This is a genomic window from Nocardia shimofusensis NBRC 100134 (genome assembly GCF_001613125.1).
GTDB lineage: Bacteria > Actinomycetota > Actinomycetes > Mycobacteriales > Mycobacteriaceae > Nocardia > Nocardia shimofusensis.
The window spans coordinates 1-56281 of record NZ_BDBT01000035.1 but is presented as its reverse complement, the minus strand read 5'-3'; the positions used below and the strand labels follow the sequence as shown (position 1 = coordinate 56281).

Annotated in this window: 54 protein-coding genes, 1 tRNA gene and 2 pseudogenes; 17 read left to right on the top strand and 40 right to left on the bottom strand. The window is 69.2% G+C overall.

From position 1 onward, the window contains the following. Positions 1-299 precede the first annotated feature (299 nt). Complete coding sequence (locus NS3_RS25465; RefSeq protein WP_067864696.1) at positions 300-1154, bottom strand: AraC family transcriptional regulator; 855 nt, start codon at positions 1152-1154, stop codon at positions 300-302. A gap of 67 nt (positions 1155-1221) precedes the next feature. Here NS3_RS25465 and NS3_RS25460 point away from each other — a divergent pair, with 67 nt between their 5' ends. Beyond that, a complete protein-coding gene (locus NS3_RS25460) occupies positions 1222-1692 on the top strand; it encodes a VOC family protein (protein WP_067864693.1) in 471 nt (156 codons plus the stop codon). A 75-nt stretch (positions 1693-1767) separates the two neighbouring features. Here NS3_RS25460 and uvrB read toward each other — a convergent pair whose 3' ends face one another. Continuing rightward, the gene (gene uvrB / locus NS3_RS25455; RefSeq protein ID WP_067864690.1) at positions 1768-3942 is read right to left on the bottom strand and encodes an excinuclease ABC subunit UvrB; all 2175 of its coding nucleotides are present in this window, start codon (positions 3940-3942) and stop codon (positions 1768-1770) included. A gap of 136 nt (positions 3943-4078) precedes the next feature. Here uvrB and NS3_RS25450 point away from each other — a divergent pair, with 136 nt between their 5' ends. Further along, entirely contained in the window at positions 4079-4600 is a 522-nt protein-coding gene (locus tag NS3_RS25450) for a ribonuclease FAU-1 family protein (RefSeq protein ID WP_067864687.1), read from the top strand. Between the two features lie 68 nt (positions 4601-4668). On the opposite strand, the gene NS3_RS25445 is transcribed toward NS3_RS25450, so the two are convergent. Beyond that, on the bottom strand, positions 4669-5106 hold the full coding sequence (locus NS3_RS25445) for a hypothetical protein (protein WP_067864683.1): 438 nt from the start codon (positions 5104-5106) through the stop codon (positions 4669-4671). 103 nt (positions 5107-5209) lie between these two features. Then, entirely contained in the window at positions 5210-6175 is a 966-nt protein-coding gene (gene coaE, locus NS3_RS25440; RefSeq protein ID WP_084495913.1) for a dephospho-CoA kinase, read from the bottom strand. Between the two features lie 306 nt (positions 6176-6481). Here coaE and NS3_RS25435 point away from each other — a divergent pair, with 306 nt between their 5' ends. Then, a complete protein-coding gene (locus tag NS3_RS25435; protein ID WP_067864680.1) occupies positions 6482-6691 on the top strand; it encodes a hypothetical protein in 210 nt (69 codons plus the stop codon). 167 nt (positions 6692-6858) lie between these two features. On the opposite strand, the gene rpsA is transcribed toward NS3_RS25435, so the two are convergent. Next, the gene (gene rpsA / locus NS3_RS25430) at positions 6859-8322 is read right to left on the bottom strand and encodes a 30S ribosomal protein S1 (RefSeq protein ID WP_067864677.1); all 1464 of its coding nucleotides are present in this window, start codon (positions 8320-8322) and stop codon (positions 6859-6861) included. 384 nt (positions 8323-8706) lie between these two features. Here rpsA and NS3_RS25425 point away from each other — a divergent pair, with 384 nt between their 5' ends. Then, a complete protein-coding gene (locus NS3_RS25425) occupies positions 8707-9567 on the top strand; it encodes a class I SAM-dependent methyltransferase (RefSeq protein ID WP_067864674.1) in 861 nt (286 codons plus the stop codon). 58 nt (positions 9568-9625) lie between these two features. On the opposite strand, the gene NS3_RS25420 is transcribed toward NS3_RS25425, so the two are convergent. The 5 genes from NS3_RS25420 to NS3_RS25400 form a co-directional block, all read right to left on the bottom strand. Further along, on the bottom strand, positions 9626-9808 hold the full coding sequence (locus NS3_RS25420) for a type II toxin-antitoxin system antitoxin (RefSeq protein WP_067864671.1): 183 nt from the start codon (positions 9806-9808) through the stop codon (positions 9626-9628). Positions 9809-9818: 10 nt separating this feature from the next. After that, positions 9819-10703 (bottom strand): SPFH domain-containing protein, encoded by an 885-nt coding sequence (locus NS3_RS25415; RefSeq protein ID WP_067864668.1) that lies wholly within the window; start codon positions 10701-10703, stop codon positions 9819-9821. Between the two features lie 105 nt (positions 10704-10808). Further along, positions 10809-11591 (bottom strand): amino acid ABC transporter ATP-binding protein, encoded by a 783-nt coding sequence (locus NS3_RS25410; RefSeq protein ID WP_067864665.1) that lies wholly within the window; start codon positions 11589-11591, stop codon positions 10809-10811. Then, entirely contained in the window at positions 11588-12568 is a 981-nt protein-coding gene (locus NS3_RS25405; RefSeq protein ID WP_067864662.1) for an amino acid ABC transporter permease, read from the bottom strand. Before NS3_RS25405 ends, NS3_RS25410 begins: the two co-directional genes overlap by 4 nt. Positions 12569-12571: 3 nt before the next feature. After that, positions 12572-13477 carry an ABC transporter substrate-binding protein gene (locus NS3_RS25400; protein ID WP_067864659.1) on the bottom strand — a complete coding sequence of 302 codons (906 nt, stop codon included), beginning with the start codon at positions 13475-13477 and terminating at the stop codon, positions 12572-12574. A 301-nt stretch (positions 13478-13778) separates the two neighbouring features. Here NS3_RS25400 and NS3_RS25395 point away from each other — a divergent pair, with 301 nt between their 5' ends. The 5 genes from NS3_RS25395 to NS3_RS25375 all read left to right on the top strand — a co-directional run bounded on the left by NS3_RS25395 (position 13779) and on the right by NS3_RS25375 (position 17775). After that, entirely contained in the window at positions 13779-15425 is a 1647-nt protein-coding gene (locus NS3_RS25395) for an acyl-CoA synthetase (RefSeq protein ID WP_067864656.1), read from the top strand. A gap of 78 nt (positions 15426-15503) precedes the next feature. Continuing rightward, on the top strand, positions 15504-15830 hold the full coding sequence (locus NS3_RS25390) for a hypothetical protein (protein ID WP_157101526.1): 327 nt from the start codon (positions 15504-15506) through the stop codon (positions 15828-15830). Positions 15831-15937: 107 nt separating this feature from the next. After that, positions 15938-16444 carry a hypothetical protein gene (locus NS3_RS25385; protein ID WP_067864650.1) on the top strand — a complete coding sequence of 169 codons (507 nt, stop codon included), beginning with the start codon at positions 15938-15940 and terminating at the stop codon, positions 16442-16444. Between the two features lie 141 nt (positions 16445-16585). Continuing rightward, positions 16586-17059, top strand: a complete 474-nt coding sequence (locus NS3_RS25380; RefSeq protein WP_245649806.1) for a PRC-barrel domain-containing protein — start codon at positions 16586-16588, stop codon at positions 17057-17059. 212 nt (positions 17060-17271) lie between these two features. Continuing rightward, positions 17272-17775, top strand: coding sequence for a PRC-barrel domain-containing protein (locus NS3_RS25375; protein WP_084495912.1), 504 nt, complete (start codon positions 17272-17274; stop codon positions 17773-17775). A gap of 63 nt (positions 17776-17838) precedes the next feature. Here NS3_RS25375 and NS3_RS25370 read toward each other — a convergent pair whose 3' ends face one another. After that, positions 17839-18960, bottom strand: coding sequence for an isocitrate/isopropylmalate dehydrogenase family protein (locus NS3_RS25370; RefSeq protein WP_245649805.1), 1122 nt, complete (start codon positions 18958-18960; stop codon positions 17839-17841). A 186-nt stretch (positions 18961-19146) separates the two neighbouring features. Between NS3_RS25370 and trxA the strand changes: the two genes are divergently transcribed. Next, on the top strand, positions 19147-19518 hold the full coding sequence (gene trxA, locus NS3_RS25365) for a thioredoxin (RefSeq protein WP_067864641.1): 372 nt from the start codon (positions 19147-19149) through the stop codon (positions 19516-19518). 69 nt (positions 19519-19587) lie between these two features. Here the strand turns inward: trxA and NS3_RS25360 are convergent, their stop codons facing one another. Continuing rightward, positions 19588-20040 (bottom strand): alpha-isopropylmalate synthase regulatory domain-containing protein, encoded by a 453-nt coding sequence (locus NS3_RS25360; RefSeq protein ID WP_245649804.1) that lies wholly within the window; start codon positions 20038-20040, stop codon positions 19588-19590. Positions 20041-20453: 413 nt separating this feature from the next. On the opposite strand from NS3_RS25360, the gene NS3_RS25355 reads away from it, so the two are divergent. After that, positions 20454-21944 (top strand): amidase, encoded by a 1491-nt coding sequence (locus tag NS3_RS25355; RefSeq protein ID WP_067864638.1) that lies wholly within the window; start codon positions 20454-20456, stop codon positions 21942-21944. Positions 21945-21957: 13 nt separating this feature from the next. Here the strand turns inward: NS3_RS25355 and NS3_RS25350 are convergent, their stop codons facing one another. The 9 genes and pseudogenes from NS3_RS25350 to NS3_RS25315 form a co-directional block, all read right to left on the bottom strand. Continuing rightward, a complete protein-coding gene (locus NS3_RS25350) occupies positions 21958-22854 on the bottom strand; it encodes an RNA polymerase sigma-70 factor (RefSeq protein ID WP_067864635.1) in 897 nt (298 codons plus the stop codon). Between the two features lie 29 nt (positions 22855-22883). Further along, positions 22884-24119, bottom strand: coding sequence for an NAD(P)/FAD-dependent oxidoreductase (locus NS3_RS25345; RefSeq protein WP_067864720.1), 1236 nt, complete (start codon positions 24117-24119; stop codon positions 22884-22886). A gap of 84 nt (positions 24120-24203) precedes the next feature. Then, on the bottom strand, positions 24204-26939 hold the full coding sequence (gene polA, locus NS3_RS25340) for a DNA polymerase I (RefSeq protein ID WP_067864632.1): 2736 nt from the start codon (positions 26937-26939) through the stop codon (positions 24204-24206). Between the two features lie 110 nt (positions 26940-27049). Further along, entirely contained in the window at positions 27050-27745 is a 696-nt protein-coding gene (locus NS3_RS30205) for an ABC transporter ATP-binding protein (protein ID WP_245649808.1), read from the bottom strand. A gap of 225 nt (positions 27746-27970) precedes the next feature. Next, positions 27971-28882 (bottom strand): annotated as a pseudogene (locus NS3_RS30200) (ABC transporter ATP-binding protein); the annotation flags it as partial. 41 nt (positions 28883-28923) lie between these two features. Next, positions 28924-30366: a branched-chain amino acid ABC transporter permease gene (locus NS3_RS25330; RefSeq protein WP_067864629.1), complete on the bottom strand. Its 1443-nt coding sequence runs from the start codon at positions 30364-30366 to the stop codon at positions 28924-28926. Further along, positions 30363-31400 (bottom strand): branched-chain amino acid ABC transporter permease, encoded by a 1038-nt coding sequence (locus NS3_RS25325; RefSeq protein ID WP_067864626.1) that lies wholly within the window; start codon positions 31398-31400, stop codon positions 30363-30365. Before NS3_RS25325 ends, NS3_RS25330 begins: the two co-directional genes overlap by 4 nt. Positions 31401-31489: 89 nt before the next feature. Then, positions 31490-32689 carry a branched-chain amino acid ABC transporter substrate-binding protein gene (locus tag NS3_RS25320; protein ID WP_067864623.1) on the bottom strand — a complete coding sequence of 400 codons (1200 nt, stop codon included), beginning with the start codon at positions 32687-32689 and terminating at the stop codon, positions 31490-31492. A gap of 271 nt (positions 32690-32960) precedes the next feature. Next, positions 32961-33596, bottom strand: a complete 636-nt coding sequence (locus NS3_RS25315) for an ANTAR domain-containing response regulator (protein WP_174550520.1) — start codon at positions 33594-33596, stop codon at positions 32961-32963. Positions 33597-33818: 222 nt separating this feature from the next. On the opposite strand from NS3_RS25315, the gene NS3_RS25310 reads away from it, so the two are divergent. The 4 genes from NS3_RS25310 (at position 33819) to NS3_RS25295 (ending at position 36402) form a co-directional block, all read left to right on the top strand. Next, positions 33819-33905, top strand: a tRNA-Leu gene (locus NS3_RS25310). Positions 33906-34098: 193 nt separating this feature from the next. Further along, on the top strand, positions 34099-35004 hold the full coding sequence (locus NS3_RS25305) for a DUF3558 family protein (RefSeq protein ID WP_084495910.1): 906 nt from the start codon (positions 34099-34101) through the stop codon (positions 35002-35004). Positions 35005-35210: 206 nt separating this feature from the next. After that, positions 35211-35825 (top strand): arsenate reductase/protein-tyrosine-phosphatase family protein, encoded by a 615-nt coding sequence (locus tag NS3_RS25300; RefSeq protein WP_067864615.1) that lies wholly within the window; start codon positions 35211-35213, stop codon positions 35823-35825. 193 nt (positions 35826-36018) lie between these two features. Further along, positions 36019-36402: a hypothetical protein gene (locus tag NS3_RS25295; RefSeq protein ID WP_245649803.1), complete on the top strand. Its 384-nt coding sequence runs from the start codon at positions 36019-36021 to the stop codon at positions 36400-36402. A gap of 85 nt (positions 36403-36487) precedes the next feature. On the opposite strand, the gene NS3_RS25290 is transcribed toward NS3_RS25295, so the two are convergent. From NS3_RS25290 to NS3_RS25250, 9 genes are all read right to left on the bottom strand, one after another. Beyond that, on the bottom strand, positions 36488-37384 hold the full coding sequence (locus NS3_RS25290; protein ID WP_245649802.1) for an acyl-CoA thioesterase: 897 nt from the start codon (positions 37382-37384) through the stop codon (positions 36488-36490). Positions 37385-37396: 12 nt separating this feature from the next. Next, positions 37397-38818: a pyruvate kinase gene (gene pyk / locus NS3_RS25285; RefSeq protein ID WP_174550519.1), complete on the bottom strand. Its 1422-nt coding sequence runs from the start codon at positions 38816-38818 to the stop codon at positions 37397-37399. 162 nt (positions 38819-38980) lie between these two features. Further along, positions 38981-39475 (bottom strand): TM2 domain-containing protein, encoded by a 495-nt coding sequence (locus tag NS3_RS30385; protein WP_067864609.1) that lies wholly within the window; start codon positions 39473-39475, stop codon positions 38981-38983. A 237-nt stretch (positions 39476-39712) separates the two neighbouring features. After that, positions 39713-41176 carry a prolipoprotein diacylglyceryl transferase gene (gene lgt, locus NS3_RS25275; RefSeq protein ID WP_084495907.1) on the bottom strand — a complete coding sequence of 488 codons (1464 nt, stop codon included), beginning with the start codon at positions 41174-41176 and terminating at the stop codon, positions 39713-39715. A gap of 63 nt (positions 41177-41239) precedes the next feature. Then, positions 41240-42040 carry a tryptophan synthase subunit alpha gene (gene trpA / locus NS3_RS25270; RefSeq protein WP_067864606.1) on the bottom strand — a complete coding sequence of 267 codons (801 nt, stop codon included), beginning with the start codon at positions 42038-42040 and terminating at the stop codon, positions 41240-41242. Beyond that, positions 42037-43332 (bottom strand): tryptophan synthase subunit beta, encoded by a 1296-nt coding sequence (gene trpB / locus NS3_RS25265; RefSeq protein WP_067864603.1) that lies wholly within the window; start codon positions 43330-43332, stop codon positions 42037-42039. Before trpB ends, trpA begins: the two co-directional genes overlap by 4 nt. Then, positions 43332-44150 carry an indole-3-glycerol phosphate synthase TrpC gene (gene trpC / locus NS3_RS25260; protein WP_067864600.1) on the bottom strand — a complete coding sequence of 273 codons (819 nt, stop codon included), beginning with the start codon at positions 44148-44150 and terminating at the stop codon, positions 43332-43334. Before trpC ends, trpB begins: the two co-directional genes overlap by 1 nt. Positions 44151-44332: 182 nt before the next feature. Continuing rightward, positions 44333-45229, bottom strand: a complete 897-nt coding sequence (locus NS3_RS25255; RefSeq protein ID WP_307610813.1) for a TIGR02234 family membrane protein — start codon at positions 45227-45229, stop codon at positions 44333-44335. Then, positions 45226-46773, bottom strand: a complete 1548-nt coding sequence (locus NS3_RS25250; RefSeq protein WP_067864704.1) for an anthranilate synthase component I — start codon at positions 46771-46773, stop codon at positions 45226-45228. Before NS3_RS25250 ends, NS3_RS25255 begins: the two co-directional genes overlap by 4 nt. A gap of 87 nt (positions 46774-46860) precedes the next feature. Between NS3_RS25250 and NS3_RS25245 the strand changes: the two genes are divergently transcribed. Together NS3_RS25245 and NS3_RS25240 are read left to right on the top strand one after the other, a co-directional pair. Then, a complete protein-coding gene (locus NS3_RS25245) occupies positions 46861-47322 on the top strand; it encodes a peroxiredoxin (protein ID WP_067864598.1) in 462 nt (153 codons plus the stop codon). A gap of 189 nt (positions 47323-47511) precedes the next feature. Beyond that, positions 47512-48000 carry a MarR family winged helix-turn-helix transcriptional regulator gene (locus NS3_RS25240; RefSeq protein WP_067864595.1) on the top strand — a complete coding sequence of 163 codons (489 nt, stop codon included), beginning with the start codon at positions 47512-47514 and terminating at the stop codon, positions 47998-48000. A 29-nt stretch (positions 48001-48029) separates the two neighbouring features. Here the strand turns inward: NS3_RS25240 and hisI are convergent, their stop codons facing one another. The 10 genes and pseudogenes from hisI to NS3_RS29610 form a co-directional block, all read right to left on the bottom strand. Beyond that, a complete protein-coding gene (gene hisI / locus NS3_RS25235) occupies positions 48030-48377 on the bottom strand; it encodes a phosphoribosyl-AMP cyclohydrolase (RefSeq protein WP_067864592.1) in 348 nt (115 codons plus the stop codon). A gap of 43 nt (positions 48378-48420) precedes the next feature. After that, positions 48421-49194, bottom strand: coding sequence for an imidazole glycerol phosphate synthase subunit HisF (hisF, locus tag NS3_RS25230; protein WP_067864591.1), 774 nt, complete (start codon positions 49192-49194; stop codon positions 48421-48423). Positions 49195-49207: 13 nt separating this feature from the next. Next, complete coding sequence (locus NS3_RS25225; protein WP_067864588.1) at positions 49208-50053, bottom strand: inositol monophosphatase family protein; 846 nt, start codon at positions 50051-50053, stop codon at positions 49208-49210. Positions 50054-50062: 9 nt separating this feature from the next. Beyond that, positions 50063-50794, bottom strand: a complete 732-nt coding sequence (gene priA, locus NS3_RS25220; protein ID WP_067864585.1) for a bifunctional 1-(5-phosphoribosyl)-5-((5-phosphoribosylamino)methylideneamino)imidazole-4-carboxamide isomerase/phosphoribosylanthranilate isomerase PriA — start codon at positions 50792-50794, stop codon at positions 50063-50065. Positions 50795-50919: 125 nt separating this feature from the next. After that, complete coding sequence (locus NS3_RS25215; protein WP_067864582.1) at positions 50920-51450, bottom strand: hypothetical protein; 531 nt, start codon at positions 51448-51450, stop codon at positions 50920-50922. Between the two features lie 101 nt (positions 51451-51551). Next, positions 51552-52229 carry an imidazole glycerol phosphate synthase subunit HisH gene (gene hisH, locus NS3_RS25210; protein WP_067864579.1) on the bottom strand — a complete coding sequence of 226 codons (678 nt, stop codon included), beginning with the start codon at positions 52227-52229 and terminating at the stop codon, positions 51552-51554. Further along, positions 52226-52867, bottom strand: coding sequence for an imidazoleglycerol-phosphate dehydratase HisB (hisB, locus tag NS3_RS25205; RefSeq protein ID WP_067864576.1), 642 nt, complete (start codon positions 52865-52867; stop codon positions 52226-52228). The genes hisH and hisB overlap by 4 nt, the downstream gene beginning before the upstream one ends. Continuing rightward, a complete protein-coding gene (locus tag NS3_RS25200) occupies positions 52864-54231 on the bottom strand; it encodes a histidinol-phosphate transaminase (protein ID WP_245649801.1) in 1368 nt (455 codons plus the stop codon). Before NS3_RS25200 ends, hisB begins: the two co-directional genes overlap by 4 nt. Next, complete coding sequence (gene hisD, locus NS3_RS25195; protein ID WP_067864573.1) at positions 54228-55565, bottom strand: histidinol dehydrogenase; 1338 nt, start codon at positions 55563-55565, stop codon at positions 54228-54230. Before hisD ends, NS3_RS25200 begins: the two co-directional genes overlap by 4 nt. 130 nt (positions 55566-55695) lie before the next feature. Further along, a pseudogene (locus NS3_RS29610) lies at positions 55696-56281 on the bottom strand (serine/threonine protein kinase); the annotation flags it as partial.

Here is a 56281-nt window from a genome sequence, read left to right as displayed (position 1 = left end):
GCCATGTCGCATCGGCACCGATTGCGGACCGGCCGTGTTTGTGCCGGGTCCCGACTCACCAGGGCGGATCGGAATTCCCCGGCGCACATCCTGTGAACAGTCACAACGATTCCGAAGACACTTGGCACACTAGGACATTCATCACAATGAGGCGAATCGCCGCGTCCGCCGGACGCGGCCGCCCCGACGCGCGACGAGGCCGTTGACCAGTCCTGTTACCGATACCACAGCCGGTCGGCGCGAATTGTGAACCCAGCCACTATTGATGTCGCGACGCCACCGGAAATCGCCTGCCCGAATTACTGGGCGAGCGGCCGAACCGTATCGGGCGCAAATCGACCGGCGGCCGCCGCTGAATGCCGCGCATACTCCGAGGGCGACATTCCGATCTCGGTGGCGAACTCCCGGGAGAAATGCGCCTGGTCGAAATAACCGAGTTCCAACGCCAGCGCGGCCAAATCCGTGATATCGCCGCGTGCGAGCAGATCCGCCCCGTCCTGCAGGCGATGGCGGCGCAGCACCCACTTCGGGCTCGCCCCCACGTATCGGGCGAACATGCGCTGCAGGGTGCGGATGGGCACCCCGAATCGCTCGGTCACCTGGTCCACCCGGGTCAGCCCGCGATCGTGTTCCATCGCCTCGACGATGCGCAGCACCAGGCGATACACCTCGTCCGGCTCACCCGCCCTGGCCGCCAGCCATTGCTCCACCAGCGCGCGGCGCGACCGGTCGTCGTCTTCGGCGAGCACCCGCTCGCCGAATTCTCCTGCGTCCGGGAAGACCTCGCGCAGTGCGACACTGCGGTCCCGTAGCGCACCGACATCCGAGCCGGTGTACGCGCCGAACCCGCCCGCGCGGAAGCGCACACCGAATACTCGCCCCGCACCGGTCAATTCGCGCGTATAGCGGGTGGTGGCTACACCGGTGACGAAGGCGCCGGTGCGGGTCTCGCTGTGTTCGAAGGTCATGTTGACGCACGGGAACGACAGCACCTCGGCGCGATAGGCGGGCCGATCGCGCAGATCCCAGTCCACCAGCCAGTACCAGTGCACGAACCGACCCACCGACGGTCCGGGCGGCAGCCGGCGCAGACTGCGATGCCGGGACTGCTCGCGCGGATGCAGGATGCCCTTCTCCCCCGGGTCAGCCGCCACGGCGCGCTCCGCCGGATTGTCGCTTTCTTACAAGCTCGCCGCGTCGCGGGCCAGCAGACTCGAAGCCATGACAGCGAAGGTGAACCCGATCCCCGACGGCTACCACTCGATCACCTGTTTCCTGGCGGTCGCCGACGGCAACGCCGCGATCGACTTCTACACCGAGGTGTTCGGGGCCGAAGTGCTCAGCCGCAACGACTTGCCCGACGGCAGCCCCGCGCACGCCGAACTGCGCATCGGCGATTCCACCGTTCAGGTCGGACTTCCCGTGCCCGAGCACGGCGTGCTCGCCCCCAACGGCGAATGGGTGCACACCTCGATCGTGCACTACTGCCCCGATGTCGACGCGGTGATCCGCCGGGCCGTCGAGGCCGGCGCCCGCGGCGTGGAAGAGCCGCAGACGTTCGTCACCGGCGACCGCTTCGCCGCGGTCCTCGACCCGTTCGGGCACCGTTGGGTGGTGCTCACCCGAGTGGAGGACGTCTCCCGCGAGGAGGGCGAGCGACGCGTGAACGAGTGGCTGGCCACTCAGTCCTGATCTCTCCGGAAACACTGTGCCGCTGTGGTTTCCGACCCCGGAAACCACAGCGGCGGGGCACGGCACGCCCACGGCTCAGCTCAACCCCGCAGCGTCCATACCGCGCAGTTCCTTCTTCAGATCCGCGATCTCGTCGCGCAACCGACCGGCCAGCTCGAATTGCAGCTCGCGCGCGGCGTTCATCATCTGATCGGTGAGCTGGGCGACCAGATCGGCCAATTCGGCACGCGGCATCGACTTCACGTCCCGGTCCTCGAGCACGCCCGCGCTCACCGCCCGGCCCGGCTCGCCCTGGGCACGGCGACCGCGGCTGGCATTGCGGCCCGAACCGCCGATCTCCACCTCGGTCTCCTCGGCCTCCCGATACACCTGATCGAGAATGTCGGCGATCTTCTTGCGCAGCGGTTGCGGGTCGATCCCCATCTCCTCGTTGTAGGCGACCTGTTTGGCCCGGCGCCGCTCGGTCTCCTCGATAGCGTGCTGCATGGAGTCGGTGATCTTGTCGGCGTACATGTGCACTTCGCCGGAGACGTTGCGCGCCGCGCGGCCGATGGTCTGGATGAGGCTGGTGCTGCTGCGCAGGAAGCCTTCCTTGTCGGCGTCCAGGATCGCCACCAGGGAGACCTCGGGCAGGTCGAGACCCTCGCGCAGCAGGTTGATGCCGATCAGCACGTCGTACTCACCCAACCGCAGCTGCCGCAGCAGTTCCACCCGTCGCAGGGTGTCGATCTCGGAATGCAGGTAGCGCACCCGCACGCCGAGGCCGAGCAGATAGTCGGTGAGGTCCTCGGCCATCTTCTTGGTCAGCGTGGTGACCAGCACCCGCTCGTCGCGCTCGGTGCGCAGGCGGATCTCGTGCAGCAGGTCGTCGATCTGGCCGTTGGTCGGCTTGACCACCACCAGCGGATCGACCAGGCCGGTCGGGCGGATGACCTGCTCGACCACCTCGCCGCCGGTCTGCCCCAGTTCATAGGGCCCGGGCGTGGCCGACAGATAGACCACCTGTCCGATGCGCTCGGCGAATTCCTCCCAGGTCAGCGGGCGGTTGTCCACGGCCGACGGCAGCCGGAAGCCGTACTCGACGAGATTGCGCTTGCGCGACATGTCGCCTTCGTACATGCCGCCGATCTGCGGCACGGTCACATGCGACTCGTCGATGACGAGCAGGAAGTCTTCCGGGAAGTAGTCCAGCAACGTCGCGGGCGCCGATCCGGCCGGGCGGCCGTCGATGTGGCGCGAATAGTTCTCGATGCCGGAGCAGAAGCCGACCTGACGGATCATCTCCAGGTCGTACTGGGTACGCATGCGCAGCCGCTGGGCCTCGAGCAGCTTGCCCTGCCGCTCCAGTTCCGCCAGCCGCTGTTCGAGCTCGGCCTCGATGTCGGCCACCGCCCGTTCCATCCGGTCGGGCCCCGCCACGTAGTGCGTGGCCGGGAAGATGCGCACGGTATCCACCTGGCGGACCACGTCTCCGGTCAGCGGATGCAGGTAGTACAGCGCCTCGATCTCGTCGCCGAAGAACTCGATGCGCACCGCGAGTTCCTCGTAGGACGGGATGATCTCGACGGTGTCGCCGCGCACCCGGAACGAGCCACGGGTGAACGACAGGTCGTTGCGGGTGTATTGGACATCCACCAGCAGCCGCAGCAGCGCGTCGCGATCGACCTCGGAGCCGACCTCGAGAGCCACCGACCGGTCGAGGTACGACTGCGGGGTGCCGAGGCCGTAGATGCACGACACCGAGGCGACCACCACCACGTCGCGCCGGGACAGCAGGCTCGAGGTGGCGGCGTGGCGCAACCGCTCCACGTCGTCGTTGATCGAGCTGTCCTTCTCGATGTAGGTGTCGGTCTGGGCGATGTAAGCCTCGGGTTGGTAGTAGTCGTAGTAGGAGACGAAGTACTCGACCGCGTTGTGCGGGAGCATCTCGCGCAGTTCGTTGGCCAGCTGGGCGGCCAGGGTCTTGTTCGGCGCCATCACCAGTGTGGGCCGTTGCAGACGTTCGATCAGCCAGGCGGTGGTCGCCGACTTGCCGGTGCCGGTGGCGCCGAGCAGCACAACGTCCTTCTCACCTGCTCGGATGCGCCGCTCGAGTTCGGCGATGGCGGCGGGCTGGTCACCGGCCGGCTTGTGCTCGCTGACCACCTCGAAGCGGCCCTCGACACGCTCGATGGAGCCGACCGGGCGGAACTCCGAGTGCGCGAGAGGCGTGCTCTCGTCCTCGGCGGGGATCTCGGTAGCGAAAGCCATGGCACCAGCGTAATTGCGAGGACCGACAGGAATCCCCGAGCCGGGCAGGACTCCCGTCCGGCTCGGCCGGTTCGGCAACCTTCTCCCTACCGGTCGGCCGGACGCGCCGTTCCGCGACACCGGTAGATTTCGGTCCATGACGCAGGCACCCGTGCATGTGCACCGGCCCAAGGTCGAGCACTTCGATGTAGCGAACAAGACCAACACCGACCCGAAGGGCTTCATCCGCGCGGTCGAGCGTTACCACGTGGAACCGTGGGGCCTGTACATGGCGCGGCACTCCGATCACCCCGAATTCGACTATCTGCAGTCCTGGCTGCTGCCGGAACTCTCGCTGCGCGTCACCGTCTTCGACTTCACCCCCGCATGCCCCCGCGATCAGGACTTCTACCTCGACCTCGGCGTCTTCACCCAGATCGAGCCGCAGCTGTGGCGCTCGGTGGACCACTATCTCGACATCGTCGTGCGCACCGGACGCGACACCGAACTGCTCGACGTGGACGAACTCCTCGCCGCGCACGCCGGCGGCTTGCTGACCGCCGCCGAGGCCCAGGCCGCCGTGGAGAACGCGACCCGCACGATCGACGGCATCGCCGCGCACGGATACTCGCTGCAACGCTGGCTCGGCTCGCTCGGCATCACGCTCACCTGGCGCTGAATCCGCCGGAAAAGACATTCGGCCCGGCGGAGCTCCGCCGGGCCGAACGCGTGGATGGCGTCGGCGGATCAGCCCGCCGACAGGCTCGGGAGCAAGCCGCCGAGTCCGCCGCCGCAGGAGGCGCTGCCGGTGAATCCGCCGGACCCCTCGGCGACCTGGACCGTCACCGCGTCGCTGATCAGCAGTTGCCTGGCCTCCAGCCGGTGCGAACCGGCGGTGGTCGGCTTCCACTTGATGGTGACCTTGTCGCTGAGGATCGAGGGCTTCACCGGGCTGCCCGGGATCGCCACACCGTTGTCGGTGAACTTGACCTCGGTCAGCCGGTCGAGGTCGACCCGCGCGGTCAGGGTGTAGGAGCAGTCGACCGTGTGGTTCTCGCCGGACACGGAGAGATCGCCGACCCAGGCGGCAGCGTGCGGGGCGGTGAGTACCGCGGTGGCGACCATGGCTCCGAAGGCCGACGCGCCGAAACCGGCGCGCCGCAGGTGACGGTGTGATGCTGTCATGGGCGTTGCAACTTCCTGTCTTCCCTACCCACTCGTGTGGGTAGGCGTCACGCTACACAGACAGAGGCAAGCCCACCGCTATTTCTGAAATAAATCCTTTTAACTAGCTTCCGCCCTGCTCCGCGACCTGAACGCGCACGATCGCCGGCCTGCCGGGATCGGCGCTGCCGTGCAAGCGCTCGCCCGGCTCGGCGTCGTTCGCGCCGCCGGCGAGCGGGGGAAAACCCGACGCGGTGAGCGCATCGCACAGGCCGTCCAGGGCGGCCGCGTCGGCGATGCTCACCCGGATGTCGAGCAGGTCCCGCGCGGGCAGTTCCGGCACCGCCGTCGGACCGATGTGCTCGATGCTCGACGCCGCGCCGCCGCAGGCCACGCGCAGCCGGGCGATCAGGCGCTGCGCCTGCGCGGCCCACCCGGGATCGGTCGTCACGAGTTCAGCGCCCGCCTCCGCCGCGGTGCCGGTGCGCAGGTTGCGCTCGAACGGGACCAGCCGCCGCTCCCACAGTTCGTGCACGACCGGTTCGACAGCGCCCTCCGGACCGCTGTTGTCGAGCAGCACGTCGGCGACCGCGCGCCGCTGCTCGTCGGTGGCCTGCGCGGCGATCCGGGCGCGCGCGTCGTTCTCCGGCACGCCGCGGAATTCGACCAGCCGGCGAATTCGCGTCTCGGCGGGAACGTCCACGATCAGCACCAGGTTCATGAACGGCGCGAGACCGTTTTCCACCAGCAGCGGAATATCTTGCACGATGATCCCGTCGGCCGGTGCGGCGCCGATCAATTCCGCCGTGCGCTTACCGACGAGTGGATGGGTGATGGAATTGAGTTTCGCCCTGGCCTCGTCGTCGGCGAATGCCTTGGCCGCCAGCACGGGCCGATCCAGGCTGCCGTCCGCGGCCAGGATGTCCGCGCCGAACGCCTCTACCAACGCCGCGAGCCCCTCGGTCCCCGGCGCCACCACCTCCCTGGCGATGAGATCGGAGTCCACGATCACCGCCCCGTGCTCGGCGAGAATCCGCGCCACCGTCGACTTGCCCGCTCCCATGCCTCCGGTGAGGCCGATCCGCAACATGCGCCCAGTCTCGCATCCCGGCCGGGGCCCGACCCGGCGGGGACCGAGCGGCAGCGCGGCCATAGGAGTCGGCACGAGCGGGCGATTCGTTACCGACCGTCATTCTTTTTGCCCGTACCGTGATATTGCCGAGACCGCCTCGCAACATTTTCGTCGGATACCGGCCGACGACGACAAACTTACGACACGCGACGTAATTACCTTCGCAAAATACGTCGAACGCGCGTGTCGTTCGACTAATCTTCGCCGTGGCGAATCTGTCCGAACTACTCCAGTCCGACACCGAGCGAAGGAAATCCATTGCGCATGAGAATCCGCCGAGCGGGTCGCCACCGCCTCGGTATGGCAGGCGGGGTGCACTGCCTCATGATCCCCGCTGTCGCGGCCGCCTTGGCCGAGCATCGCCGACCGTGGCTGACCTCGCTGCGGCAGCCCGCCCGGCACAGTATCGCCGCCCGCCGCCGGAGAACTCCGGCGACCGCGACCACGCGCTGGGTCCCCGCCACCGCGAGCTGATCCGACCCCTTGTCGATGGCCCGGCCGCACGGCTGGGCCATTCTCGTTTGCACAGCTCCGGTCTCAGCGGCTCGGTCCCGGTGACTCTCGCGCCACAGCCGAGCACGGGGAAGGCCCCGGTCCGATTCGGACCGGGGCCTTCCCCGTCATGCTCGTGTCGGCGCGTCTCAGGCGTTGCCGGAGAGCTTCTCCCGCAGCGCGGCGAGCTGCGCGTCGCTGGCCAGCGAACCACCGGCCGGCTCGGCCTGGCTCGCGGCCGACGGCGCGCCGCTCTCGGAGGAGTAGTTGCCGCTGCCGCCGTTGGCCGCCTCGGCCTCGGCGTCGGCCGCCATCTTCTCCATCTGAGCGGTGTGCATCTTGTGACGACGCTCGGCCTCGGCGTAGCGCGACTCCCACTCGTCCCGCTGCTTCTCGTAACCCTCGAGCCACTCGTTGGTGTCGGGGTCGAAGCCTTCGGGGAAGATGTAGTTGCCCTGCTCGTCGTAGCTGTCGGCCATGCCGTACTTCGACGGGTCGAACTCGGCGCTGTAGTCCTCGTTGGCCTGCTTGAGGCTCAGCGAGATCCGGCGACGCTCCAGGTCGATGTCGATGACCTTGACCATCGCGTCGTCGCCGACGGCCACGACCTGGTCCGGCACCTCGACGTGGCGCTCGGCCAGCTCGGAGATGTGCACCAGGCCCTCGATGCCCTCTTCGACGCGCACGAAGGCGCCGAACGGAACCAGCTTGGTGACCTTGCCCGGCACGATCTGGCCGATGGCGTGGGTGCGGGCGAACTGACGCCACGGATCTTCCTGGGTCGCCTTGAGCGACAGGGAGACACGCTCGCGGTCCAGGTCGACGTCGAGAACCTCGACGGTGACCTCGTTGCCGACCTCGACGACCTCGGACGGGTGGTCGATGTGCTTCCAGGACAGCTCGGAGACGTGCACCAGGCCGTCCACGCCGCCCAGATCGACGAAGGCGCCGAAGTTGACGATCGAGGAGACCACACCCTTGCGGACCTGGCCCTTCTGCAGCTGGTGCAGGAACTCGCTGCGGACCTCGGACTGGGTCTGCTCGAGCCAGGCGCGACGCGACAGGACCACGTTGTTGCGGTTCTTGTCGAGCTCGATGATCTTGGCCTCGATCTCCTTGCCGACGTACGGCTGGAGGTCGCGGACGCGACGCATCTCGACCAGCGAGGCGGGCAGGAAGCCGCGCAGGCCGATGTCGAGGATCAGGCCGCCCTTGACGACCTCGATGACGGTGCCCTTGACGGCCTCGTCCTTCTCCTTGAGCTCCTCGATGGTGCCCCACGCACGCTCGTACTGCGCCCGCTTCTTCGACAGGATCAGGCGGCCTTCCTTGTCCTCCTTGGTGAGAACAAGAGCCTCGACCTCATCGCCCACGGAAACGACCTCGTTGGGGTCGACATCGTGCTTGATGGAGAGCTCACGAGAGGGGATGACGCCTTCGGTCTTGTAACCGATGTCGAGCAGGACCTCGTCGCGGTCGACCTTGACGATGGTTCCTTCGACGATGTCGCCGTCGTTGAAGTACTTGATCGTGGCGTCGATGGCGGCGAGGAAATCCTCGGCGGAGCCGATGTCGTTGACGGCTACCTGCGGCGAGGTGACGGTGGTGGGCATATGTCGGTTTGCTCCGGACGGATTGTGGTCGGTTGCGGACATTGGAACTTTCGGTACGCTGCGTGATCACCGCGGCGCTGCGATGACGGGTACGTGAACCGTACCGCACCGCTCGATGCGTGAAACCCAGCACGGGGTGCGTCGATTCCCAGTACGCTCGAGTCTTCCGATACCGCGATCCGATACCCGAAACCCCCAAGCACGCAAGGACCCACTGCACACTCGCGCGTTCAGCGTACGCGACCTTGGTCGACCGGGGCAAACCGGTCCGCACGCCACTCCGGCGACACGTCCGAACCGGACATATACCCCACGCGCACGTGCCGGGAAGTGCTGCTGGACGCAGCCGCGGGCCCCTCCCGAACACACCGATACAGTGCTCACGTGTCGGATGATCGCCATGCGAAAGCAAACGCAACACTGGGCACCACGGGTACCACGAGGACGCGGCTGAGCTCGGTCGACAGCCAGCGCGCCAGCCGCCGCTGGTGGGACGCCGACGCCGACGACTATCACCGCACCCACGCGGAGTTCCTCGGCGTCGACTCCCCAGGCGGCGAGTTCGTCTGGTGCCCGGAGGGCCTGCACGAGGGAGATGTGCATCTGCTCGGCGACGACCTGGCAGGCAAGCGGATTCTCGAGATCGGCTGTGGATCCGCCCCGTGCGCGCGTTGGCTCACCGGCCAGGGCGCCTACGCCGTCGGCCTGGATCTGTCGATGGGCATGCTGCGGCGCGGACTGGACGCGATGGCGGGGTCCGCTCCCCCCCACCCCCGGACGCCGCTGGTCCAGGCGGGCGCCGAGTCGCTGCCCTTCGCCGACGAGTCCTTCGACGCCGCCTGCTCGGCTTTCGGCGCGGTGCCGTTCGTGGCCGATTCGGCGGCGGTGATGCGTGAGGTCGCACGGGTGTTGCGGCCGGGCGGTCGCTGGGTGTTCTCGGTGAACCATCCGATGCGCTGGATCTTCCCCGACGACCCCGGCCCCGACGGGCTGCGCGCGACCATCCCGTACTTCGACCGCACCCCGTATGTGGAGGTCGACGCCGACGGCGAGCCGACCTACGTCGAGCACCACCGCACGATCGGCGACCGGGTGCGCGAGATCGTCGCCGCCGGGTTGCTGATCGACGACCTGGTCGAGCCGGACTGGCCGGAGTGGCTGGACCGGGAGTGGGGACAGTGGAGCCCGCTGCGCGGCCAGATCTTCCCCGGCACAGCCATTTTCGTGACGCACAAACCGGCCTGAATGCCGGACGACCCCGGCTCGCATATCGGGCCGGGGTCGCGCACTCCGAGCGCCCGTGTCAGCCGGACTCGCCATCGGACCGAGAGCCGGGCTTGGGCTTGCGTCCGGCCTGCTCCAACGCCAGCCGCAACGCGTACTCGATCTGCGCGTTGATGCTGCGCAGGTCGTCGGCCGCCCACCGGGCGATCGCCTCATGGACGGCCGGGTCGAGCCGCAGCAGCAGTTTCTTCCGTTCGGCCATGAGCGCGCCGCTAGTGGTACAGCGATCCGGCGTTGACCACCGGCTGCGTCGCGCGATCGCCGCAGAGCACGACCAGCAGGTTCGACACCATCGCCGCGCGCCGCTCCTCGTCGAGTTCGACCACGCCCTGCGCGGTGAGCCTGTCCAATGCCATACCGACCATCCCGACCGCCCCTTCCACGATGTGCGTACGGGCGGCGACCACCTGCGCCGCCTGCTGACGCACCAGCATGGCCTGGGCGATCTCCGGCGCGTAGGCCAGGTGGGTGATGCGCGCCTCGATCACCTCGATGCCTGCCATCGCGGTGCGCTCGCGCAGCTCGACGGTCAGTTCCTCGGCGATCTCGGTGCCGTCGCGCAGGCTGGTGCGCCCGACGTCGTGCGCGTCGTAGGGGTGCGTGGTGGCCAGGTGCCGAACCGCGGCCTCGGACTGGGTCTCGACGTACTCCTCGTAGTCGTCGACCGAGAAGGCCGCCTTGAAGCTGTCGACCACCTTGTAGACGACCACCGCGCCGATCTCGACCGGGTTGCCGTCGGCGTCGTTGACCTTGAGCTTCTGGGTCTCGAAGTTGCGCACCCGCAGGGAGATGGATTTGCGGTCGGTCAGCGGGACCACCGAGTAGAAGCCGGGTTCGCTCACCGACCCGATGTAGCGGCCGAAGAACTGCACCACCTTGGCCTCGTTGGGGTTGACCACGGTCAGCCCGGTCATCAGCAGGAGCAGGACGACGATGCCGACGCAGGCCGCGATGGCGGCGATCAGCGCGGGCACGTTGTCGCCGCCTGCCGCGGCGACGAAGCCGAGCGCGGCCGCGCCGCCGAAGACCAACAGCAGCACCAGCAACGCCAGCAGTACGAGGAACCCGTTGACGCGCGACGCGGGCCGGAACTCCATGACAACCTCCCGGAATATCGAAGTGATATCACCAAGATAGCACGCGTACCCCAGACGCACAGGAGCCCCGGACGTATCCGGGGCTCCTGTGTACGCGGGCTGATTTCAGAGCAGACGGGACAGAAAGACCTTCGTACGCTCCTGCTTCGGCTCGGCCAGCACCTCGCGGGGCGGGCCGGACTCGACGACCACACCGCCGTCCATGAACACCAGCTGATCGGCGACCTCCCTGGCGAAGCCCATCTCGTGGGTCACCACCACCATCGTCATGCCGCTGTCGGCGAGTTCGCGCATGACGGTGAGCACCTCGCCGACCAGTTCCGGATCCAGCGCCGAGGTCGGTTCGTCGAAGAGCATGAGCTTGGGATCCATCGCGAGCGCGCGGGCGATGGCGACGCGCTGCTGCTGGCCGCCGGACAGCTGCGCCGGGTAGGCGTCGGCCTTGTCGGCCATGCCGACTCGCCTCAACAGCTCGCGCCCACGCTCGAGGGCCTTGGCCTTGGGCACCTTTTTGACCTGGATCGGCGCCTCGATGATGTTCTCCAGCGCGGTACGGTGCGGGAACAGATTGAAGTGCTGGAACACCATGCCGATGTCGCGGCGCTGCTTGGCCGCCTCCCGCGGATGCAGCTCGTAGAGCTTGTCGCCCTTCTGCCGGTAGCCGACCAGGTCGCCGTCGACATAGAGCCGTCCCGCGTCGACCTGCTCGAGATGGTTGATACAGCGCAGGAAGGTCGACTTGCCCGAGCCGGACGGGCCGATCAGGCACAGCACCTCCCCGCGCGCCACCTCGAGCGAGACGCCCGCGAGCACCCGCAGCGCGCCGAAGCTCTTGCACACCCGCTCGGCGCGGATCATCGGGACCGACCCGCCGGCCGTTGCTGTCATTTCGCCACATCCGGTTTCTGTGCGTCGGCCAGTGCTCGCAACTGCTTGGCGGTCAACTGCCGCGACACGCCCCGCGAGTAGTGCCGTTCCAGGTAGTACTGCCCGACCATGAGCACGCTGGTGATGGCCAGGTACCAGGTGGCGGTGACCAACAGCAGCGGGATGGGCTGGAAGTTGACGCCGTAGATGTCACGGGCGCGGCCGTACAGATCGGTGCTCAGCGGGATGGCCGTGACCAGCGAGGTGGTCTTGAGCATCCCGATCAACTCGTTGCCGGTGGGCGGGATGATGACCCGCATCGCCTGTGGCAGCACCGTCCGGCGCATGGTCTGCGACCAGGACATGCCCAGGGCGACCGAAGCCTCCCGCTGCCCCTCCCCCACCGAGTTGATGCCCGCGCGGACGATCTCGGCCATGTAGGCCGCCTCGTTGAGCCCGAGGCCGAGCACCGCGAAGGTGAACGCGGCCTGCAGATTCTGCACGTCGAGTTCGAAGAAACTCGGCCCGAACGGCACCCCGAGCACGATCTGCTTGTAGAGCGAGGGGAACAGACCCCAGAACACCAACTGCACGAACACCGGGGTGCCACGGAAGATCCACAGATAGACCCACGCCGTCGCGCGCAGCACCGGGTTCGGCGACAACCGCATGACCGCCAGCACGGTGCCGAGCACGATCGCGATCAGCATGGCCAACACGGTCAGCTCCAGGGTGACCACCGCGCCCGAGAGGATGCGGGTGTCGAACAGGTACCGGCCGTAGGTGCCCCATTGATATGCCTCGTTGGTGGCCGCGCCGTAGACGAACAGCCCCACCAGCACCAGAATCACCGCCGCCGCGATCCAGCGCCCCGGCCTGCGCAGCGGGACCGCCTTGATCGGCTCGGGCTCGAGCGCCGGATCACCGGACTGTCGCGACGGCGGGTCCTTGCTCAGCGGGTCGTTCGATGCGGCCGCCTCGTTGTCGCTGCCCGCCATCGATCAGCTCACGGCCCCGTTGATCACCGACTCGGTGATGGCGCCTTCCTGCACACCCCAGTTCTCGGTGATCTCCTTGTACTGCCCGTTCTGGATCAGGTGGTTGACCGCGGCCTGCAGGGCGGCGGCCAGCGGCGAGCCCTTCTCGACGGCCCAGCCGTACGGGGCGGAGTCGAAGACCGGGCCGGCGAGTTCGATCTTGCCGTCGCTCTGCTTCACCGCATAGGCGGTCACCGGCGAATCCGCCGACATCGCGTCGACCTGTCCCTGGACCAGGGCGTTGGTGGCCGCGCTCTGCTCGTCGAAGGCCTTGATGTCGATGGGCGCCTTGCCCTCGGCCACGCACTTGTCGCTCTTGGCGGGCACCTCGTCGGTGTGCTCGACGGTGGTGGCCTGCACCGCGACCCGCAGGCCGCAGGCGTTGTCCGGGTCGACCGGCTTACCGGTCTGCTGGGCCCACTGGATGCCCGCGTTGAAGTAGGTGGTGAAGTCGACCTGCTTCTCGCGCTCCTCGGAGTCGGTGATGGAGGACATGCCGACGTCGTAGGTGCCCGCCTGGATCGCCGGGATGATCTTCTCGAACGCCGATTCCACGTATTCGGCCTCGATACCGAGCACGGCGGTGACCGCGTTCATCAGGTCCACGTCGAATCCGACGATCTTGCCGGAGGCGTCCTTGTACTCGTTGGGCTGGTAGGGCACGTTGACGCCGATCACCAGCTTGCCCGCCCGCTCGATGTCCTCGGGCAACTTCCCGGCGATCTCGGCGACCTCGGAGACCTCGACCTTGGCGACCTCGTCACCGGAGCCCTCGGTGTTGGTCGTGCACCCGCTCAGGATCAGCGCGCCGCCGAACACCGCGCACAACGCTCGCACACCGGAACTGCCCACCACGGAACGAACAGACACAGCAGCCTCCACTCTCCATGGGTGAAACCGCGCGTTCACCACACGGTCGCAATGTAAGCGACACAACGCACCCGCGCTGGACAGTAATGCAAAGGAAACAGAACTCAGAGCATTCCCGCGGTCGGGGTCGCAGCCTCCGGAGATAGACCTCGGCGATCACCTGACCGCGGCCGAGCCTCCCGGTCCGCGAAGGGATCTCACCAATAAGTGAATGAGGATTCTCACGCTGGGCTACGCTCGGCCCCACTGGTGCGGGGGCGCGGGAACGCGGTCGATTCGAGTGAGGAGTGCAGTGGGAAAGATGGTTTCGCCACGGGAGATCGTGCGGACGGCGACCGATGCGGTCGCCGCGCTGAGAGTGCTGAGCAAGCGCGGGATGATCGACCCGCTGCGGCCCGCCGAGACGCTGCGCACCGTGCGCGACTCGGAGATCTACGGTCCCTTCACGACGGTGATGCGACACGGGGTGCGCACCCACCACGATTCCCCCGCCCTCGTCGACGAGCGTGGCACGCTGACCTTCGCCGAACTCGACCTGCAGTCCGACGCCCTGGCGCGCGGCCTGGCTGCGGCCGGGCTGGGCGCGGACACCGTGCTCGCCTCGCTGTGCCGCGACCACCGCGGCATGATCCTGACCATGCTGGCGGCGGGCAAGCTCGGCGCGCGTCTGGTCCTGATGAACACCGGCTTCGCCAAGCCGCAGCTGGCCGATGTGTCGATCCGCGAGAAGGTCGAGGCGATCCTGTACGACAGCGAGTTCACCGGAGTCGTCGAAGCGGTGCCCGCGACCACCAAGCGCTTCCTGACCTGGGTCGACGAGCCGGTCGCCGGCGACACCACGCCCACGATCGACGCGCTCGTCGCGGCCCATTCCGACGGCCCGCCGCCCGCGCCGCCCGCCGAGCCCGGCGGGATCGTCATCCTGACCAGCGGCACCACCGGAACGCCGAAAGGCGCACCGCGCGAAAAGGTCTCACCGCTGACCTCGGCCCAATTCCTCGATCGCATCCCGTTGCCGAAAGAGGACACCATCATCATGGCCGCGCCGGTCTTCCACGGCACCGGGCTGTCCCAGCTCGGATTGGGCTGGGGCCTGGGCAACAAGGTGGTGCTGCGTCAGCGCAAGTTCGATCCGGAGGCCACCGTCGCGGCGATCGCCGAGCATCGCGCCGCCACCCTGGTACTGGTGCCGACCATGCTGCAGCGCATCGTCGACCTCGGCCCCGAGGTCCTCTCCCGCTACGACACCTCGTCGCTGCGGGTGATCTTCGCGGCCGGTTCCGCGCTGTCACCGGATCTGAGCGCCCGCACCGAGGCCGCCTTCGGCGAAGTCCTCTACAACCTCTACGCCTCCACGGAAGTCGCCGTCGCCGCCGTGGCCACCCCGCGCGACATGCGTGAAGCGCCCGGCACAGTGGGCCGCCCGCCGGTCGGTTGCCGGGTGGCGATCTACGACGAGCAGCGCAGGAAGGTCACCGAGCCGGGAGTGGTCGGCACGATCTTCGTCTCCAGCGGCCTGAGTTTCAGCGGCTACACCGACGGCCGCACCAAGGAGACCGTCGACGGCCTGCTCTCCAGCGGTGACGTCGGGCATTTCGACGCCGAGGGCAGGCTGTTCATCGACGGCCGCGACGACGACATGATCGTCTCCGGCGGCGAGAACGTCTTCCCGCTGGAAGTGGAGAATCTGCTGGTGGAACGGCCCGACGTGCTCGAGGCCGCCGTCGTCGGGGTTCCCGATCGCGATTTCGGCAAGCGTCTGCGCGCCTTCGTCGTCACCACCGCCGACGCCGCCCGCGATGCGCAGGAGATCAAGGACTACGTCAAGGCGAACCTGGCCCGCCACAAGGTGCCCCGCGATGTCGTCTTCCTCGACGAACTGCCCCGCAACGCCACCGGCAAGCTGCTGCGCCGGACGCTCGAGGAACACGAGACCACCGCGGGCTAGCTCGGCACAGGGGCCAGACACGCCGAACTCACGGCTGCGAGTTCCAGGCGTGTCCCCTGCCGGGGAACAATGGCGCGCGTGACCGGTGTGCCGGAGATCCGCGATCTGGACTGCCTGGTGGAGATCACCTGGCCGGCCGGATCGCGGCCGTGGTGGGCGGCCCGGCACACCGGCACCGGCGCGCAGGTCGCGGCGGCGCTGGACGAATTGGCGGTGCGGGTGCGCATCGATCACTGGGCCCGTGCGCTGGCGGTACTCGACGAACCGCTGATCGGCTACAGCCTCACCGTCTGCGATCCCGACGGTGATTTCCTCATCGACTACGCGGCGGCGGTGTCGCTGCACGCGGTGCCCACCGTCATCCACGCACACGCGAGCCGGATTCGCGAATACGCCTGCCGCTAGCCTGATTCCTCACCGCCACCACAGGTTTCGGGTCGCGGCGGCTTGTAGGGTGGTCCGTCGGGGATCCCGGAGCACGTGCCGGGATCGCGGAGAAGGGAACGCAGGCGATGCCGGATGCCTCGACCGAGGTACTCCTCGACGATTTCGAGAACAGGGACGACTGGGAGATCGTGGGCGCGGGCGCGGCACAGACCCACCTGACCACCTTCGTCGAGGGCGCGCCCGCCAAGCGCCCCGGCGTCTACGCCGACGGCGAGCGCGGGGCCGACCATCGCGCGGTCGTGCTGCTGATCCGTTCGGCCACCGAGGGGTTCGAGGTCGACCTCGCGCCGCGGGCGGACCGATCGCGGATCCTGCCCGCCGCGACGAGCGAACTGCGGCTGTGGATCCGTTCGCCGCACGCCGACCTCCGTGTGTGGGCGGATCTGGCCGAGGGCGAGGTGCCGCTCGGTTCGACCTCCGCCGCGGGCGAGTGGATCCGGCTGTATCACCGGTTCGCCGCACCGATCGCCGCCACGCGACTGCGCGCCCTGCGGATCCGGCTCGATGTGGTGACCAAGCAGGCAGGCGAGGTCATGATCCTGCTCGACGACCTCACCGCGCTCACGGACTGAGCCCGATCCGGGAAATCCCGGTCGGGCCCGCCCGGCCGCACCTCGCGGAGCAGGCTGTTGTTTGCGGCGTGCCTGGCACGGGTAGGAGCGGGTACGCCCCGCACGGCCAACCGAGATCCATCCGACAACCGAGGAGTGATCATGGCTCAGTCATTGCTCGACTCCGTGATCGGCAGCACGGTTCTCGACGCCAACGGTGAAACGGTCGGCGCCGTCGAAGAGATCTACATCGACAACGACAGCGGTTCACCGACCTGGGTGGCGGTCGCCACCGACATGGTCGACGGCAATTCGCTGGTCCCCCTGTCGGGCGCCCAGCATCGGTACGACCGCGAATCGCTGCGGGTCCAAGTCAGCAAGGAACGCGTGCGCACGGCCCCCCACCGCGACCGCGACGGCGGAGTCAGCCGCAGGGCCGAAGCCGAACTGTTCGCGCACTACGGCATCGACCCGCGCCGCGGCGGCTGGGACACCTACGGACGCCATCACATCCACCCCGGGTCCGACGAGCCCCTCACCTATGGACCGGACGCACAGCCGCGTCACCACAACTCGATCCGCACGGAGCCGGTCGCCTCTGTGCGACTGCGCAGGTACGTCGCCGCGGAGCGGTGACCGGTCCAGGCGCGGAGCGGTGACCGGTCCAGGCGCGGAGCGGTGACCGGGCCAGGCGCGGAGCGGTGACCGGGCAGCCGCGGAGCGGTGACCTGCGGCGTTTGCCGATGGGTCACCGCGGGTAGTTGCGTGGATGTAGCTGATCAGCACCTCACGCCCCGACGCCTTCTCGCAGGGGCCTCGGGAAACCCCACGACCACCGAGGAGCGAACATGGCTCGGTCAATGCTCGATTCCCTGCTCGACAGCCTGGTCCTCGACGCCGACGGCGCCAAGATCGGCAAAGTGAAGCAGATCTACCTCGACAACGACAGCGGCTCCCCCACCTGGGTCGCGGTGTCCACCGGATTGTTCTCCAGCGATTCGCTGGTTCCTCTGATGGGCGCCAGGCGCCAAGGCGACAACGACGCCCTGCGGGTGCAGGTGAGCAAGGACCGGGTCAAGTCCGCCCCGCACCTGGTCTCCGACGGCCGCATCAGCCGCGACGCCGAGACCGAACTGTTCTCCCACTACGGCATCGATCCCAGGCAGTCGGCCTGGGACCACGGCGCTCAGCAGATCCGTCCCGGCTCCGTCGATCCGATGCCTCGGGGACGCGCCGACGCCGCACCGCGCGAGGCGGGCATGGTCCGTTCCCAGGACCAGCTCGCGTTCGGCGCCGAACGCGAACTCGGCAAGCATCAGCGGCCTCGGGAAGAGCTTCGCGACCGCTGGTGACGAACCGGCGGCAGGACCCGGCGATGTGGCGCGGGTCCGGCCGTCGGCGCGAGGCGAACAGCGTCAGCGGCGATGCGTCCGTGCGCACACCTGTTCGGTGAACGCCGCGGTCGAGGCCGCGCCACCGAGGTCGGCGGTGGCGATGCCCGCCGCGAAAGTGGCCGCCACCGCCGCCTCGATGCGCTCGGCGGCTTGGGTCAGCGTCGCGTCGCCGTCGCGAATCCCCAACCAGCGCAACAACATCGCCGCAGACATCTGCATCGCCACGGGGTTGGCGCGATTGTGCCCGGCGATGTCGGGGGCCGCGCCGTGCACCGCTTGGGCCATCGCGCGGTTCGCCGAGCAGTTCAGCGACGGCGCGGTGCCCAGCGATCCGCTGAGCTGCCCGGCGAGGTCGGAGAGGATGTCGCCGAAGAGGTTCTCGGTGACCACCACGTCGTAGTCGCCGGAGGCGCGCACCAGATGGGCGGCGGCCGCGTCGACGTGTTCGTCGTCCACCCGCACGTCGGGATACGCCTTCGCCACCTCGTAGCAGACGTCGCGGAACAGCCCCATGGTGCGCGGCAGCACGTTCGCCTTGTGCACGATGGTCACCTTCTTGCGCCGGCTCGCGGCCAGCCGCATCGCCTCGTGCGCGATCCGCTCGGTGGCCCCGCGGGTGATCACCGAGATCGACATGGCCATATCGGCGCTGGGCTGGAACTCTCCCGAGCCGGCGAACATGTTCCGGTCGGCGTAGAAGCCTTCGCTGTTCTCCCGCACCACCACCAGGTCGATTCCGGGAGCCGCGGCTCGCACGCCGGGGAAGGCGCGGGCGGGGCGGATATTGGCGTAGAGGTCGAAACGCTTTCGGATCGCGCCGCCCGGCGGCGTCGACTTCCGGAACTCACCGGGGTAGGAGGCATTGTCGTGCGGCCCGAGCAGCCAGGCATCCAGCCCCGCGAGCACTTCGATCGTCCGCTCCGGCAGCGGCTCGCCGACATCGGCGATCGCCCGATGACCGATGACGGCCGGCACCCACTCGATCGGCGCGCCACCTGCCGCCGCCACCGCCTCGTCGACCACCACGCGGGCGGACCGGACCACTTCGGGACCGATGCCGTCCCCCTCGATCAGGCCGAGCCGTCGCGGGGCTTTCGCCGCGGCCGAACTCACGTGCCGACCGGCGTTCTTCGCTTCGCTCACCGGCCTATCATCGCCCGCCTACCCGCGCTGATCCCACGACCCGCCCGACAAGGCGTTTTCCCGCCCCACCCTCGGGTACTCCGGGCGGAACGGCGATCGACGCCACGCCGGGCGGGCATGCCCACGGGGGAAGATAGACGGCGTCCCCGGCGTTACAGCAGGCGACACACGACACGAGAGGACGTCATGGCGACCCAGACGCTCACCCAGCAGAATTTCGACGAAGTAGTCACCGGCAACGACGTGGTGCTGGTCGATTTCTGGGCCGAATGGTGCGGACCGTGCCGCAGCTTCGCGCCCACCTACGAGGCTTCCTCGACCAAGCACCCCGACGTCGTGCACGGCAAGGTGGACACCGAGGCCGAGCAGGGCTTGGCCGCAGCCGCCAACATCCGGTCGATCCCGACCATCATGGCCTTCCGCGAGGGCGTACTGGTGTTCGCGCAGCCCGGCGCGCTGCCGCCCGCCGCGCTCGAGGACCTGGTCTCCCAGGTGAAGGCGCTGGACATGGACGAGGTGCGCAAGCAGCTCGCCGAGCAGCAGTCCGCCGCGGAGTAGTCCCCACGACAGCAGCAACGGCTCGCCCACCCTTTCGGGATGGACGAGCCGTTGCTCGTCGTGGAACGGTCAGGAACCGAGCCGGTTGACGCCGGAGAGGATGGCGCGGACCGAGGACTCGGCGCTGTCACCGGCCATGGCGGCGCCCCAGCCGCGCTTGCCGTTGAACTCGCAGCGGATGAACGTCGCGGTGCCTTCGCCGGTGCGGCGCTGATGGAACTGCAGGATCTCGACCGGATAGCCCTCGTCGTAGAGGGCCGAGGTCAGTGCGGCGACCGGGCTGCCGGTGGTCGCGACGGTGCGCAGCCGGTCGGCGAACTCGAGCGTCGCGGTGTAGGCGGCGGCACGGTCACCGGTGGCGGCCCAATCACTGAGCCGGATCGGGCCGGTGTCGCGGCAGTAGCGGTCGTGGAATTCGGCCGGAGTCATCCCGGCGCTCTCGGCGCGCAGGCCGCGCGGGGCGGCGGAGGCCAGCGCCTGGGGATCGATGGTCGTGGGCATGGTGGCAAAAGACATGGTCATTGAAGGAGGTCTTCCCGAAGAAGTCGGTGGAGGGGACCAGCATCAACAGAGGTAACAGCCCGCAGCGAGGGGGCCGGTCCGAAATCAGACCCCGCTACGGCGGGTTACTACGACGGGTAGCGCGTATGCCGGGGTGGCGGCGATCTGCGCGTTCATGGTGAGCCCGGCAAGAGCCATCGGCGACGCGGCGTCGCGGTCGGCGACACCTAGCGCTGCGCTGCTGTGTTGCGCTGCGCGAGAGCGATGGGCGGGATTCGGCACGGTCTCGACAATAGGCACCCGAATGCCGGACCGCAACCTTATCGAGCCCCCGATGTCGCTACCGGTGAGTATCATCACCGCAGCTCACGGCCACGGCGCCGAACTCGGCGTGGCGCGAGCCCGACCGGGGCGAGGTGTGAGAGGAATGGCATATGCGATTCGACGAGTACCGCGCGCACGACGCGATCGGTCTGGCCGAGCTCGTCGCCGCCGGTGAGGTGCGGCCGATCGAACTGCTCGAGCTCGCCCTGGCCCGCTGCGCCGAAGTCGACCCCGATCTCGGCATCGTCACCACCCTGATGGAAGGCCCTGCCCGCGAGCGCGCCACCGGTGCCCTCGACGGACCGTTCGCCGGCGTCCCGTTCCTCGTCAAGGACCTGATGCAGGACTACGCCGGACATCCCACCTCGGCGGGCACCGGTCCGCTGCGCGCGGTGCCCGCCGCCGAGCACAGCATCGTCGTGCGGCGCTGGCTGGACGCCGGTGTGGTGATCTTCGGCAAGACCACCACTCCCGAATTCGGCTGCAAGGCCGTCACGGTCTCCCGCACCTTCGGGATCACCCGCAACCCTTGGGATCTCACGCGCACGCCGGGCGGTTCCTCCGGTGGGTCGGCCGCCGCGGTGGCCGCCGGGGTCGTCCCGGTCGCGGGCGCCAACGACGGCGGCGGCTCCATTCGCATTCCCGCCGCCTGCACCGGTCTGTTCGGCCTGAAACCCGGCCGCGGCATGGTGCCCAACGGGCCGCTGGCCGGTGACTCCATTCTCGGCGCGGGCGTGCAGGGTGTGGTGTCCCGCAGCGTCCGCGACACCGCCGCCATGCTCGACATCCTGTCCCCGCCCGACCCCGGCGCGCCCTACACGGTGGCCCGCCCGCTCCAGCCCTACCGGGAGGCCATCGCGCTGCCGCCCGGACCGCTGCGTATCGGCTTCACCGACCGCTCCCCCCTCGGCACCCCCGTGCACGAGCACGCGACCGCCGTCGTCACCGAGACCGCCCGGCTCCTGGAATCCCTCGGCCACGTGGTCGAGCCGGCCGAACCGGACATCGACGGACTGCGGCTGGCCCGCGATTTCATGACCGTCTGGACCACGCACCTGGCCGCTTCGATCGCGCAGACCTGCGCCCGCACCGGTGCCTCGCCCACCGATTTCGACGTCGACACGCAGGCCATGGCCGCCGTCGGGCGCAGCGTCTCCGGTCCCGCTCTGGTCGCCGCCGGTGAACGCTGGAACGAGTACACCCGCGCCCTGGCCGAGTTCCACTCCCGCTACGACCTGCTGCTCAGCCCGACACTGGCCGAACCGCCGCTGCCCATCGGCCGTGACGATCTGCCCCGTGTGCCTGCCGCGATCCTGCCGCACCTGTTGCGGGCGGGCGCGGGCCATATCGTCGCGCGCACCGGCATGTATCGCGCCACCGTGACCGCCAATCTCTCCGCCGCCCCGTTCACCCAGCTCGCCAATGTCACCGGCAGGCCCGCCATGAGCGTCCCGCTCGGGACGACCCCCGATGGCCTTCCGATGGGCGCGCACTTCACCGGCCCGACCGGAAGCGAAGCGCTGCTGCTGCGCCTGGCCGCCCAGCTGGAGGCGGCCGCGCCGTGGTTCGACCGGCATCCCCCGGAGATCGCCCCACGGTGAACTCGTGCGGTCGTCAGTGCAGTGACAGGGTCGTCGCCGAGCCCATGTGGGTCAGCTTTTCCGGATTGCGGACGTAGTACAGACCGGCGACCCGGCCCTGTTCGACACGGATCGCCAGCACGCCGTCGAACACGCCGTTCGCGTGGACCACCAGTGCCGGAGCGCCGTTGACCGCGACCCGCTCGAACGACAGCTTCGCGCCGGTCTTGCGGATGCCGCCGGACACGAAGCGGACGACCTTCTCCGCGCCGACAATCGGCCGCAACGCGGCCTGCACCAGTCCGCCGCCGTCGCTCACGATCACCACATCGGGGGCGAGCACGTCGAGAAAGCCCTGCAGATCCCAGGTCTCCAACGCCCGCTGAAACGACTCGAGCACCGCTTCGGTCTCGCGCGCCGATACCACCGCCCGCGGTCGGCGGGCCTCGACATGCGCGCGGGCGCGGTGCGCGATCTGGCGCACCGCCGCAGGCGTCTTGCCGAGCGCGCCGGCGATCTCGTCGTAGCCGACCGCGAACACCTCGCGCAGCACGAACACCACGCGTTCGGTCGGCGACAGCGTTTCGAGCACGAGCATCAACGCCATCGACATACTCTCGGCGAGTTCGACGTTCTCGGCCACGTCCGGCGTGGTCAGCACCGGCTCGGGCAGCCACTGCCCGACATAGGACTCGCGGCGGCGCCGCACCGTACGCAACCGGTTCAGCGCCTGCCGGGTGGTGATGCGGACCAGATACGCCCGCCGATCGCGCACCTGGTCCATGTCGACGTCGACCCAGCGCAGCCAGGTCTCCTGCAACACGTCTTCGGCGTCGGCAGCCGAGCCGAGCATCTCGTAGGCGACGGTGAACAGCAGATTCCGGTGTGCGAGGAACACCTCGGTCGCCGGGTCGGCGGCATGCTCGCTCATCTCCCGAATCCTTCCCTCGAGGCTGCTGGTCAACGCCCCACCGGTACGGCCTCGCCCGCTGCCCGCACCTTCCGCCCACGCTTCCTGTCCTTGAACAGCCAGGAGAACGCACCGGGCTCGCGGGCTTCGGCGGCCAATTCCTCGATCACGCCCCGGCAGGCACTCTCCTTGATCATCGCGGCGACGCGGCCACCGAACCCGAACCGGGTGACGGTGTCATCTCGGGTGGCGAGCTGGACCATGGCGGCGCGGCGGCCGAGGCCGATGCACTGACCGAAGAAGCCGACATCGATGGTCCCCGGCCGCCCGCCCTCGATCCTGGCCAGGACGGTGTCGGCGGCATGCGCCCCCAGCGGCCGCGCGCTCTGGCAACTCATTCGCAACGGCGCTCCCGACGGCGATGCCGAATCCCCCGCCGCGACGATCCGCTCGTCGTCGACGCTGGTCAGCGTCTCGTCGGTGAGCAGGCGGCCCATCGCGTCGGTACTCAGACCACTGCGTGCGGCCAGGTCCGGCGTGGAGAAGCCGGCGGTCCAGATGGTCACCGCACTGCGCAGCGTGTGTCCGCCGCTCAGTCGTACCGCATCGCGGGTCACCTCGACCGCGGTCGCGTCCGGTCCGTCGAGCATCGTCACCCCGAGCCGGGTCAGCCGCTCGACGACCGAACGCCGGATGCGCGGATGCAGGTACCCGGCGAGCGCCTCACCGCAGACCAGCGTCACCACGCGACCCTGCTCGGCCATTTCGGCGGCGACCTCGATGCCGGTCGAACCACCGCCGACGACGACCACCGGCGCCGACACGGGCGTGTCGTCCAGGGCGGGCCGCAATCGCCGCGCCTCCTCCAACGTGCCGACCCGATAGGCGAATTCGGCGGCGCCGGGAACCGTCGGTGCCGCACTGCCACTGCCCACGGCGTAGATCAGATAGTCGTAGCCGAGGTCGGGCCGCGCCGCCGGCGCGACCGTGCGCGTGGCCGGATCGATCCGGGTGACCGTGTCGACCACCAGCCGGACTCGGTCGGACAGCACGTTCCGGTAGTCCACGACCGCCACCAGCCGGACTCGGTCGGACAGCACGTTCCGGTAGTCCACGACCGCGTCCCCTGATCCGGCGGCCAGCTGGTGCAGGCGAATGCGGTTGACGAAGGCCGGTCGCGGGTTGATCAGGGTGACCGTCACATCCGCCCGCCGGGTCAGCCGGTTGGCGGCCATCACTCCGGCGTAGCCACCGCCGATCACGACGACCTCGATGTTCTCGCTCATGGTGTCCTCCTCCACTGCGGGGTTCGGACACAAGACACCGGCCGCACGGTCCGCGTGACCGCGTGTGACTCAGCTCACTTCTGATCAGTGCGCGGCGGAATCCCAGCTGCGGCCGGTGCCGACCGAGACGTCCAGCGGCACCGACAGCGAAATGGCCGAGGACATCCGATCGCGGGCCAGTTGTTCGAGCGCCTCGTGCTCCCCCTCGGCGACCTCGAAGACGAGTTCGTCGTGGATCTGCAACAGCATCCGTGACCGCAGACCCGCGGCCGGGATCGCCTGGTGCACGTCGATCATCGCGACCTTGATGATGTCGGCGGCGGTGCCCTGGATCGGGGCGTTGAGCGCCATCCGCTCGGCCGACTCGCGGCGCTGCCGATTGCCGGAATCCAGATCGGGCAGATAGCGGCGACGGCCGAACAAGGTCTCGGTGTAGCCGACCTTGCGGGCCTGCTCGACGACCTCGTGCAGGTAGTCGCGGATGCGCCCGAAACGGGAGAAATAGACGTCCATCTGTTCTTTGGCCTCGGCGGTGCTGATCTTCAGCTGGGCCGAGAGGCCGTAGGAGCTCAGCCCGTAGGCCAGCCCGTAGGACATGGCCTTGATGCGCCTGCGCACCTCCGGGGTCACCTCCAAGATCGGGATGTCGAACGCCTTGGAGGCCACGAAGCTGTGCAGATCCTCGCCGGAGTTGAACGCCTCGATCAGCCCTTCGTCGCCGGACAGGTGTGCCATGATCCGCATCTCGATCTGGCTGTAGTCGGCAGTCATGAGCTCGGTGTAGCCGGACCCGACGACGAAGGTGTCGCGGATCATCCGGCCGGTATCGGTGCGGATCGGGATGTTCTGCAGGTTCGGTTCGGTGGAGGACAACCGGCCGGTGGCCGCGATGGTCTGGTTGAAGGTGGTGTGGATGCGGCCGTCGTCGGCGACCGACTTCAGCAAACCGTCCACGGTCACCTTCAACCGGGTGGCGTCGCGATGCGCGAGCAAGTGTTCGAGGAAAGGGTGCTGGGTCTTCTCGAACAGCGATTCCAGCGCGTCGGCGTCGGTGGTGTAGCCGGTCTTGGTGCGCTTGGTCTTCGGCATGTCCAGCTCGTCGAACAGCACGACCTGCAACTGCTTGGGCGAGCCGAGATTGATCTGCTTGCCGATCACCCCGTAGGCCGCGTCGGCGGCCTGCGCCACTTTGTCGGCGAACTGCCGTTGCAACGCCCCGAGCTGATCACAGTCCACCGCGATACCCGCGTGCTCCAACTCGGCCAGCACCGACAGCAGCGGCAACTCCATATCGGTGAGCAGCGCCGTGGATTCGATCTTCTCCAGCTCGGCGTCCAGCGCCTCGGCCAGGTCGAGCACCGCGCGGGCGCGCAGCATCTCCGCGCGCGCGGTCTCCGCGTCGAGGGTGTCCTCGTCGTCGAGCAGCGAGAGCTGGGCGCTGTCGTCGATCTCGGCGCGCAGCTCTCGGTGCAGATAGCGCAGCGAGAGGTCGTCGAGGTTGAAGCTGCGCTGGCCCGGCCGCACCAGGTAGGCGGCCAGCGCGGTATCGCTGGTGAGCCCCCCGAGGGTCCAGCCCCGCCCGCGCAGCGCGTGCATCGCCGCCTTCGCCTCGTGCAGCGCCTTCGGCACCCCCGGGTCGGCCAGCCACGCGCCCAGCGCCGCCTCGTCTTCCGGCGTCAGGATCGCGACATCGATGTAGCCGCTTTCCCCGTCGCCGCCCGCGATGGCCAGTGCCGTCACGTCACCGTGCGCGGGCGTGCCCTTGCCGACGACCGAAACACCGTGGCGCACACCGGATTTCGCGTGCTCTGCCAGCCAGTCCGCGACCGCGCCGACGGCGAGCGCGCCACCGCTGATCTCGAACCCGGCGTCGGCCTCGGGCTGCGGCGGCGCCAGCGTCTCGAACAGCCGGTCGCGCAGTACCCGGAACTCGAGGTCGTCGAACAGCCGGTGGATCTTCTCCCGATCCCACGGCCCCTGCGCCAGCTGATCCGGGGTGTAGGGCAGCGATACGTCCTTGACCATCTCGGTCAACTGCCGGTTCAGCACCACGCTGCTCAGATTCGCCCGCAGCGCGTCACCGACCTTGCCCTTCACCGTGTCGACCTTCTCCACCAACGTGGCCAGGTCGCCGTACTCGCGGATCCACTTCGCCGCGGTCTTCTCCCCGACGCCGGGGATGCCGGGCAGGTTGTCGCTCGGGTCGCCCCGCAGCGCCGCGTAGTCCGGATACTGCGCGGGCGTGAGCCCGTACTTGGCCATCACCTCGTCCGGGGTGAAGCGGGTCAGATCGGAGACGCCCTTGCGCGGGTACAGCACCGTCACGTCGTCGTCGACCAGTTGGATGGAGTCCCGGTCACCGGTGACGATGAGGATGCGGAAGCCCTGCGCCCTGGCCTGGGTGGTGATCGTCGCGATCAGGTCGTCGGCCTCGTAGCCGTCGATCGCCATCACCGGGATGCCCAGCGCGCCCAGCACGTCCTTGGTCAGCTCCACCTGCCCGCGGAACTCGTCGGGGGTCTGACTCCGATTGGCCTTGTACTCCGGGTATGCCTCGGTGCGGAAAGTCTTGCGCGACACATCGAACGCCGCCGCGATGTGCGTCGGCTTCTCGTCCCGCAGCAGGTTGATCAGCATCGCGGTGAACCCGTACACCGCGTTCGTCGTCTGCCCCGTCACCGTCTTGAAGTTCTCCGCGGGCAGTGCGAAGAACGCCCGATAGGCGATGGAATGGCCGTCCAGCAACAGCAGGGTCGGCCGGTCACCCCCGGCGGGGGCGGAGGTGGAACCCGGACGCTGAGTGGTGGTCGCTGGAGTCACCCGTCAGAGTGTATTGAGCCGCACCGACAGCGTCGGCACAGGGCAGGAGGCCGCGCGCGACGGATGCCGCCTTCGGCGAGGCGGGCAACCCCGGGAAGGCGGCGTCACGTTCAGCCCACGCCGAGGTACGCCGATTCGACCGCGGGATCGGTCAGCAGTTGCGCGCCGCTGCCCGTCTTGGTAACCCCACCGGTCTCCAGGATGTAGGCCCGGTCGCTGCGGGCGAGAGCCTGCTGGGCGTTCTGCTCCACCAGCAACACCGTGGTGCCCTGCTCGTTGATCTCGCTGATGATGCGGAAGATCTGCTGGATCACCATGGGCGCCAAGCCCATCGACGGTTCGTCGAGCAGGAGCAGGCGAGGCCGGGCCATGAGGGCGCGGCCGATGGCCACCATCTGCTGTTCGCCGCCGGAGAGGGTGCCGCCGACCTGTTTGCGGCGCTCGAGCAGGCGGGGGAAGAGCTCGAATACCCAGTCGAGGGTCTGGGCGTACTCGGACTTCTGCTTGAAAGTCCGCCCGTAGCAACCCATGTCGAGGTTCTCCTGGACCGTCATGCCGGGGAACACCCCTCGGCCCTCGGGCGCCTGGATGAGGCCCTCGACCACGCGGTCGTGCGCCTTCATCGTCGTGATGTCGCGGCCCTCGAAGGTGATGCGGCCGCGGGTGAGCGGCAGCAGGCCGGACAGGGCGCGCATCGTCGTGGTCTTGCCCGCGCCGTTGGCGCCGAGCAGGGTCACCAGCTCGCCTTCGGCCACGCGCAGCGAGACGCCGTGCAGTGCCTGGATGCGGCCGTAGTTGACCACCATGTCCTCGACCTCGAGCAGCGGGGGCGCGTCCGAGGGCTCGCGCGCCGCAGGCGCGGGCTCGGGTTCGCCGAGGTCCGGCTGCTCGCGGGCGGGTTCGGAGACCTCGATCGCCGGGCCGGCGCCCGGTTTCCGGACCGGCAGTTTCTGCGTCGGATAGTCGGCGGGCGAGGGCGCGCTCGACGGCTGCTGCGTGGACGGTGGCGGTGGCGCGGCGGCCTTGCCCGAGGCGACCTCCTCGTCCGGCACACCGAGATACGCCGCGATCACCGCCGGATCGTCGCGGATCTCCGAGGGCAGTCCGTCGGCGATCTTGCGGCCGAACTCGAGTACCACGATCCGGTCGGTCACGCCCATGACCAACCGCATGTCGTGTTCGATGAGCAGCACGGTGAACCCGTCGTCGCGGATCTTGCGGATCAGATCCATCAGCGCCGACTTCTCGCTGGGATTGAACCCCGCCGCCGGCTCGTCCAGGCACAGCAGCTTCGGCTCGGTGGCCAGCGCGCGGGCGATCTCCAGCCGGCGCTGATCGCCGTAGGAGAGATTGCGGGCCTTCTCCACCGCGCGCTCGGCGATGCCGACGAACTCGAGCAGCGCCATGCCGCGTTCGATCGCGTCGCGCTCCTCCCGGCGATGCCGCGGCGTGCGGAAGATCGCGCCGGGCACCGAGGTCTTGTGCCTGGCGTCGGTGCCGACCACCACGTTCTCCAGCGCGGTCATCTCCCCGAACAACCGCACATTCTGGAAGGTGCGGGCGATGCCCAGGCGGGTGATGGCGTTGCGTTTGGTCTTCTTCAACGGCCGGCCGTCGAAGAACACCTGGCCCGCCGACGGCGCGTAGACGCCGGTGATGGCGTTGAAGCAGGTGGTCTTGCCCGCGCCGTTGGGCCCGATCAGGCCGAGGATCTCGCCGCGGCGGATCTCGAAGCTGACGTCGTCGAGCGCGGTCAGGCCGCCGAAGCGGACGGTCAGGCCGTCGGTGCGCAGCAGCGGCTCGCCGACCGCGGTCTCGAATGCCCGATGCGGGGCGACGACCTCGGCGACCGCCTCCTCGTCGGCCAGCACAGGCAGCACCGCGGTCACGTCGACCTCGCCGGCGCTCCTGGCTTCCGGCTCGGCGGTGTAACCGGCGGCCATGTCCTCGTTGTCGAACAGCGCGTCACCCGCGCCGGGCCCGGTCACTTCTCCGCTCCGATCGGCTCGCCGACCGTGGGTTTCCGCACGGCCTGATACACCTGCCTACCGTAGGTGAGCAATTTCTGCCGTACCGGGAACAGACCCTGCGGCCGCAGAATCATCATCACCACCAACGCGATACCGAAGTACAGATATTTGAGGTCGCCCAGCGATTGCGCGCCGCCCTGCCGGAACAACAGCACACTGCCCAGCAGCAACGCCGACATCACGCCGGTGAAGACCATGCCCGCGATCACGGCGGTGCGCAGCCAGCCCATCAGCTCCTTGCCACGGAATTTCCAGAACACCAGCAGGCCGACGAAGACCAGCACGGTCACGATCAGCCACAGGTAACCGCTGGACTCGCTGTCGACCAGAGTGACCGAGCTGAGCCGTTTGGGCAGGTAGGCGATGATGAAGGCGCCGAAGATCACACCCAGCTTGTTGCCCTGGCCGCCGATCACCACCGCGCACAGGAACAGCATCGAGTTGATGATGTTGAAGCCGGTCGGATTGATGAACTGCACCTGACCGGCATAGATCGCCCCGGACAGACCACCGATCGCGGCGCCGATGGTGAACGCCCACAGCTTGAATTTGAACGCGGGCACGCCCATGACCTCGGCGGCGTCCTCGTCCTCGCGGATGGCCACCCAGGCGCGACCGACCCGGCTGCGCTCGAGGTTGCCGACGATCAGCAGCACGATGATCACCATCGCCAGGCCGAACCAGAACCAGTAGGTGCCGTAACTGGCGCGGTCGAGCAGGTTCGCGCTGTCCGGGTCACCGGTGTTGCCCGCGGAGAACACGCCGTTGGGCTTCTCCTCGGACTCGCCGACGCGCGGGTAGGCGACCCCGGACAGGCCGAGGCTGCCGTTGGTCAACTCGTGCAGATTGTCCGCGAGCAGACGGACGATCTCGCCGAAACCGAGGGTGACGATCGCCAGGTAGTCACCGCGCAGACGCAGAGTGGGCGACCCGAGGATCAGCCCCGAGATCGCCGTGACCAGCACCGCGATGGGCAGACACGCCAGCCACGCCCACTGCGGGTCGAGCCAGCCGCCGTCGGTCTGGTTCCACGGGCTGTTGGGGCTGGTCAGCAGTCCGACGGTGTAGGCGCCGACGGCGTAGAAGCCGACATAGCCGAGATCGAGCAGACCGGCTTGGCCGACAACGACATTGAGGCCGACGGCGATGAGCGCGAACATCGCGAACTCGGCCATGACCAGACCGAAGTTGTAGGACGGGGTGTCCAGGAACGAGGGCGGGAACAGCGGCAGCAGCGCGAGCAGGACGATCGCGGGCACGCCGACGCCCCACTGCGCGGGACGGGACAAGCCGTCCCACCAGGTGCGGATCGCGTCGCCGACCCCCGCGCGCGGCGGGGCCGAGGCGGGCGGAGCGGGCGGTGTCGATGCGGGCGGAGTAGCGGTCGAAGTGCTCATACCCTGGCCTTCCCGAGACTTTCACCGAGGATTCCGGTGGGACGGACCATCAGCACGGCGACCAGCACCACGAAGGCCACCACGTCGCGCCATTCGATGCCGAACAGGATCTGCCCGTACTGTTCCACCACACCGAGCAGCAGACCGCCCAGCAGCGCGCCGCGCAGGTTGCCGATACCGCCGAGCACCGCGGCGGCGAATGCCTTGATACCCAGGATGAATCCGCCGGAGTAGATGATCGCGGGCGGGATCTTGACCGCGTACAGCATCGCGGCCGCACCGGCGAGCACACCGCCGATCAGGAAGGTCAGCATGATGACCCGCTCCCGGGAGACGCCCATCAGCGTCGCGGTGTCCGGATCCTGCGCGACCGCGCGGATGCCGCGGCCGAATTTGGTCCTGTTGATCAGTACTTCGGTCGCCAGCGCCAGCGCGACCGCGGCCGCCACGATCAGGATCGCCACATTGGTGACATCGGCGCCGCCGAAGCTGAATTGGACCGTGGGGGTGACCAATTGGATGGGCTGCTGGGCATTGGCGCCGCCGAGATCGGGATCGATCTTGGGGAGCAGGAAGTGCACGAATTCCTGGAGCACGAAAGACATGCCGATCGCGGTGATCAGGAAGGCCAGCGGTTTCGCGCCGCGTCGGCGCAGCGGCCGATACGCCACGCGTTCCAGTCCGACGGCCGCGCCGCCGGAGACCGCCATACCGACGACCATCGCCAGCCCCAGATAGACCACCGTCAGCAGCACGCCCTGGTTGTAGGCGTCCGGGCCCGCCGTGAAACCGAAGATCATGAGGCCGACCAATTGGCCGAACATGCCCAGCATGAATATCTCGGAATGGGCGAAATTGATCAGCCGGAGCACGCCGTACACCAGCGTGTAACCCACCGCGACCAGCGCGTAGATGGATCCGTAGGTGATTCCGTCGACGGTCAGTCGCCAGAATTGATCGATCACCGCTTGATAATCGAATCCGATCGAGCCGGCAGCGTGAATCATCGCTCCCGCCGATACCGTTGTTGTCATGACCGATTCGCCCTCATCTTCTGCCCCCATGAAACAGCACGCACGACGGGACGTCCCTGCCCTGTCGTGCGTGCTGTGTCGCTACCGGACTACTTGACTTCGTAGATCCAGATCTGCGCGTTGGCCAGCTCGCCGTCCGGGCTCCACTTGTACTGGCGAGCCAGACCCGGAGCATCGTAGGCGCGGACGAACTCCAGCAGGTCCGGTCGGGTCACCTTGCCGCTGTCGATGCCCTTGGCCAGGACGGTGGCAAGGTCGTAGGCCTCGACCGAGTACACGCCGGGCGCCTGACCGTTCAGTTCCTGGTAGTCCTTGGTGAACTGCTCGGGACCGGGGCCGCAGGGGCAGGTCAGCACGGCGCCGGTGGCGGCGCTACCGGCCTGCGAGAGGAACTGCGGGTCGTTGACGCCGTCCGGGCCGACGAAGACCGCGTCCACGCCGCCGGACTTCAGCTGCTGCGCCAGCGGAGCGCCCTCGGCGTAGTAGCCGGCGAAGAACACCGCGTCCGGCTCGGCCGCCGCGATCTTGGTGACGGTGGCGGAGAAATCCTTGTCACCCTTCTTGACACTGGCCGCGCACGCCGGATCGGCGGCAGCGCCCAGTCCCTCGGTGACCGACTTGCCCAGGCCGACGCCGTAGTCGGTGTTGTCCTGCACGACGCAGACCTTGTCGTAGCCCGCGGTGTTCACCAGGTACTTGGCGACCGAGGGGCCCTGTACGTCGTCGTTGGCCAGGCCGCGGAAGAAGCTGGTCCAGCCGTTCTTGGTGAGAGTGGCGTTGGTGGCCGAGGAGGTCAGCGTGGGCAGGCCCGCGTCGCTGAGGATCTGGCCGGTGGCCTTGGTCTCGCCGGAGAAGGCCGGGCCGACCAGGCCGACGATCGAGCGGTCGTTGATGATCTGCGGGATCACCTGGGTGGCCTTCTGCGGATCGCCCTCGGTGTCGAACTGCTTGAGTTCGATCTGGCAGCCGGGATTGGCCTCGTTGTGCTGGGTGACAGCGAGCTTGGCACCGTTGACGATATTGATGCCCAGCGCCGCGTCGGGGCCGGTCAGCGCACCCGCCATCGCGATCGCCGTGCCGGGAGCGCAGGTCGCCTTGCCGTCACCGGCCGGATCGGCCGCCGAGGCGGGGTCGGTCGCGGGCACTTTCTCGCCCTCGAGATCCACCTGCGTCACGGGCTGGATGGACAGGCCCGCGGTGCCGGTGCCAGTCGTGTCGGAACCGCTGTCGGTCGATTTGTCGCTGCATCCGGTCAGCACGAGCGCGGCCGCGGCACCGATGGCCAGCATGCCTCGCGTCGTGCGGCCGCGCGATGTCGAACGGGACAATGCCGAACCGAACCAAGTCGAACTGCGCACGTCTCACCTCTACGTCCTGAGCTCCCCCGGGTCACCGAGGAGGCCGACCAATGTCGGCCCGGACAGAAACATAGCGTCGGTCCGGACGATCCGCACGGCAATGGGGACATGCGGGCGACGATACGGCGAATTCTTTCCGGTGATTATGTTTCCGGTGCGTAAATTCTTCCCAGGGGCGCGCCGCGCAGGACAACGCCCGGGCTCACTTGGGCGCGAGGTTCTCCAGCACCACTTCGGCGACCGCCTTCATCGTCGTGCGCCGGTCCATCGCGGTGCGCTGAATCCACTTGAACGCCTGCGGTTCCGACAGCCCCTGCGTCTGCATCAGCACACCCTTGGCGCGCTCGACCAGCTTGCGCGTCTCGAGCCGCTCGGACAGATTCGCGACCTCGCTCTCGAGCGCGGTGATCTCGTGGAAACGGCTCGCCGCCAGCTCGATCGCGGGCACCAGATCCGACTTGGTGAACGGCTTGACCAGGTACGCCATCGCCCCCGCGTCGCGGGCCCGCTCGACCAGGTCGCGCTGACTGAACGCGGTCAGGATCACCACGGGCGCAACACGTTTCGACGCGATCTCGGCGGCGGCGTCGATCCCGTCGCGGCGCGGCATCTTCACGTCCATGATCACCAGATCCGGCCGGTGCTCCACCGCCAGGTCGACCGCCTGCTGCCCGTCGCCCGCCTCGCCGACGACCTCGTAGCCCTCCTCGGTCAGCATCTCGACCAGGTCCATCCGAATGAGCGCCTCGTCCTCGGCCACGACAACCCGCTTCGCACCGGCAGACTTCTTCACCCCGGCGGCGTCCTGCGCGCCGGCATCCCCAGCTGTAGTGCTCATACCTCGACCCCTCTGCTGTCCCGACGCCTGTCCCGACCACCCACACGGCACGGCGACACCGGCATTCGGCCTCTCCCGCCCGACAGGGTGTCGAGTGAAGTAAAGACTACCGTCGCGAGGCCCTCACAACGCATATACCCTGCGCGAAGTCCACACCAGCCGGTGCGCCCCGCCCCGTTTTCGGCGATCGGCCGCCGACCCGCTATAGTTCTCCTTCGGTGCGCCGGGTTGGCGGAACTGGCAGACGCGACGGTCTCAAAAACCGTTGTCCGAAAGGACGTGTGGGTTCGAGTCCCACACTCGGCACCACGGTCATGCGACGATTTCTTCGTCGCGCCCCCCCTTCTCTCGGCTCGAGCGGTCGGCGACCGGTCCCGCCGCAGTCCGGAAACAACCCGCGTCCATACCCAGCGCTGATGGCCGGCGACCCGGCTGTGTGCCGCACAGCCCGCACCCAGAGGCGTGTCCTGTAACGACCCCGGGATACCGCGCGACAGTGAACATGAGTGTTCGTGACCCGCTCGCGGGGAATCGGCAGTCAACCGAAATCAGCCAAGCCCTTGCGCGCCTGTCGATTTCAGGCGTGACGGTGGGCACTGGACAGGGGAAGACGGGGCAGACCATGCAGATATCAGGCAAGGGGCGCCGATGGCGCGGGAGTATCGAACTGGTGCTCGGCATCGTGGTGCCGGTACTGATCGTGACCGCCTGCACGGCCGACGAACAGATTTCCGACACGGCACACTCCAGCACGGCGACGGCTGCCCCGAGCAGCGCCCCGAAGACGTCGTCCCCGACCACTACGGCGGTATCGGGCAATCTGGGCGAGACTCAGGGGAATCCCGGCGGCGGAGCAGACTCGGGGCAGACCGTCGGAGAACAGCCCGGCACCCCCGGCGGCACCGACACCTGCGGGGCGACTCCGTGCGGCACCACGGGCGATCCGGCGCCGGCGCCCGGTGGCACCGATACCTGTGGTGGTGCGACCGAGTGCGGCGTCGCCGTGTGGAACCCGTGTGGGATATCCGATGCCGATATCACGGAGTTGGGATTCCGTCCCGACAGTCGACAGACACTGAGCAACTCCGGTGGAGTGACCGACAATCACTGCCGCTGGCAGTCCCTCACCGGCAAATCCGAATTCACGATCTCGTCCACCCGGCAGACGCTGGAGGAAATCCAGCAGAGTGGGGATTACTCGGATTTCAGCTCGCTGTCGGTCGGCGGCCGGTCGGGCCTCCAGTACCGTGCGGCCCAGGACTCGAACCATATCGGGTGCTACGTCGGCCTTCCGGTGCAGAACGGACACGTCGCGTTCGTCACGCGCAACCTGATGCCCGACGCACCCGAGGAACCGTGTGCCGCGGCGCGGCGTGTCGGTGAAGCTCTGGTCGGGTACGTACCCTGATCGGCGCCGACAGGCCCGGTCCTCGGACCGGAGTCGGACACCGCCGCGGGCTGGCACTCGTTCGGTGACATCCACGGAGTATCCGACTGAATGATCGGAGGCGCTTCGTGTACGGCACGCAACACCGGGATGAATATGTCTCCGCGTTCCCGGGATTCAGGTTTACCCAGCTCATGCGGCCGCGAAACCCGATTTACCGTGTACACATGCACGTCCTGTTCGTCTGCAACGGCAACGTCTGCCGGTCGGCCATCGCCGAGCGGCTCACCCGGGCCATCGCCATCGACTACCGGCTGCCGGGGCTCACCGCCGAGAGTGCGGGGACTCGCGCGCTGGTCGGGTTTCCCATCGAGCCGCTGGCGGCGCAGACGCTGCGAGGGCTGGGCGGCGACCCCGAGGGGTTCCGGGCGCGCAGGCTCGCCGCCACCCATGTGGACCGTGCGGATCTGGTGCTCGCCATGACCGAGCAGATCCGCGATCAGATCGCGGTCGACTACGGCGCGGGGGCGCGGACGTTCACGTTGCCGCAGGCGCACCGGATCGCCAAGGTGACCGGAGCGCGCACCATCGCCGCCCTGCATGCCGCGCGCAACGACCTGTCACTGGTCGGGCGGGAGAACATCGCCGACCCGGTGGGGCTGTCGGAGGCCGCCTTCTGCGAGGTGGGCGATCGGATCGCCGAACTGCTGGTGCCGCTGATGCGGGCGCTGGCGCCGCACGAACAGCCCGTGGAGCGGGCGCATCGGCCCAGGCTGGTGGTCGGGCCGAGTGCGCATGCCCGGCCGTTGCCGAGGTTCATGGCCGCTCAGCGCGTCGGCTGAGCGGACCCACGTTTACCGGGGCGAGTACCGGAAATATCGCCCGCGGGCAAAAATCCCTTCCCAGGCTGTGTCGCCGGTGCGCCTCGGGGGATTACACTGCCCGCGAACACCTTCCGCCGTTGATGCCCTCGACACGGGACAGGAATCGGACATGCCGAAACGCATCTCGGATGTTTCGCTCCATGTGTATGCCATGCCGGAAACTCTCGCTCGGGTCGTCGACACCGTCCGGACGGTGGTGGACGATCACCTCCAGGATCGCGACGTCTTCGCCTGGCGGTTCACCCTGCCCACGGGCGAGGAAGATCCCGCCCACATCCTGCTGGCCGCCCAGTGGCTGCTCGAGCATCCCGACGAGCAGCCGGGGCCCAGAAGCACCTACGAGATCGCGCTGAGCCTGGTCGGCGCGCCCGAGGACCTCACCGGGCCGGATCTGGACGCGCTACGGCAGCGACTGCTTGGTGAGACCGCCGGACTCGAATCCGCCGGAACCGGCTTCGGCTCCGGCCTGCCCCGCACCATCACGGTGCGCAGGCGGGACAGTTTCGACTACGAATTCGAGCGCGAAATCCTCTGAGACGATGTCCGGTGCCCGAGAGCCGTCTCGGGCACCGACACCGCGTCGTTCAGCGGGCGCGGGCAATCGGCGTACTGAGAACAAGTCAGCGCCGCGGCGGGAAATGCCGGATCATGCCTTCCTGCACCGTGGTGGCCAGCAGTTCGCCGGCACGCGAGTAGAACCGGCCGGTCGCCAGGCCGCGTGAGCCCGCCGCCACCGGCGATTCGGTGGCGTAGAGCGCCCAGTCGTCGAATCGGAACGGGCGGTGGAACCAGATCGAATGGTTGACCGTGGCCGCGACGATGCGGTCCAGGCCCCACGACAGACCGTGAGTGGTGAGGATCGAGTCGAGCACCGTGGTGTCCGAGGAATAGCCCAGCGCCGCCACGTGGATCAGCGGATCGTCGGGCAGCGCGCCGTCGGTGCGCATCCAGACCCGGTTGTGGTTCAGACGCTCGCCGGTGCCCTTGAGGATCCAGGCCGGATCGTTGGTGTATCGCATGTCGATCGGGCGCGGGGCCTTGATGAACATCTCGAGCTTGTCCTCGAAGCCCTGGAAGCTCGCCTCCACGCGCGGCAGCGTCTCCGGGTCGGGCACCTCGGGCAGGGCGTGCGAGTGCTCGAGGCCCTTGCCGTACTCCTGGAAGGCGGCCAGCATGACGAACAGTTCCTGATCGTCCTGCAGCGCGGTCACCGTCCGGTTGGCGAAGGCGCGGCCGTCACGGTGGCGTTCCACCCGGTACTCGATCGGCTGCTTCGGGTCGCCGCCGCGCACGAAATGCGCGTTGACGGCGTGGATGGTCCGCTCGCCCGCGGTGCGACCGGCCGCCATGATGCCCTGCGCGACGAGCTGGCCGCCGAAGGTGCGACTCCACACCTTGTCCGGGTGGTGCCCGATGAAGACATCGGGCTCGGCTTCGTCGAGTTCGAGCAGGCCGAGCAGGATCTCGAGGTCCGAGGGTTCCTCCGGCACCGAATCTGCCCGGACGGAATCACTCACCGAGATGCTCAACTAATGGTCCTCCTCGCCGATACGGTGCACGTGGATCAGGTTCGTCGACCCGACAGTACCGGGCGGGGAGCCGGCCACGATGACCACCAGATCGCCCTTGCGGTAGCGGCCCATCGACAGCAGCGCCTGATCCACCTGGTGGATCATGGTGTCGGTGCTCTTGACCGTCGGCACGATGAAGGTCTCGGTGCCCCAGGTCAGCGCCAGCTGGCTGCGCACCTCCGGCAGCGGGGTGAACGCCAGCAGCGGCAGCGGGGTGTGCAGGCGGGCCAGGCGGCGCACGGTGTCGCCGGACTGGGTGAAGGCCACCAGGGCCTTGGCGTTGAGGCGTTCGCCGATGTCGCGGGCGGCGTAGGAGATGACGCCGCGCTTGGTGCGCGGCACGTGGGTCAGCGGCGGCACCCGGGTCGAGGATTCCGACTCCACCGCGTGCACGATCCGCGCCATCGTGCGCACCGTCTCGATCGGGTAGGCGCCGACCGAGGTCTCACCGGAGAGCATCACCGCGTCCGCGCCGTCGAGCACCGCGTTGGCCACGTCGGAAGCCTCGGCGCGGGTCGGGCGGGAGTTCTCGATCATCGACTCGAGCATCTGGGTGGCGACGATGACCGGCTTGGCGTTCTCGCGGGCCATCTGGATGGCCTTCTTCTGCACCAGCGGCACCTGCTCGAGCGGCAGCTCCACGCCGAGGTCGCCGCGGGCGACCATGATCGCGTCGAAGGCGAGCACGATCGCCTCGAGGTTGTCGATCGCCTCGGGCTTCTCCAGCTTGCCGATCACCGGCACCCGGCGCCCGACCCGATCCATCACGTCGTGCACCAGCTCGACGTCGGCGGGCGAGCGCACGAACGACAACGCGATGAAGTCCACGCCGAGCTTCAGCGCGAACTCGAGGTCCTCGATGTCCTTCTCGGACAGAGCGGGCACCGAGACGTCCATGCCCGGCAGCGAAACGCCCTTGTTGTTGGAGACCGGGCCGCCCTCGGTCACCCGGCACACCACGTCGTCGCCCTCGACGCGGACGACGGTCACGCCGACCTTGCCGTCGTCGACCAGCAGGCGATCGCCGGGCTTGGCGTCGGCGGCCAGTTGCTTGTAGGTGGTGGAAACACGGTCGTGCGAACCCACGACGTCCTCGACGGTGATCCGGACTTCCTCACCGGTGGCCCACACCGTCCGGGACTCGGCGAAACGGCCCAGACGGATCTTGGGGCCCTGCAGATCGGCCAGGATGCCCACGGCCCGGCCGACATGGTCGGAGGCCTCGCGCACCTTCTTGTAGTTCTCGGCATGGTCGCTGTGTTCGCCGTGGCTGAAGTTCAGCCGCGCCACATCCATGCCGCTCTCGACGAGTTCGCGGATACGTTCCTCGGTGGCAGTGGCCGGCCCGAGTGTGCACACAATCTTCGTCCGTCGCATCACGGGTAGAGCGTAGTCCTGCCCGGGGGGTGGAGGCTGTCGCGCCCTCGATGAAGAATGCGTGAACTACGGCGCGTGCGCCTCGCGTGTCGCCGGGCGGACAGCACAACGGGCACTCTCCCGGCTGGGAGAGTGCCCGTCATGGGGTCCGGCGGGACCTGCCGATCAGTCGCGCAGCGGGCGACCCTGGGCGTCGGGCACCTTGCCGGTCAGAATCATGATGCCGTCGATCAGCGGCCAGATGGCGCCGATGCCGCAGGTCAGCCAGGTGACGGCGATCTGGGCGATGGCGATGCCGGTGTGGCCGAGGTAGAAACGGCCGACGCCGAAGCTGCCGACGAAGATCCCCAGCAGACCGGCGGTCAGCTTCTGCTTGTCCGAGTACGGCACACCGAACGGGTCGCGACCGTAGGGCGCTTCCGGGTCGTTCGGGTTGTAGCCCTGCGGCATCGGCGGCGGGTAGCCACCAGGCTGCCCGTAGCCGGCGGGGGGCTGACCGTAGCCGGCAGGCTGGCCGTAGGGCTGCTGCTGCTGGGCGTACGGGTCACTCTGCTGGCCGTAGGGCTGCTGGCCCGAGTTCTTGTTCAGGTCGGGACCGGTTCCGGGCGGGCCGTACTGGGGGCCGCCGTAGCCCGGGTTGTTCTGGTAGGGGTCGGTCACTCATGTCCTCCTCATTCGTGCGGGCACCTCCTGTTGGCCCCCGTTACGCGATCTGTTCGGGGCTCCCCCCGCGACGATCACGCGTCATTCTTGCCGGTCTCGACCCGATTTGTCGTCCCGGCTGTGCCACCGGCCGAGCCGATGACCGCCGGAAAAGCGGATCTCGACTCGTTATCGCGGCCGGTGGTCGTTTCGTTGCCGCGTTCCGCGGCCGGCTTCTCCGCGCGCGCCGCACTGTCAGTCGGCGCCGCCGGTGCCCGACTTGGACTCACCGGTGGTCGCGGACTTGCCGGACGTCGCCTCGGCGGCGGATCCGGCGGATTCTGCTGCCTGCTCTGATGCCCTGGCGGTCGCCGGCTCTCCGACCGCTCCGGATGCCGGAAAGGCGCTCTTCTCTCCTCCGGCATCACCGGTCGCGTCGGCTGCGTCGGTATCGAGCGTCGCGCCCTCCGACTTGCCGCCCTTCGACGTCGCGGCGTCGGTCGTCTTACCGTCGGCCCGCGATGTCTCGGCTTTCGCGGAATCAGCCTCTGCGGCGCCGGACTTCGCGGTATCGGACTGCGCGGTATCGGACTGCGCGGTATCGGACTCCGCGGTATCGATCTGCGAGGAGCCGGAAGCTTCCGCTCCGGCCTTACCGGGATCGGCCTTCGTCGCGCCCGGTTTCCCGGCCTCACCCTGCTCGGCGCCGGTTTCCGCGGAACCGGAATCCTCGGCGGCGGTCCCGCTCTCCGGCTCGTCTTCGCCGTCGGCCGTCTGCGCCGTCGCGGGTGTGTTCGCCTCGAGGCCCGCCGCGCGCACCTTCTTCAGCTGCCACGGCCACGGACGCGGAGTCGCGCCGGGCTGCAGGCGGGTGGGATGTTCCCTGCCCTTGGTCGCGAAGACGACGTAGGCGATCGCGGCGAGGAACACCAGCGCGGAGGTGAAGTTGTTGATACGGATGCCGAAGATCTCGGTGGCCTCGTCGTCGCGCATCAGCTCGACGAAGAACCGGCCGAAGCTGTAACCGGCGACGTAGAGCGCGAACAGGCGGCCGTGGCCGATGCGGTAGCGCTTGTCGATGAGCACCAGCAGCACCACTACGAGAACATTCCACAGCAGTTCGTAGAGGAAGGTGGGGTGCACGATCTTCTCGACGACACCGTTGGAGACGCCCGCCATCGGGTCCGGGTCGCCGTCGGCGTTGAACCGGGGGTAGATCTCCAGCCCCCACGGCAGGGTGGTCTCGCGGCCGTAGAGTTCCTGGTTGAACCAGTTGCCGAGGCGGCCGATGGCCTGCGCGAGCAACACCGGCGGGGCGATGGCATCGCCGAAGGCGGGCAACGGGATCCGGTAGATGCGGCAGGCCAGCCAGGCGCCGATACCGCCGAAGAAGACCGCGCCCCAGATGCCCAGACCACCCTGCCAGATGTAGAGGGCCTCGATCGGGCGCGCGCCCTCGCCGAAGTACTTCTGCCAGTCCGTCGCGACGTGATAGAGCCTGCCGCCGATCAGACCGAACGGCACCGCGAACATCGCGACATCGAGCACTGTGCCCTCGCTGCCGCCGCGCGCCTGCCAGCGCCGCTCGCCCCACCAGATGGCGACGATGATGCCCAAGATGATGCACAGGGCATAGGCCCGCAACGGAAACGGCCCCAGATTCCACACACCCTGCGGAGGACTGGGGATGTAAGCCAGCACGTCGCTTCGTAAGGTCACGGGGCCACCGTAGTCCAGCCCCTGCGCCGCAGGCGATCCGGCCGGTGACCGGATGCGTACGGGCTAGGAAACGACGGTCGCCGATCGCACGCCTTCGGCGAGCTCGGAGGTCAGCGCGCGCACCGCGTCCAGGCCTTCGCCTGCCGCGCTGACCAGTGCCGAACCGACGATCACGCCATCGGCGTAGGCGGCGATCTCCGCGGCCTGCGCGCCGCTGCGCACCCCGAGGCCGACGCCGATCGGGATGTCGGAGTGCGCGCGAATGCGCGAGCACAGCGCGGGCGCGGCCGAGGACACCGCGTCACGCGCGCCGGTGACGCCCATGGTGGAAGCCGCGTAGACGAAGCCGCGGCTGGCTTCCAGGGTCTTCACCAGTCGCTCCTCGGTCGAGGACGGCGCGACCAGGAAGATGCGGTCGAGATTGTGGGTGGCCGAGGCGATGAACCAGTCGTCGGCTTCCTCGGGGATCAGGTTGGGCGTGATCAAGCCCGCGCCCCCCGCGGCCTCCAGGTCCCGGGCGAAGCGGTCGACGCCGTAGGCGAGAACCGGATTCCAGTAGGTCATCACCACGGCCTGACCGCCCGCGTCGGCGACGGCCTGGACGACCTTGAACACGTCGCGCACCCGCACGCCGTTGCGCAGCGCCTGCTCGGCGGCGGCCTGGATGGTGGGCCCGTCCATCACCGGATCGGAGTAGGCCACGCCCACTTCGACGATGTCGCAACCGGATTCGACCATCGCGCGCACCGTGGCGATCGACTGGTCGAGGTCGGGGTAGCCCGCCGGGAGGTAGCCGATGAGCGCGGCGCGGTGCTCGGCCCGCGCGGCGGCGAAGGTGGCGGCGAGACGGGACTGCTGGCTCACTGGTCGGACTCCTTGCCGGTGGTGGTCTGTGCGCCTTCGGCGGGCGCGTCGTCGTCGAACAGACCGAACCAGCGGGCGGCGGTGTCCATGTCCTTGTCACCGCGACCGGACAGATTGACCAGGATGATCGCGCCCTCGCCGAGTTCCTTGCCGAGCTTCAGCGCGCCCGCGACGGCGTGCGCGGACTCGATGGCCGGGATGATGCCCTCGGTGCGGCTGAGCAGCAGCAGGGCGTCCATCGCCTCGGTGTCGGTGATGGGCCGGTACTCGGCGCGGCCGATGTCCTTGAGCAGCGCGTGCTCGGGGCCGACGCCCGGGTAGTCCAATCCCGCGGAGATGGAATGGGATTCGATGGTCTGGCCGTCCTCGTCCTGCAGCAGGTACGAGTAGGCGCCCTGGAACGCGCCAGGGGTGCCGCCGGTGAAGGTGGCGGCGTGGCGGCCGGTCTCGACGCCGTCGCCCGCGGCCTCGTAGCCGATCAGGCGCACGCCGGGATCGTCGAGGAAGGCGTGGAAGATGCCGATGGCGTTGGAGCCGCCGCCCACGCAGGCCGCGACCGCGTCGGGCAGCCTGCCGGTCAGCTCGCGCACCTGCGCACGCGCCTCCAGGCCGATGACGCGCTGGAAGTCGCGCACCATCATCGGGAACGGGTGCGGGCCCGCGGCGGTGCCGAAGCAGTAGTAGGTGTCCTCGGCATTGGTGACCCAGTCGCGCAGCGCCTCGTTGATCGCGTCCTTGAGGGTCTCCGAACCGGTGGTCACCGAGACCACCCGTGCGCCGAGCAGGCGCATGCGCGCCACGTTCAGCGCCTGCCGCGCGGTGTCGACCGCGCCCATGTAGATCACGCAGTCCAGGCCGAGCAGGGCGCACGCGGTGGCGGTGGCCACGCCGTGCTGGCCCGCGCCGGTCTCGGCGATGACGCGCTTCTTGCCCATCCGCTTGGCCAGCAACACCTGGCCGAGCACATTGTTGATCTTGTGCGAGCCGGTGTGGTTCAGATCCTCGCGCTTGAGCAGGATGCGCGCGCCGCCCGCGTGCTCGGCCAGCCGGGTGCATTCGAACACCGGCGAGGGACGGCCGGTGTAGTCGCGCTGCAGCCGGTCGAGTTCATCGAGGAAGGTGTGGTCCGTGCGGCACTTCTCGTAATCGGCGGTGACCTCCTCGATCACCGCCATCAGCGCCTCGGGGACGTGTCTGCCGCCGTAGACGCCGAAATGACCGCCGTGATCCGGCTCGTGCGCACTCGGATGGGCGACACCGGCACTGGCCTTGGGCAGTTCGGTCGACGTCATCAGCGACCCCTTCGCGCGGGTTTCGGGCAGGAAGGATGAGTACCCGCGGTCACCAGTTCCGACACCGCGCCGCGCGGGTCGCCACTGGTCACCAGGCCCTCACCGACGAGTACGGCGTCGGCGCCCGCACCCGCGTAGGCGAGCAGATCGGCGGTGCCGCGGATGCCGGACTCGGCCACCCGGATCACCTCCGTGGGCAGACCGGGGGCGATCCGCGCGAACACGTCGCGATCCACCTCCAGCGTCTTGAGGTTGCGGGCGTTGACGCCGATGACCGAGGCGCCCGCCTCCAGCGCGCGGTCGGCCTCCTCCTCGGTGTGCACCTCCACCAGGGCGGTCATGCCCAGAGATTCGGTACGGTCGATGAGCGAGGCGAGGACGTCCTGTTCGAGCGCGGCCACGATCAGCAGGATCATGTCGGCGCCGTGGGCGCGGGCCTCGTGGATCTGGTACGGGCCGACGACGAAGTCCTTGCGCAGGATCGGGATGTTCACCGCGGCGCGCACGGCGTCGAGATCGTCGAGCGAGCCGCCGAAGCGCCTGCCTTCGGTGAGCACGCTGATCACGCGCGCGCCGCCGTCCTCGTAGGCCTTGGCCAGATACGCCGGATCCGGGATGTCGGCCAGCGCGCCCTTCGAGGGGCTGGCCCGCTTGACCTCGGCGATCACGCCGATGCCGTCCTCCAGAAGAGCGGCCCGAGCATCGAGGGGCGCGGGGGCCTTCGTCGCGGCTTCCTTGATGGACGGGAAGTCCAGGAAAGCTTCGCGAGCGGCCACGTCCGCGCGAACCCCGTCGAGAATCGAGTCGAGTACCGTCATCTGGCTCGAATCCTTTCCTGGGAGACGCCACGTGCTGCCTGAGAATCCCCCCAGGCGCTGTCTCACCGATGTCGACAAAGAATAAATGGGCGGTTGTCCCGGCTCGGCGGCGGGGTGGCGGCGGTCTCCGCGGGCCGGTCTGCTATCCGATACCGCCGAGCCGGTGGGATGGGCGCCGTCACTCACTTCGGTGAGCCCGGCGGCCCGTCACTGGTCCGAGGGCTGTCCTCGGTGGGGTCCTCCCCCGCGTCCAGCGCGTCCCACAGCACCCGTTCCGACAGCGTCGAGCCGTCCTGGGAGCGCCGCTCGGCGACCGCCTCGGCAGCCGCGGCCCTGCGGGTACCCGGCGCGTCGTAGCGACCGGCCAGGCCCTGGGTCTCGCGCGGCATCCTGGCCAGCAGCAGGCCCGCGCCGAACGCGCACAGCGCGGCGACGACGGTCACCACCGCGGGCAGGGGCGAGGTCTGCACGTCGGTGACCGTGGCCCGGCCGGGCAACTCGGCCAGCGCGCCCGCGCGCTCGGCGGTCGCGCCCGAACCGGTGAGCAGCGCGAAGGCGGGTACGGCGGTCACCGCGCCGATCAGCGCCACCAGCACGCCCACGATTCTGCGCGGCCAGCCCTTGGTGGCCAGTACGGCCGCGATGGCGGCCAGCAGCACCAGGGCCAGCGGCGTGAGCGCGCCGAACCAGACCGCGCCCTTCAGTTCGTCGACGCGCGGCTCGGTCAGGCCGTCGGCCGAGGACACGGTCACCCAGGTGAGCCGTGACACGCCCCACATGAGCGCGGCGGCCGACGCCAGCAGGATCACCGGCACGGTGGGGCGCGCGGTCCTCGGCTGGGCGGTCGCGCTCACCGCCGGATCGCCGGCGGGGTCGTACCGGTCCGGGTCGGCGGCGGGATCCAGGTGAGCGGAGTCGAGATCGGCAGTGCGGTTGCCATGGTCCGAGTCCTCGACCGGCTCCCGATGAGCCGAGGCGGCGGAGTCGACGCGGCCCGAGCCGGGGTCCGGGTCGAGGTGCTCCGGGGCGACCGGCGTCGGTTCGGCTCCCCCGGTCGGGTCCGAGTCGCGTGCGCTCATCGGGGCCCACCGTCGTCGGCGGAGAAGGGGCGCACGGTCTGGGCCGCGGCGACCGCCTTGAGCACGGCCATCGCCTTGTTGCGTGACTCCACATCCTCGTAGTCGGGGTCGGAGTCGGCGACCACGCCCGCGCCCGCCTGGACGTAGGCGACGCCGTCCTTGAGCAGGGCGGTGCGGATGGCGATGGCGGTGTCGGCGTCACCCGCGAAATCCAGGTAGCCGACGACGCCGCCGTACACGGCCCGCCGGGTCGGCTCGATCTCCTCGATCAACTCCATCGCGCGGACCTTCGGTGCGCCGGACAGCGTGCCCGCCGGGAAGCAGGCCCGCACCGCGTCGAGGGCGACCTTGCCCGGCGCCAGGTGGCCGGACACCGTGGAGACCAGGTGCATGACATGGCTGTAGCGCTCGATGTGGCGGTACTGGGTGACCTTGACCGTGCCCGGCGTGCACACCCGGCCCAGGTCGTTGCGGCCGAGGTCGACGAGCATCAAGTGCTCGGCGTTCTCCTTCTCGTCAGCCAGCAGGTCCTTCTCGAGCAGCAGGTCGTCCTCCTCGGTGGCCCCGCGCCACCGGGTGCCCGCGATCGGATGCGTGGTGGCGACACCGTCGGTCACGGTGACCAGCGATTCCGGGCTGGAGCCGACGATGGAGAAGGCGGTGCCACCCTCGGCGTCGGGGATGTGCATCAAGTACATGTACGGGCTCGGGTTCGAGGCTCGCAGCATCCGGTACAGATCGATGGGCGCGCCGTCGTAGTCCATCTCGAAGCGCTGGGACAGCACCACCTGGAACGCCTCGCCCGCCTCGATCTCCTTCACCAGCCTGCGCACGCCCGCGCCGAACTGCTCGGAGGTGCGCCCGCGCCGGAAGTGCGGCTCGGGACGGTCGAAGACCGACACGGTGGACAGGGCGGGCGCGGCCAGCGCCTCGGTCATCCGGTCCAGCCGCGCGACCGCGTCGTCGTAGGCCTCGTCCACGTGTTCGTCGGTGCCGTTCCAGTTCACCGCGTTGGCGATCAGCGTGATGGCGCCCTCGTGGTGGTCGAAGGCAGCCAGATCGGTCGCCAGCAGCAGCACCATCTCGGGCAGGTTCAGGTCGTCGGCCGCCAGGGAGGGCAGGCGCTCCATCCGTCGCACGGCGTCGTAGCCCAGGTAGCCGACCATGCCGCCGGTCAGCGGCGGCAGGTCGGGCAGGCGCTCGGTGCGCAGCAGTTCGAGGGTGTCGCGCAGCGCCTCGAGCGGGTCGCCGCCCGACGGCGCGTCGGCGGGGATGTGGCCGAGCCAGGCGGCCGCGCCGTCGACCACGGTCAGCGCCGAGGGCGCGCCCGCGCCGATGAACGACCAGCGCGACCAGGACTTGCCGTTCGCCGCGGACTCGAACAGGAAGGTGCCGGGACGGTCACCGCCGAGTTTGCGGTAGGCCGAGAGCGGAGTCTCGGAGTCCGCCAACACCTTTCGGGTCACCGGCACGACCCGGTGTTCGGCGGCCAGCTGCCGGAACTGCGCGCGGGTCGTGGTCGTGGGAGCGGTCGCGACTGGCATGCGCCCCATCATCCCAGGCCGCGTCCACCGTGAACGCGCCGGGACTTCCCGTCCGCGCGATCGGCGTCCGGCCGGTACTGTCCAGGAATGCAGAAAGGCGCTCAGGCCCCGAACTTCACGCTCCCCGATCAGACCGGGACAGCGCGCTCCCTCGACGAACTGCTCACCGCCGGTCCACTGGTGCTGTTCTTCTATCCCGGCGCCAACACTCCGGTGTGCACCGCGGAGGCCTGCCATTTCCGCGATCTGAGCGCCGAGTTCGCCGCGCTCGGCGCTTCCTGCGCCGGGATCAGCACCGACGCGGTCGACACCCAGGCCGGATTCGCCACCTCCCAGCGCCTGGACTACCCGCTGCTGTCCGACGCCGACGGCTCGGTGGCCGCGCAGTTCGGGGTCAAACGCGGTCTGCTGGGCAAGATCGCCCCGGTCAAGCGGCACACCTTCGTCATCGATACCGATCGCACGGTGCTCACGGTCATCACCGGTGAACTGCGGGCGAACGTGCACGCCGACGAGGCGTTGGCCTTCCTGCGCGACCGCGCGAAGTAGCCCGTTCCCCACCCTCACCTGCCGAGCGGCTATACGACATCACCGTTGCTCCCGGCCGGAAATCATGCCGATGTGAATGATTTCACCGCTCACATCAGCGCGATGACTACCGAGCGAAGAGGTGGCAAACTCGGAGGCAGCGGTGGCGGCCTCCTTCCTTGTCGCCGCCGGATTCGGAAGGGGGCGCAGATGGCGCAGCGGCTCGAGCCCGCCGAGCAGCAGGCATGGAATGCCATCGTCGCCCTGCTGAACCGGCTACCGGGCGTCCTGGACACCCGGCTGCAGCGAGATTCCGGTATCACGCACTTCGAATTCGTGGTGATGAGCGCGCTGTCGCACCAGCCGGGACATCGCCTGCAGATGAGCGATCTGGCCCAGCGTGTGCACTCGTCGCTGTCGCGCCTGTCGCATGTGGTGTCCAAGCTCGAGCGGCTCGGTCTGGCCGAGCGAGCGGTCACCGAGGGCAAGCGCGGCGTCCAAGCCGTGCTCACCGATCAGGGCTATCTGACGATCGTGGAAGCCACCCCCGGCTATATCTCCACGGTCAGCCGGCTGGTGTTCGCCGCACTCGACGACAAGCAGAAGGCCGCGCTGGCCGAGATCGCCGTCATGGTGCGGGACCGGCTGGACATCGAACTCGGCCGCGACGACGAGGCCGCTCGGTTCCCCCAGGTGTGAACCTCGGCGGCGCGCCGCCACGGACGGCCTCAGGCGGGTGCGCCGAGCAGCATGTCGGCGTCGAAGCAGGTGTGCGAGCCGGTGTGACAGGCCGCGCCTTCCTGATCGACGACGAGCAGCACGGTGTCACCGTCGCAGTCCAGCCGCACCTCGTGCACGTACTGGGTGTGCCCGGAGGTCTCGCCCTTGACCCAGTACTGCTGCCGCGACCGCGAATAGTAGGTGGCGCGGCGGGTTTCGAGTGTGCGTGCCAGCGCCTCGTCGTCCATCCACGCCATCATCAGCACATCGCCGGTCGCGCGTTCCTGCGCGACGGCGGCGATCAGCCCGGCTTCGTTGCGCTTGAGCCGGGCGGCGATGGCGGGGTCCAGAGTCATGGTTCCGTTATATCCCGAGCGTCCGGCAGCGCGGCGGCGGGGTTCACCGCACCACCAGGTCGGCGGCGCGCAGCGAGTCCTTGACCTGACCGATGGTGAGGTCGCCGAAGTGGAAGACGCTGGCCGCCAGCACGGCGTCGGCGCCTGCCCGCACGGCCGGGGCGAAATGCTCCACCGCGCCCGCGCCGCCGCTGGCGATCACCGGGATCGACACGGCCGCGCGCACCGCACGGATCATCGCCAGGTCGAAGCCTGCCTTGGTGCCGTCGGCATCCATCGAATTGAGCAGGATCTCGCCGACGCCGAGTTCGGCTCCGCGCTCGGCCCACTCGATCGCGTCGATGCCGGTGCCACGCTTGCCGCCGTGGGTGGTGACCTCCCAGCCCGACGGGGTGGGCGGCTGGCCCTCGGGCACGGTGCGGGCATCTACCGAGAGCACGATGCACTGCGAGCCGAAACGCTCCGACATCTCCCGCAGCACCTCGGGACGGGCGATGGCGGCGGTGTTCACCGACACCTTGTCCGCGCCCGCGCGCAGCAGCCGGTCCACGTCGTCGACGGTACGTACCCCTCCGCCCACCGTGAGCGGGATGAAGATCTGTTCGGCGGTGCGGGTCACCACGTCGATCATGGTGCCGCGATCGCCGGTGGAGGCGGTGACATCGAGGAAGGTCAGTTCGTCGGCGCCCTGGGCGTCGTAGCTCGCGGCCAGTTCGACCGGGTCGCCCGCGTCGCGCAGGTTCTGGAAGTTGACGCCCTTGACCACCCGGCCCGCGTCCACGTCCAGACACGGGATCACGCGTACCGCCAGTGTCATCGGGTGCTTCCTGTCATCGATCGCTTCCTTCCTCGGCGGCCGCCGGGTCGGCGACCGCGCAGATCATTTCCAGCAGTTCGGCGTGCACCCCCGGCGCGGCCGCCAGCACCGACCCCGAGGTGATCGTCCACGGCTCGCCCGCCAGATCGGTGACCACCCCGCCCGCGGCCCTGACCAGCGCGACACCGGCCGCGTTGTCCCACGGATGATGCCCGAACACGATCGCGCCGCCGAGCACGCCGGAGGCGGTGAACGCCAGATCGATGCCGGTCGAGCCGTGCATGCGCACCCGGGAGGACAGGGTGCTCAGCGAGCCGAGCAGGTCGAACCGGAAGCGGCCGGGGATGCGGCCGTGCGAGTCCAGGTTGAAGGTGCCGAAACCGATCATGGACTCGGCCAGTTTTCCGGTCGGCAGCGGCGGCACCGGCTCGCCGTCGATCAGCAGCGGCCCGCCCCGCACGGCGGCGTAGCGTTTACCCATCAGCGGCAGCCAGGTCAGGCCGAGGACGGGCTCGCCGTTGTGCACGAGGGCGAGCAGGATGGCCGAGAGCGGATGTCCGGAGGAGTAGTTGAAGGTGCCGTCGATCGGGTCGAGCACCCACGCGGTTCCCGAGGTGAGCTGCGGGCCGCCGAACTCCTCGCCGTGCACCGCGATTCCGGTGCGCTCGCACAAGGCCGCCGACACGGTGCGTTCCAGCTCGAGATCGAACTCCGTGGCGAAGTCGTTGCGGCCCTTGGCCACCGCGCTCGGCGCGCCGATGCCGTGGACGAACCGCTCGGCCGCGCCGTCGAGGATGTCACTCGCGACGTCGAGCAGGCCGGGCAGATCGGGTGGAGCGGCGTTCGGGTCGGCAGCCATCGTCTCGGGTCAGCGCACCGCGGCCAGCGCCTCGGGGAGGGTGAACCGGCCCGCGTACAGCGCCTTGCCGACGATCGAGCCCTCCACACCGTCGGGCACCAGACCCGCGATGGCGACCAGGTCCTCGATGGTGGACACGCCGCCGGACGCGATCACCGGCGCGTCGGTGGCCGCGCACACCTCGCGCAGCAGGTCCAGGTTCGGGCCGGTGAGGGTGCCGTCCTTGGTGACGTCGGTGACCACGTAACGCGAGCAGCCGTCGCCCTCCAGGCGCTCGAGCACCTCCCACAGGTCGCCGCCGTCGCTCACCCAGCCGCGCCCGCGCAGCCGGTAGTCGCCGTCGATGATGCGCACGTCCAAGCCGACGGCGACGCGCTCGCCGTGCTTGGCGATGGCCGAGGCGCACCACTGCGGGTCCTCGAGCGCGGCGGTGCCGAGATTGACCCGGGCGCAGCCGGTCGCCAGCGCGGCCTCGAGGGAATCGTCGTCGCGGATGCCGCCGGACAGCTCGACTTTCACGTCGAGTTCGCCGACGACCTGCGCGAGCAGCTCACGATTGGAACCGCGACCGAACGCCGCGTCCAGATCGACCAGATGCACCCATTCGGCGCCGGCCTCCTGCCACGCGAGAGCCGCCTCGCGCGGCGAGCCGTAGCTGGTTTCGCTACCGGCCTCCCCCTGAACGAGGCGCACGGCCTCTCCATTGGCGACATCGACGGCGGGCAGCAGCACAAGACTCACTCCGGGCAGCTTAGTAGCTCGTCGAGGGTCGGCCGCGTCCGGGCCGGGGTGCGCACCGGGTAACGCCCGTGCCGCGAGTTCCGGCGGCCGGAACCCGGACGAAGCTCGCCCGCACCCGGCCCGGATCAGTCGAGCGCCGCTTCGGCTTTGCGCTGGGCGGAGGTCAGGACGAAGGCGCGGTAGCAGACCAGCGCCGCCACGATCGAGAAGACGGCGGTCAGCGTGCCCGCGCCGACTCGCAGCGCCTGGCCGACGAGGAATTCGTCCGCCGCCTGGCGGAGTTCGTCGGTCGAATACCGGTCGCGATCGTCGAAAAGGATGTCCACCCGCGGCCACTGGTAGGCGACCGAGAGCAGGAACTGGCCGGTGATCAGCGAGGCCGCCGACGCGGCGATCCAGCCGCGGGCCAGCCGGGAGCGGACCGCGACCGCGGCGGCGGCGAGTGCGACCAGCGTGAGCACCGCGCCCATCGGTCGCAGCACGTCGCCGACGCCGACCGCGCTCATGAACTGTTCGGTGAGTTCGAGCGAGTGCGGAACGTCGTGGAAGACGTTGGGATAGAACAGAATCGTCTCGGTGACGGTGACCGCGCAGGCGAAACTCGCGAACACGGCGTAGCCACCGATCACGACGGTGGGCAGGGTGACGGATTTCATGGGCGAACCTCCTCGCCCGAGTGTCACCCCGCGCACCGTCCGGCCGGATCAGGGTCCGGCCCCCATTTCGCACTCGGGGACCAACCCGACAACGGCAGCGATTACAGCGAGTCCACCCAGTTGCGCAGCAGTCGCGCACCGGCATCGCCGGACTTCTCCGGGTGGAACTGGGTGGCCGAGAGCGGTCCGTTCTCGACGGCGGCCAGGAACGGCACGCCGTGTTCGGCCCAGGTGAGCTTCGGGGGGGCGATGTGGTCGTTGGGGGGAAGTTCCCACTTCTGCGCGGCGTAGGAGTGCACGAAGTAGAAGCGGGTGTCGGCGTCCAGGCCCGCGAAGAGCACGCTGTCCTCGGGTGCGGTGACGGTGTTCCAGCCCATGTGCGGCAGCACCGGCGCGTCCAGACGTTCCACCACGCCCGGCCATTCGGCGCAGCCGTCGGTCTCGACACCGAACTCGACTCCGCGCTCGAACAGGATCTGCATGCCGACGCAGATGCCGAGCACCGGACGTCCGCCCGCCAGGCGCTGGCCGATGATCTTCTCCCCGCGCACCGCCAGCAGCCCCGCCATGCAGGCCGCGAACGCGCCGACGCCGGGCACCACCAAGCCGTCGGCGGCCAGCGCGGCCTGCGGGTCGGCGGTCACCTCGACCTGTGCGCCCGCCCGCACCAGCGCGCGCTCGGCCGAGTGCAGGTTGCCCGAGCCGTAGTCCAGCAGGACGACGGATTTCGTCTGCGCCCCATCGGCTGTCGTTGTCGCCCCTTCGGCATTGGTTGTCACAGCGTTCCCTTCGTCGACGGCACACCGGTCACCCGCGGGTCCGGTTCCACAGCGGCGCGCAGCGCGCGGGCCACCGCCTTGAACTCGGCCTCGGTGATGTGGTGCTGGTCGCGTCCGTAGAGCACCCGCACATGCAGGGCGATGCGGGCGTTGAGGGCGATCGATTCGAAGACGTGCCGGTTGAGCACCGTCGAGTACGGCGCGCCCGGATCACCGGTGCCGCGCACCGGGGAACCGGGGATCACCGCGTGCAGCAGGTGGTCGGGTTCACCGACGTGCACGCAGTAGGGGCGGCCGGACACGTCGACCGAGGCGTGCGCGAGTGTCTCGTCCATCGGGATGAACGCGTCGCCGAAGCGGCGGATTCCCTTCTTGTCGCCCAGCGCCTGCCCGAGCGCCTGCCCGAAGACGATGGCGGTGTCCTCGACGGTGTGGTGCGCCTCGATCTGGATGTCGCCCACGGCCCGCACCGTCAGATCGAAGCTGGCGTGCGCGCCCAGCGCGGTGAGCATGTGGTCGTAGAACGGCACGCCGGTGCTGATGTCGGTGCGGCCGGTGCCGTCGAGGTCGAGTTCGACGACGATGCTGGATTCCTTGGTGACGCGTTCGACGCGCGCCCTCCGGTCGGCCTGGGTCATTTCGTGCCTCGTTCGTCGCTGGAAAGTGCTGTGTCACCGGAGATCTCCGAGCCACCGGAAACAGCGGGTCGGATCTCGTCGGCGGCCAGCTGTGCGCTCACGCGCAGGAACTCGTCGTTCTCGTCGGCCAGGCCGATGGTGGCGCGCAGGTGTCCCGGGATGCCGACATCGCGGATGAGCACGCCGTGATCGAGGTAGCGCTGCCAGGCGCGCGGGGCGTCGGCGAAGGAGCCGAACAGCAGGAAGTTGGCGTCGCTGGGCACCACGTCGTAGCCCATCTCCGTCAGCGCCGCCGCCACCCGATCGCGCTGGGCCGCCAATTCCGCCACGCTGCCGAGGGTTTCGTCGGCATGGCGCAGCGCGGCCCGCGCGGCGGCCTGGGTGACCACCGACAGGTGGTACGGCAGGCGCACCAGCAGCAGCGCGTCGATCACCGCCGGAGCGGCGACCAGGTAGCCGAGCCGCCCGCCCGCGAAGGCGAAGGCCTTGCTCATGGTCCGGCTGACCACCAGCTTCGCCGGGAACCGGTCGATCAGGCCGATGGCGCTGGGCTGCGCGGAGAACTCGGCGTAGGCCTCGTCCACCACGACGATGCCCGGCGCGGCCTCGAGGACGCGCGCCAGGTCCTCGAACGGAATGCTGTGCCCCGTCGGATTGTTCGGGCTCGTCACGAAGACCACGTCGGGGCGACGCTCGGTGATGGTCGCCACCGCGTAATCCACGTCCAGGGAGAAGTCGGCGTTGCGCGCGGCTTCCACCCACTCGGTGTCGATGCCCTCGGAGATGATCGGGTGCATCGAGTACGAGGGCACGAAGCCCAGCGCGCTGCGGCCCGGTCCGCCGAAAGCCTGCAGGAGCTGCTGCAGGATCTCGTTGGAGCCGTTGGCCGCCCACACATTCGCGGTGCCGACGGCGACGCCGGTCTGGCGGGTGAGGTATTCGGCCAGGTCGGTGCGCAGCGCGACGGCGTCGCGGTCGGGGTAGCGGTGCAGGTCGGCGGCGGCGGCGCGCACGGCTTCGGCGACGTCGTCGACGAGGGCCTTGCTGGGCGGGTGCGGGTTCTCGTTGGTGTTGAGCTGCACCGGCACCGTCAATTGCGGTGCGCCGTAGGGCGATTTGCCGCGCAGGTTCTCCCGCAACGGCAGATCGGCCAGGGTCGCGCGCGCGCCCGGCACAGTGCTCCCGGCCGCCGTTGCGCCCACGACCGGTACCGCGCTCGCGGCGGATACTGTGCTCGCGGCGGATACTGCGCTCGCGGCCGGTACCGCAGGGGCGGCCTGCTCATGGGCGCCGGTCCGCACGGTGGCACCGCTGTCGGCAGCATCTCGGTCGGCGGCAGGATTCGCCGCGTCCACCCGGCTCATGCCAGCGACTCGAATCGCACCGTGACGGCCTGGCCGTGCGCGGGCAGATCCTCGGCGGTCGACAGCGCGACCACGTGACCGGCGACGTCCTTCAACGCCGCCTCGGTGTACTCGACGACGTGGATGCCGCGCAGGAAGGTCTGCACGCTCAGACCGGAGGAGTGCCGGGCGCAACCCGCGGTCGGCAGCACGTGGTTGGAGCCCGCGCAGTAGTCGCCCAGGCTGACCGGGGCGTAGGCCCCGACGAAGACCGCGCCGGCATTGCGCACCCGCGCGGCCACGGCCGGGGCGTCGGCGGTCTGGATCTCCAGGTGCTCGGCGGCGTAGGCGTCGACCACCCGCAGGCCCTGGTCGATGTCGTCGACCAGCACGGTGCCCGACTGCGCGCCGGTCAGCGCGGCACGCACCCGCTCGGCGTGCTTGACCACGGCCATCTGCGCCGACAGCGCGGCGTCCACCGCGTCGGCCAGCGCCGAACTGTCGGTGACCAGCACGCTCGCGGCGAGCACATCGTGTTCGGCCTGGCTGATCATGTCGGCGGCCACGTGCGCCGGATCGGCGGTGGCGTCGGCCAGGATCGCGATCTCGGTCGGGCCCGCTTCGGCGTCGATGCCGACCAGGCCACGGCACAGGCGCTTGGCGGCGGTGACATAGATGTTGCCCGGGCCGGTGATCAGGTCGACCGGCGCGAGTTCGCCGCCGTCGGTGTCGGTGCCGCCGTAGGACAGCAGTGCCACGGCCTGCGCGCCACCGACCGCCCACACCTCGTCGACGCCGAGCAGTTGCGCGGCGGCCAGGATGGTCGGGTGCGGCAGCCCGCCGAAGTTCGCCTGCGGCGGGGAGGCCACCACCAGCGAGCCGACGCCCGCGGCCTGGGCGGGCACGACATTCATCACCACGCTGGACGGGTAGACGGCATTGCCGCCGGGCACGTACAGCCCCACGCGCTCCACCGGCACCCACCGCTCGGTGACCGTGCCGCCGGGCACAACCTCGGTGGTGGTGTCGGTGCGCCGCTGGTCGGCGTGCACCGTGCGAGCGCGGGAGATGGACTCCTCGAGTGCCGCCCGGACGGCGGGATCGAGTTCGTCGAGCGCGCGGCGCAGCTGCTCGGCGGGTACCCGCACGGTCTCCGGGACGACCCCGTCGAACGTCTCGCCGTATTCCAGGGCCGCCGCCGCGCCGCGATCACGGACCGCCTCGACCACCGGTCGCACATGGTGGAGCACCGAGTCCACGTCGACTCCCCCACGCGGCAGCGCGGCGCGCAGCTCGGCAGTGGAAGGAGTACGACCGCGCAGATCGACGCGGGCGAGCTCGATGCGGGATGTCATGTCGGTGTCGATTCCTTCGTCTGGCGGACGTCCGGCAACAGGAAAGTTGCCGCAACCAGCCTAATGGTCGGCCGTCGGTGAGGACCGTCACCCTCCACCCTCCCGATCCGGGGCGCGGACCGGGGAACGACTAGCGGGTGTCGCTGTCGATGAGCAGCTTGCCGTTGTGGGCGACCACCCGCAGGACCATGGGCTTGGATGTGCCGCCGACGGTGATGTTGCCCAGCCGCATGTCCACCGAGCCGTCGCTGTTGTTCGCCCCGTTCGCGGCGTTGATATTGGCGAAGCTCTCGATGATGCGCGAACTCCAGTAGTCCTGGAAGTCCTGCTGACTGCCGTAGGCGGCCTGCGCGGCCGGGGTCAGCAACGACCACGAGCTGCTCGGGCTGTTGTAGAAGTCGACGATCAGCTGACCGGCCGAACCCCAGTCGACGGTGCCGCTGCTCGGCGTCGCGCCCAGCGCCGCCGCGGTGGTCGTCGTGGCGCCGGGTCTGGCGGTCGAGGAGGCGGGCGTATTCGCCTGCGCCACCGAGCCGTTGGAATCGGAGTCGTTCATCGTCCCGATCAGCAGCGCCGAGACCGCGACCAGCCCGCCGGCGAGCCCGCCGATCAGCACTGCCCGCCTCTTGCCGCCGCTCGCCGAACCCGAACGCGCGGGTGCGGTGGTGGGATGCGCGGCCGTCTGCGGGTGGGCGACGCTGTGCTGCGCGGGCGGC

What these genes read in the sequence shown, in the direction of transcription:
- NS3_RS25360 (WP_245649804.1), bottom strand. Translation starts at nt 20,040, where the DNA reads ATGACCATGTCTTTTGCCACCATGCCCACGACCATCGATCCCCAGGCG.
- NS3_RS30205 (WP_245649808.1), bottom strand. Translation starts at nt 27,745, where the DNA reads ATGGTGGTCAACTACGGCCGCATCCAGGCACTGCACGGCGTCTCGCTG.
- NS3_RS25330 (WP_067864629.1), bottom strand. Translation starts at nt 30,366, where the DNA reads ATGAGCACTTCGACCGCTACTCCGCCCGCATCGACACCGCCCGCTCCG.
- hisB (WP_067864576.1), bottom strand. Translation starts at nt 52,867, where the DNA reads ATGACCCAGGCCGACCGGAGGGCGCGCGTCGAACGCGTCACCAAGGAA.
- NS3_RS25375 (WP_084495912.1), top strand. Translation starts at nt 17,272, where the DNA reads ATGGCTCGGTCAATGCTCGATTCCCTGCTCGACAGCCTGGTCCTCGAC.
- hisI (WP_067864592.1), bottom strand. Translation starts at nt 48,377, where the DNA reads ATGACTCTGGACCCCGCCATCGCCGCCCGGCTCAAGCGCAACGAAGCC.
- trpC (WP_067864600.1), bottom strand. Translation starts at nt 44,150, where the DNA reads ATGACGGTACTCGACTCGATTCTCGACGGGGTTCGCGCGGACGTGGCC.
- NS3_RS25445 (WP_067864683.1), bottom strand. Translation starts at nt 5,106, where the DNA reads ATGACAGCATCACACCGTCACCTGCGGCGCGCCGGTTTCGGCGCGTCG.
- NS3_RS25200 (WP_245649801.1), bottom strand. Translation starts at nt 54,231, where the DNA reads ATGAGCCGGGTGGACGCGGCGAATCCTGCCGCCGACCGAGATGCTGCC.
- NS3_RS25240 (WP_067864595.1), top strand. Translation starts at nt 47,512, where the DNA reads ATGGCGCAGCGGCTCGAGCCCGCCGAGCAGCAGGCATGGAATGCCATC.
- NS3_RS25385 (WP_067864650.1), top strand. Translation starts at nt 15,938, where the DNA reads ATGCCGGATGCCTCGACCGAGGTACTCCTCGACGATTTCGAGAACAGG.
- NS3_RS25350 (WP_067864635.1), bottom strand. Translation starts at nt 22,854, where the DNA reads ATGAGCGAGCATGCCGCCGACCCGGCGACCGAGGTGTTCCTCGCACAC.
- NS3_RS25215 (WP_067864582.1), bottom strand. Translation starts at nt 51,450, where the DNA reads ATGAAATCCGTCACCCTGCCCACCGTCGTGATCGGTGGCTACGCCGTG.
- NS3_RS25380 (WP_245649806.1), top strand. Translation starts at nt 16,586, where the DNA reads ATGGCTCAGTCATTGCTCGACTCCGTGATCGGCAGCACGGTTCTCGAC.
- NS3_RS25415 (WP_067864668.1), bottom strand. Translation starts at nt 10,703, where the DNA reads ATGGAGTTCCGGCCCGCGTCGCGCGTCAACGGGTTCCTCGTACTGCTG.
- NS3_RS25225 (WP_067864588.1), bottom strand. Translation starts at nt 50,053, where the DNA reads ATGGCTGCCGACCCGAACGCCGCTCCACCCGATCTGCCCGGCCTGCTC.
- NS3_RS25410 (WP_067864665.1), bottom strand. Translation starts at nt 11,591, where the DNA reads ATGACAGCAACGGCCGGCGGGTCGGTCCCGATGATCCGCGCCGAGCGG.
- NS3_RS25325 (WP_067864626.1), bottom strand. Translation starts at nt 31,400, where the DNA reads ATGACAACAACGGTATCGGCGGGAGCGATGATTCACGCTGCCGGCTCG.
- NS3_RS25315 (WP_174550520.1), bottom strand. Translation starts at nt 33,596, where the DNA reads ATGAGCACTACAGCTGGGGATGCCGGCGCGCAGGACGCCGCCGGGGTG.
- NS3_RS25345 (WP_067864720.1), bottom strand. Translation starts at nt 24,119, where the DNA reads ATGAGCGAGAACATCGAGGTCGTCGTGATCGGCGGTGGCTACGCCGGA.
- NS3_RS25250 (WP_067864704.1), bottom strand. Translation starts at nt 46,773, where the DNA reads ATGCCAGTCGCGACCGCTCCCACGACCACGACCCGCGCGCAGTTCCGG.
- hisD (WP_067864573.1), bottom strand. Translation starts at nt 55,565, where the DNA reads ATGACATCCCGCATCGAGCTCGCCCGCGTCGATCTGCGCGGTCGTACT.
- NS3_RS25245 (WP_067864598.1), top strand. Translation starts at nt 46,861, where the DNA reads ATGCAGAAAGGCGCTCAGGCCCCGAACTTCACGCTCCCCGATCAGACC.
- uvrB (WP_067864690.1), bottom strand. Translation starts at nt 3,942, where the DNA reads ATGGCTTTCGCTACCGAGATCCCCGCCGAGGACGAGAGCACGCCTCTC.
- trpB (WP_067864603.1), bottom strand. Translation starts at nt 43,332, where the DNA reads ATGACGTCGACCGAACTGCCCAAGGCCAGTGCCGGTGTCGCCCATCCG.
- NS3_RS25460 (WP_067864693.1), top strand. Translation starts at nt 1,222, where the DNA reads ATGACAGCGAAGGTGAACCCGATCCCCGACGGCTACCACTCGATCACC.
- NS3_RS25320 (WP_067864623.1), bottom strand. Translation starts at nt 32,689, where the DNA reads ATGCTGGCCATCGGTGCCGCGGCCGCGCTCGTGCTGACCGGATGCAGC.
- coaE (WP_084495913.1), bottom strand. Translation starts at nt 6,175, where the DNA reads ATGTTGCGGATCGGCCTCACCGGAGGCATGGGAGCGGGCAAGTCGACG.
- NS3_RS25355 (WP_067864638.1), top strand. Translation starts at nt 20,454, where the DNA reads ATGCGATTCGACGAGTACCGCGCGCACGACGCGATCGGTCTGGCCGAG.
- NS3_RS25395 (WP_067864656.1), top strand. Translation starts at nt 13,779, where the DNA reads ATGGTTTCGCCACGGGAGATCGTGCGGACGGCGACCGATGCGGTCGCC.
- NS3_RS25295 (WP_245649803.1), top strand. Translation starts at nt 36,019, where the DNA reads ATGCCGGAAACTCTCGCTCGGGTCGTCGACACCGTCCGGACGGTGGTG.
- NS3_RS25305 (WP_084495910.1), top strand. Translation starts at nt 34,099, where the DNA reads ATGAGTGTTCGTGACCCGCTCGCGGGGAATCGGCAGTCAACCGAAATC.
- NS3_RS25300 (WP_067864615.1), top strand. Translation starts at nt 35,211, where the DNA reads ATGCACGTCCTGTTCGTCTGCAACGGCAACGTCTGCCGGTCGGCCATC.
- rpsA (WP_067864677.1), bottom strand. Translation starts at nt 8,322, where the DNA reads ATGCCCACCACCGTCACCTCGCCGCAGGTAGCCGTCAACGACATCGGC.
- NS3_RS25255 (WP_307610813.1), bottom strand. Translation starts at nt 45,229, where the DNA reads ATGAGCGCACGCGACTCGGACCCGACCGGGGGAGCCGAACCGACGCCG.
- trxA (WP_067864641.1), top strand. Translation starts at nt 19,147, where the DNA reads ATGGCGACCCAGACGCTCACCCAGCAGAATTTCGACGAAGTAGTCACC.
- hisF (WP_067864591.1), bottom strand. Translation starts at nt 49,194, where the DNA reads ATGACACTGGCGGTACGCGTGATCCCGTGTCTGGACGTGGACGCGGGC.
- NS3_RS25405 (WP_067864662.1), bottom strand. Translation starts at nt 12,568, where the DNA reads ATGGCGGGCAGCGACAACGAGGCGGCCGCATCGAACGACCCGCTGAGC.
- NS3_RS25420 (WP_067864671.1), bottom strand. Translation starts at nt 9,808, where the DNA reads ATGGCCGAACGGAAGAAACTGCTGCTGCGGCTCGACCCGGCCGTCCAT.
- NS3_RS25450 (WP_067864687.1), top strand. Translation starts at nt 4,079, where the DNA reads ATGACGCAGGCACCCGTGCATGTGCACCGGCCCAAGGTCGAGCACTTC.
- NS3_RS25435 (WP_067864680.1), top strand. Translation starts at nt 6,482, where the DNA reads ATGAGAATCCGCCGAGCGGGTCGCCACCGCCTCGGTATGGCAGGCGGG.